The 46,217-nt window shown below is 71.3% G+C and carries 37 protein-coding genes and 2 pseudogenes; 20 read left to right on the top strand and 19 right to left on the bottom strand.

The features are described from left to right. Window positions 1–113: 113 nt before the first annotated feature. Both ACFXC1_RS49255 and ACFXC1_RS49250 read right to left on the bottom strand, forming a co-directional pair. A complete protein-coding gene (locus tag ACFXC1_RS49255) occupies window positions 114–890 on the bottom strand; it encodes a hypothetical protein (protein ID WP_381256482.1) in 777 nt (258 codons plus the stop codon). 271 nt (window positions 891–1,161) lie between these two features. Further along, complete coding sequence (locus ACFXC1_RS49250; RefSeq protein WP_381256479.1) at window positions 1,162–1,401, bottom strand: chaplin; 240 nt, start codon at window positions 1,399–1,401, stop codon at window positions 1,162–1,164. Between the two features lie 254 nt (window positions 1,402–1,655). On the opposite strand from ACFXC1_RS49250, the gene ACFXC1_RS49245 reads away from it, so the two are divergent. The 9 genes from ACFXC1_RS49245 to ACFXC1_RS49205 are packed head-to-tail and all read left to right on the top strand — an operon-like array spanning window position 1,656 to window position 12,061. Then, window positions 1,656–2,735 carry a DUF3344 domain-containing protein gene (locus ACFXC1_RS49245; RefSeq protein ID WP_381256476.1) on the top strand — a complete coding sequence of 360 codons (1,080 nt, stop codon included), beginning with the start codon at window positions 1,656–1,658 and terminating at the stop codon, window positions 2,733–2,735. Between the two features lie 54 nt (window positions 2,736–2,789). Beyond that, on the top strand, window positions 2,790–3,962 hold the full coding sequence (locus tag ACFXC1_RS49240; protein WP_381256474.1) for a glycosyltransferase: 1,173 nt from the start codon (window positions 2,790–2,792) through the stop codon (window positions 3,960–3,962). Then, a complete protein-coding gene (locus ACFXC1_RS49235) occupies window positions 3,959–5,380 on the top strand; it encodes an exopolysaccharide biosynthesis polyprenyl glycosylphosphotransferase (RefSeq protein ID WP_381256471.1) in 1,422 nt (473 codons plus the stop codon). Before ACFXC1_RS49240 ends, ACFXC1_RS49235 begins: the two co-directional genes overlap by 4 nt. A gap of 3 nt (window positions 5,381–5,383) precedes the next feature. Further along, complete coding sequence (locus tag ACFXC1_RS49230) at window positions 5,384–6,724, top strand: O-antigen ligase family protein (RefSeq protein WP_381256468.1); 1,341 nt, start codon at window positions 5,384–5,386, stop codon at window positions 6,722–6,724. Beyond that, entirely contained in the window at window positions 6,721–8,442 is a 1,722-nt protein-coding gene (murJ, locus tag ACFXC1_RS49225; protein WP_381256465.1) for a murein biosynthesis integral membrane protein MurJ, read from the top strand. Before ACFXC1_RS49230 ends, murJ begins: the two co-directional genes overlap by 4 nt. Next, the gene (locus tag ACFXC1_RS49220; RefSeq protein WP_381256462.1) at window positions 8,426–9,184 is read left to right on the top strand and encodes a polysaccharide deacetylase family protein; all 759 of its coding nucleotides are present in this window, start codon (window positions 8,426–8,428) and stop codon (window positions 9,182–9,184) included. Before murJ ends, ACFXC1_RS49220 begins: the two co-directional genes overlap by 17 nt. Then, on the top strand, window positions 9,181–10,332 hold the full coding sequence (locus ACFXC1_RS49215) for a glycosyltransferase (RefSeq protein ID WP_381256459.1): 1,152 nt from the start codon (window positions 9,181–9,183) through the stop codon (window positions 10,330–10,332). Before ACFXC1_RS49220 ends, ACFXC1_RS49215 begins: the two co-directional genes overlap by 4 nt. After that, complete coding sequence (locus tag ACFXC1_RS49210; protein WP_381256457.1) at window positions 10,329–10,961, top strand: YveK family protein; 633 nt, start codon at window positions 10,329–10,331, stop codon at window positions 10,959–10,961. Before ACFXC1_RS49215 ends, ACFXC1_RS49210 begins: the two co-directional genes overlap by 4 nt. 5 nt (window positions 10,962–10,966) lie before the next feature. Next, window positions 10,967–12,061: a GNAT family N-acetyltransferase gene (locus ACFXC1_RS49205; RefSeq protein ID WP_381256455.1), complete on the top strand. Its 1,095-nt coding sequence runs from the start codon at window positions 10,967–10,969 to the stop codon at window positions 12,059–12,061. 22 nt (window positions 12,062–12,083) lie between these two features. On the opposite strand, the gene ACFXC1_RS49200 is transcribed toward ACFXC1_RS49205, so the two are convergent. Beyond that, the gene (locus ACFXC1_RS49200) at window positions 12,084–13,469 is read right to left on the bottom strand and encodes a glycoside hydrolase family 26 protein (protein ID WP_381256452.1); all 1,386 of its coding nucleotides are present in this window, start codon (window positions 13,467–13,469) and stop codon (window positions 12,084–12,086) included. Window positions 13,470–13,609: 140 nt separating this feature from the next. On the opposite strand from ACFXC1_RS49200, the gene ACFXC1_RS49195 reads away from it, so the two are divergent. Beyond that, entirely contained in the window at window positions 13,610–14,920 is a 1,311-nt protein-coding gene (locus ACFXC1_RS49195; RefSeq protein WP_381256449.1) for a carboxylate--amine ligase, read from the top strand. After that, entirely contained in the window at window positions 14,920–16,176 is a 1,257-nt protein-coding gene (locus ACFXC1_RS49190; protein WP_381256446.1) for an NAD(P)-binding domain-containing protein, read from the top strand. Before ACFXC1_RS49195 ends, ACFXC1_RS49190 begins: the two co-directional genes overlap by 1 nt. 54 nt (window positions 16,177–16,230) lie before the next feature. Here ACFXC1_RS49190 and ACFXC1_RS49185 read toward each other — a convergent pair whose 3' ends face one another. From ACFXC1_RS49185 to ACFXC1_RS49175, 3 genes are all read right to left on the bottom strand, one after another. Next, entirely contained in the window at window positions 16,231–17,346 is a 1,116-nt protein-coding gene (locus tag ACFXC1_RS49185; RefSeq protein WP_381256443.1) for a chaplin family protein, read from the bottom strand. Between the two features lie 107 nt (window positions 17,347–17,453). Next, window positions 17,454–17,681 carry a chaplin ChpD gene (gene chpD, locus ACFXC1_RS49180; protein ID WP_026178071.1) on the bottom strand — a complete coding sequence of 76 codons (228 nt, stop codon included), beginning with the start codon at window positions 17,679–17,681 and terminating at the stop codon, window positions 17,454–17,456. A gap of 301 nt (window positions 17,682–17,982) precedes the next feature. After that, entirely contained in the window at window positions 17,983–18,399 is a 417-nt protein-coding gene (locus ACFXC1_RS49175; RefSeq protein WP_381256440.1) for a rodlin, read from the bottom strand. Between the two features lie 190 nt (window positions 18,400–18,589). On the opposite strand from ACFXC1_RS49175, the gene ACFXC1_RS49170 reads away from it, so the two are divergent. Continuing rightward, complete coding sequence (locus tag ACFXC1_RS49170) at window positions 18,590–19,003, top strand: rodlin (protein WP_093626962.1); 414 nt, start codon at window positions 18,590–18,592, stop codon at window positions 19,001–19,003. 227 nt (window positions 19,004–19,230) lie between these two features. Further along, on the top strand, window positions 19,231–19,641 hold the full coding sequence (locus ACFXC1_RS49165; protein ID WP_019065695.1) for a rodlin: 411 nt from the start codon (window positions 19,231–19,233) through the stop codon (window positions 19,639–19,641). A 68-nt stretch (window positions 19,642–19,709) separates the two neighbouring features. Here the strand turns inward: ACFXC1_RS49165 and ACFXC1_RS49160 are convergent, their stop codons facing one another. The 10 genes and pseudogenes from ACFXC1_RS49160 to iolC all read right to left on the bottom strand — a co-directional run bounded on the left by ACFXC1_RS49160 (window position 19,710) and on the right by iolC (window position 34,949). Further along, window positions 19,710–21,641: an AMP-dependent synthetase/ligase gene (locus ACFXC1_RS49160; RefSeq protein ID WP_381256436.1), complete on the bottom strand. Its 1,932-nt coding sequence runs from the start codon at window positions 21,639–21,641 to the stop codon at window positions 19,710–19,712. Window positions 21,642–21,738: 97 nt separating this feature from the next. Next, complete coding sequence (locus tag ACFXC1_RS49155) at window positions 21,739–23,364, bottom strand: vWA domain-containing protein (RefSeq protein ID WP_381256433.1); 1,626 nt, start codon at window positions 23,362–23,364, stop codon at window positions 21,739–21,741. 148 nt (window positions 23,365–23,512) lie between these two features. Further along, window positions 23,513–24,376, bottom strand: a complete 864-nt coding sequence (locus tag ACFXC1_RS49150; RefSeq protein WP_381256431.1) for an ABC transporter permease — start codon at window positions 24,374–24,376, stop codon at window positions 23,513–23,515. Beyond that, a complete protein-coding gene (locus ACFXC1_RS49145; protein ID WP_381256429.1) occupies window positions 24,373–27,318 on the bottom strand; it encodes an alpha/beta fold hydrolase in 2,946 nt (981 codons plus the stop codon). Before ACFXC1_RS49145 ends, ACFXC1_RS49150 begins: the two co-directional genes overlap by 4 nt. A gap of 208 nt (window positions 27,319–27,526) precedes the next feature. Further along, window positions 27,527–28,930, bottom strand: coding sequence for an APC family permease (locus ACFXC1_RS49140; protein WP_381256426.1), 1,404 nt, complete (start codon window positions 28,928–28,930; stop codon window positions 27,527–27,529). Between the two features lie 207 nt (window positions 28,931–29,137). Next, window positions 29,138–30,640 carry a CoA-acylating methylmalonate-semialdehyde dehydrogenase gene (mmsA, locus tag ACFXC1_RS49135; protein ID WP_381256423.1) on the bottom strand — a complete coding sequence of 501 codons (1,503 nt, stop codon included), beginning with the start codon at window positions 30,638–30,640 and terminating at the stop codon, window positions 29,138–29,140. A 14-nt stretch (window positions 30,641–30,654) separates the two neighbouring features. Then, window positions 30,655–32,571, bottom strand: coding sequence for a 3D-(3,5/4)-trihydroxycyclohexane-1,2-dione acylhydrolase (decyclizing) (iolD, locus tag ACFXC1_RS49130; RefSeq protein WP_381256420.1), 1,917 nt, complete (start codon window positions 32,569–32,571; stop codon window positions 30,655–30,657). Window positions 32,572–32,708: 137 nt separating this feature from the next. Beyond that, window positions 32,709–32,906, bottom strand: a pseudogene (locus ACFXC1_RS49125) (5-deoxy-glucuronate isomerase); the annotation flags it as partial. A gap of 22 nt (window positions 32,907–32,928) precedes the next feature. After that, window positions 32,929–33,798 carry a Cgl0159 family (beta/alpha)8-fold protein gene (locus ACFXC1_RS49120; protein WP_463294423.1) on the bottom strand — a complete coding sequence of 290 codons (870 nt, stop codon included), beginning with the start codon at window positions 33,796–33,798 and terminating at the stop codon, window positions 32,929–32,931. Between the two features lie 200 nt (window positions 33,799–33,998). Beyond that, a complete protein-coding gene (gene iolC, locus ACFXC1_RS49115; RefSeq protein WP_381256415.1) occupies window positions 33,999–34,949 on the bottom strand; it encodes a 5-dehydro-2-deoxygluconokinase in 951 nt (316 codons plus the stop codon). A 189-nt stretch (window positions 34,950–35,138) separates the two neighbouring features. Here iolC and ACFXC1_RS49110 point away from each other — a divergent pair, with 189 nt between their 5' ends. The 3 genes from ACFXC1_RS49110 (at window position 35,139) to ACFXC1_RS49100 (ending at window position 37,433) form a co-directional block, all read left to right on the top strand. After that, window positions 35,139–36,086 carry an AraC family transcriptional regulator gene (locus tag ACFXC1_RS49110; protein ID WP_381256413.1) on the top strand — a complete coding sequence of 316 codons (948 nt, stop codon included), beginning with the start codon at window positions 35,139–35,141 and terminating at the stop codon, window positions 36,084–36,086. A 463-nt stretch (window positions 36,087–36,549) separates the two neighbouring features. After that, window positions 36,550–36,750 (top strand): helix-turn-helix transcriptional regulator, encoded by a 201-nt coding sequence (locus ACFXC1_RS49105; RefSeq protein WP_019065707.1) that lies wholly within the window; start codon window positions 36,550–36,552, stop codon window positions 36,748–36,750. A 119-nt stretch (window positions 36,751–36,869) separates the two neighbouring features. After that, window positions 36,870–37,433 carry a GNAT family N-acetyltransferase gene (locus tag ACFXC1_RS49100; protein ID WP_381256410.1) on the top strand — a complete coding sequence of 188 codons (564 nt, stop codon included), beginning with the start codon at window positions 36,870–36,872 and terminating at the stop codon, window positions 37,431–37,433. 3 nt (window positions 37,434–37,436) lie between these two features. Here ACFXC1_RS49100 and ACFXC1_RS49095 read toward each other — a convergent pair whose 3' ends face one another. Together ACFXC1_RS49095 and ACFXC1_RS49090 are read right to left on the bottom strand one after the other, a co-directional pair. Next, the gene (locus ACFXC1_RS49095) at window positions 37,437–38,480 is read right to left on the bottom strand and encodes a zinc-dependent alcohol dehydrogenase family protein (RefSeq protein ID WP_381256408.1); all 1,044 of its coding nucleotides are present in this window, start codon (window positions 38,478–38,480) and stop codon (window positions 37,437–37,439) included. Next, complete coding sequence (locus tag ACFXC1_RS49090) at window positions 38,449–40,710, bottom strand: MMPL family transporter (protein ID WP_381256405.1); 2,262 nt, start codon at window positions 40,708–40,710, stop codon at window positions 38,449–38,451. The genes ACFXC1_RS49095 and ACFXC1_RS49090 overlap by 32 nt, the downstream gene beginning before the upstream one ends. A gap of 169 nt (window positions 40,711–40,879) precedes the next feature. Here ACFXC1_RS49090 and ACFXC1_RS49085 point away from each other — a divergent pair, with 169 nt between their 5' ends. Continuing rightward, window positions 40,880–41,539, top strand: coding sequence for a TetR/AcrR family transcriptional regulator (locus ACFXC1_RS49085; protein ID WP_381256402.1), 660 nt, complete (start codon window positions 40,880–40,882; stop codon window positions 41,537–41,539). A 108-nt stretch (window positions 41,540–41,647) separates the two neighbouring features. Here ACFXC1_RS49085 and ACFXC1_RS49080 read toward each other — a convergent pair. Beyond that, a pseudogene (locus ACFXC1_RS49080) lies at window positions 41,648–41,809 on the bottom strand (cation:proton antiporter); the annotation flags it as partial. Between the two features lie 61 nt (window positions 41,810–41,870). Between ACFXC1_RS49080 and ACFXC1_RS49075 the strand changes: the two are divergent. From ACFXC1_RS49075 to ACFXC1_RS49065, 3 genes are all read left to right on the top strand, one after another. Then, window positions 41,871–42,821, top strand: coding sequence for a PrsW family intramembrane metalloprotease (locus ACFXC1_RS49075; RefSeq protein ID WP_381256400.1), 951 nt, complete (start codon window positions 41,871–41,873; stop codon window positions 42,819–42,821). A gap of 83 nt (window positions 42,822–42,904) precedes the next feature. Then, window positions 42,905–43,144: a heavy-metal-associated domain-containing protein gene (locus ACFXC1_RS49070; RefSeq protein ID WP_381256398.1), complete on the top strand. Its 240-nt coding sequence runs from the start codon at window positions 42,905–42,907 to the stop codon at window positions 43,142–43,144. A 101-nt stretch (window positions 43,145–43,245) separates the two neighbouring features. Continuing rightward, window positions 43,246–45,507 (top strand): heavy metal translocating P-type ATPase, encoded by a 2,262-nt coding sequence (locus ACFXC1_RS49065; protein WP_381256395.1) that lies wholly within the window; start codon window positions 43,246–43,248, stop codon window positions 45,505–45,507. Window positions 45,508–46,217: the final 710 nt, after the last annotated feature.

Below are 46,217 nucleotides of genomic sequence, written 5' to 3'. Positions count from 1 at the left end.
CACCAGGGTGTTTGTGGTGTTGCTTTTTGGGAATGAAATCACTCCTTACATCTCGGTGGTGGTGCGCGACTCCAAACAGCCCCCCAACACGCGCTTTTCTACGACTGATCGCGTCACACTCCCGGAACCGCGGGCACCGCCGGCAGGGCCGGTGCGGCGGGCACCGCGGGGAGCGAGGACGTGGACGGCAGCGCGGGCAGCGCGGGCAGACCGGCCAGGCTCGGCGCGGGCAGCCCGCCGCCCAGCAGCGTGGCCGCGACCACGTTGACGAGGCCCGTCACCACACCGGTGACCGCCGGGACGACCGCGCCGACATCGCCTGAAGTGACGGCGGTGAGCAGGCTGCCGACCGCTTTCTGCAGGGAGGCGAGGGCGTCCCCGGCGAGGTCGGCGGGCGCCTTCCTGCCCTTGGAGTCGTCGCCGCTCTTCGGCAGCGCGGGCAGGGCGGGAGTCGCGGGCAGGGCAGGGGTGGCGGGCAGCGCGGGCGTCGCCGGAACGGCCGGGGCAGCCGGGACGGCGGGAGCCGCCGGGACAGCCGGAGCCGCAGGCACGGCCGGGGCCGCCGGAGCCGCCGCGGTGATCTTGGCGACGGCCTCGTTGACGGTGTCGACGAGCTTCTGCGCCTGGTCGGCGGAGAGCTGGCCGTTGTCGGCCTTGAGGACCTGGTTGAGCAGGTCGGTGACCGGGGTGAGCACGCTGCCGACATCGCCGAGGCCCTTGACCTGGGCGAGCAGCCCGTCGGCTCCAGGGACCGGCACGCTCGACGCGGCGTGGACGTGCTTCCGCGCCGAGTCGTTGTCGGCGGCGACGGCGGCGGGGCCGACGATCCCGATCAGGACGGAGGCACAGAGTACGGAGGACGCGATGCGCCGTGCGGGCAGACCACGCATGGGGTGTTCCTTTCGGTGGTGCTTCGGATCTTGAACCCACCGTGAAAGCGCTCACCACCATCTGCAACCGGTCGATCGCGCCGGGTGACCACCCGTCAGCCGTACGGACGACGTCGTGCCTGGTGAGGGCCATGTCAAGACCGGACCGCCGGGCCCGTGCCGCTACCGCCCATTCGGGGCAACGGCCTTCGCCACCGCCCCAACGCCAACCGGCCGCCTCACCGTGGAAGGACCACGGGGAGACGGCCGGCCGAAGGGATGCGCGCGGACGTCAGTCGTTGACGCAGGTGTTGCCGAACGCGGGGTTCAGCAGACCGATGACGTTGACGGTGTTGCCGCAGACGTTGACCGGGATGTGAACCGGAACCTGGACGACGTTGCCCGACAGGACGCCCGGAGACTGGGCGGCGACGCCGTGCGCGTCGCTGTCGGCGGCGGCGATGCCGGCGGTGCCCGCCATGGCGGCGGCGGCAACGGAGGTCAGGACCAGGCCCTTCGCGATACGCGACATGGAGAGGTGCTCCTTGGGGTTGAAACAAACACCCGGGCGGGGATGCCCGGCGCTGTGTCAACGCGCGGCGCTCACGGGGGTTGTGCCGCCAATGGGGTGATGTCCCACAGGGCCGAACTTCACCATTCCGACACACTTGTCACGTTTCGCCGGATTAATCCGGATAGCTACTAGAGTTGCGCACCTCCCGAAGTACCCCTATAGCCAGCAAATCGCATATAGGGGCCGTACTTCCCGAAAGGGCACCGCCGGTCATGCGCAATTCCCAGGGTCCGCTGCTGCGCCGGGCGTCGACGGCCGCCCTCGCCCTCGCCACGATCTGGGCCCCGGCCGCCTCCGGCGCCTCCGCCCCGCCCGCCGAGACGGAACGCATCCCCCCGGCCCAGCGCTACCAGGCGCTCCAGCACGGCGGCTTCGTCCGCGCGGCCAACACCTCCATCAGCTGCCGCACGGACTCGGCCGACTGCCTGGCCGTGCGCGAGGGGGAGGCCGCGGTCAACGGCGACTTCGACATGTTCTACGTGGACGTCGACCGCGATCCCAACACCTACAACTCCTCCCGCGCGGAGGTCCGGCTGCCCGAGGGCGCCCGGGCCACGTACGCCCGCCTGTACTGGGGCGGCAACCTCCGCGTGGGCGAGCAGAAGCCGGCCAGGGACAACGGCCGGGTGCTGATCGCAGAGCCCGGCGGCGACTACAAGGAGGTGCTCGCGGACACGGTCGTCGGACACCGGGTGGCGGACGGCGCGGACGCGTTCCAGGCCTCGGCGGATGTGACCAAGCTGGTCCGGGAGAGTGGTTCCGGCCTCTACACGGTGGCCCAGGTCAACACGGCCATGGGGAGGTCGGCGGCAGGCGCTTGGGGCGGCTGGACGCTCGTCGTGGCGTACGAGAAGCCGCAGGAGCCGCTGCGCCGGCTGGAGCTGTGGGACGGGTTCGACGCGCTGAACTCCCGTACCGGCGCGGAGATCCGGTTGCGCGGCCTGCGCACGCCCGCGCACGCCGGGGGACGCGCAGGCGTGGTGGCGTACAACGGGGATCGCGGCCGGACCGGGGATTCGCTCACTCTCTCGACCGGTCGTACGAACGCCACCGCGCTCGGTGACGGTGCCAATCCCCGTGACGACGTGCTGAATTCCACGATCAGCGACCCGGGGGCGGCGCCTTCGGAGCGTGCGCCCGCGTATGCGAACACCCTCGGCTACGACTCCGATGTGTTCGATCTCGACAAGGCGTTGCGCCCGGGCGGTGACCAGCTTGCCTTCCGGCTCGTTTCCCAGCGGGACGCGGCGTGGTTCGGGGCGCTCTTCGTCGCCGTCGACGCCCAGCAGTGAGGCGCGTTCCCGCCCGCAGTCCCGAGCGCCACCCGTGAGCGAGGAAACCGCGCAATGCACCAACCAGCAACCGACCCTCGGCCGCGGGTCCTGCACCTCGCCCAGCCCGTGGACGGCGGGGTCGCCCGTGTCGTCACGGATCTGACGCGGGCCCAGCTCGCGGCCGGCCTGCACGTCACGGTCGCCTGCCCCGAGAGCGCCCTCGCGGACGGCCTGCGGTCGCTCGGCGCCGACGTACGGCGGTGGGAGGCCACCCGCTCGCCGGGTCCGGCGCTCGTCTCCGAGGTACGGCGGCTCACCCGGGTGGTCGAGGACGTGCGGCCCGATCTGGTGCACGCGCACAGCGCGAAGGCCGGTCTCGCCGGGCGGCTCGCCGTGCGGGGGCGGATCCCGACCGTGTTCCAGCCGCACGCCTGGTCGTTCGAGGCGGTCGGCGGGGTCACCGCCGCGCTCGCCGTCGGCTGGGAGCGGTGGGGCGCGCGGTGGGCCACCCGGACGGTGTGCGTGAGCGAGGCGGAGCGCACGACCGGGCTGCGGGCCGGGGTCCGGGGCCGCTGGAGCGTGATCCCCAACGGGATCGACGCCGAGCGTTTCCACCCGGCCGCCGTGGACACCGTACGGGCAGACATCGAGCAGCTCGCCGGGGTCGATCCGGCGGCGCCGCTGGTGGTGTGCGTGGGGCGGCTGTGCCGGCAGAAGGGCCAGGACGTCCTGCTGCGGGCGTGGGACGAGGTGGTCCGGCGGGTGCCGAAGGCGCGGCTCGTGCTCGTCGGCGACGGGCCCGACCGGGACGCGCTGCGTCGACTCGCCCCGGAATCCGTCCTGTTCGCGGGTGCCGTAGCCGATCCCGTGCGCTGGTACCAGGCCGCCGACCTGGTGGTGCTGCCCTCGCGCTGGGAGGGCATGGCGCTGGCCCCGCTGGAGGCGATGGCCTGCGGCCGGCCGGTCGTCCTCACGGATGTCGCGGGCGCCCGCGAGAGCCTGCCCGCCGGGCTCGCCCCGCGCTGCCTGGTCCCGGCCGATATCCCGGCGGTGCTGTCCGGGGCCGTCGCCGAGCTGCTGCTCGACCCGTTGCTGCGCGAGTCCCTCGGCCACCAGGGACGCCGGTACGTCCAGTCCACGCACGACGTGCGGCACACCGCCGAAGCGGTCGCGGGGGTCTATCGCGACCTGCTCGGCGGCAAACCCGTCGTGCCCACCGAGTGCAGGGAGTCCATCCACTCGTGACTGCGGAAAGCACCGTCCCCTCCCCCGGCGGACAGCCACGGGACCACGGATCCTCGAACGTCTCGGTCATCCCCCGGCGCACCGGCGGCGGTTTCCGGTTCCCGGTCCGCCGCCCGCCCGCGCGCCCGGCCTCACCGCTGCCGCTGCTCGGCGCGGACCTCGCCGCCGCCCTGGTGGGCGCGCTCGCGCTGACCGGCGACCGGCGCCGGCCGCTTCTGGTGGCGCTGCTGATCGCCGGTTCGATACTGCTGCGCCCGCATCTCCCCCGGGCCGTACCGCGCGTCCTGGACGAACTGCCCGCCGTCTGCGGCCGGATCGCCGTCGCCTGGCTCGCCCTCGGCACCCTCACCGCGGCCTACGCCCCCGACCGCGCCCTGTCCGCACGCACCCTGCTGCTGGGCTTCGCCCTCCAGACTGCGGCGGCTTGCGTGGCCCGCGGCGCGGTTCACCGCCGCCGCCGCAAGGCCCTGCTGAACCACCCCCGCACCGCCCTGGTCATCGGCCCGGCGACCACCGCGCAGCGCGTCGCGGCGGCGGTGCTACGGCACCCGGGGTGCGGGATCGAGCCGATCGGCATCGTCGCCGACCACCCGGACGGCACCGAGGGCCTGCCCGTGCTGACCACCGGCGAGGAGGTCGAACGCGCCCTCATCCAGAACGGCGTACGGGCCGTCCTCACCGTGCATCCCTCCGTACGGTCCGAACGCGGGCCGCTGCTGCGGGCGTTGGCGGAGTCGGGCTGCACGGTCTGGGAGGTGGACGCCGACTCGCCGTCGTACGAGATGCGCGACCAGCTCGCCGGATTCGCCTGTCGGCGGCTGGAGTTGGGCTCGCGCAGGCGCGGCAGCCTCGGCAAGCGGGCACTGGACGTCCTGGTGTCCGGAGCCCTGCTCCTCCTGGTCAGCCCCCTCCTCCTGGTGTGTGCGACGGTCCTGCGGCTCACCGACGGACCCGGGGTCGTCTTCCGCCAGGAGCGCATCGGCAAGGACGGACGCCCCTTCGTCCTGCTGAAGTTCCGCACCCACCGACCGGTCGACGAGCACGAGGCGGCGACCCGCTGGAGTGTCGCGGGCGAACTCCAGATGAGCCGCTTCTGCCGCTTCCTGCGCCAGACCTCGCTGGACGAACTGCTCCAGCTGTGGAACGTCTTCCGGGGCGACATGAGCCTGGTCGGCCCACGGCCCGAACGCCCGTACTTCGTAGCGCAGTTCAGCCAGACCTACCCCGGTTACGCGGCCCGCCACCGGATGCAGACCGGCATCACCGGCCTCGCCCAGATCCACGGGCTGCGCGGCGACACCTCGATCGAGGACCGCTGCCGGTTCGACAACGCGTACATCGACAACTGGTCGCTCTGGCAGGACATCTGCATCCTCGCCCGCACCGCGACCGCGCTCGTACGTCCGACGGGGAGCTGAGCCGTGAACCACCGCCTGCGCACCTTCGCCCCGGTCCTGCCGGTCATCGCCGTGATCGCCCTGCTCGGCCTCCCGCTCGCCCCCGGCGCGGGTGGCGCGGGCCCGGCCGACGCGGTCTCCGGGCTGGTGGTCCTGTACTGCGGCATCCGGCTGCTACGGGAGCGCAGGCGCCCCCTGACCCCAACCGCCGTGGTGGTCATGGGACTTCCGGTCCTCGGCCTGTCCATCGCCGCGATGGGCGCGTCCTCGCCGGGCGCGGGCCTCAGCGGCCTGGGCCGCTACCTGCAGATCTTCGTCCTGGTCCCGGCGGCGGTCGTGCTGTTGATCCGCGACCGGCGCGACTTCCGTCTGCTGGCCTGGTCGTTCGTCTCGCTCGCCCTGTGGCAGGGGGCGATCGGCGTCAAGCAGTACGTCACCGCGACCGGCGCCTCCTACCAGGGCGAGGACATCCGCGCGGTGGGCACCTTCGGACCGACCGACGTGATGGGCATGGCGACGGTGGTGTCCTTCGGCCTGATCTGCGCGCTGGCACTGGCGCTGGGCCTGGGCCGAAGCGACGTGAGGCAGCGGGCAGTTGCCGCGGGTTGCGCGTTCGCCCTGTTGCTGCCGCTGGCCCTTTCCTTCAGCCGCGGCGCGTGGATCGCGACCGCCGCGACCTGCGCGCTGCAACTGGCGCTGGCCGGACTGCGGCGCGCGCTGAAGGTGGCCGCGGCCGTGACGGCGGCGGGCGTGGTGCTGGTCGGCGGCTTCGGGGTCGGTTCGGCGATGCTCCAGGAGCGGATCAGCAGCATCACCCAGGTCACCGACGCGCCCGACCAGTCGGTGACCGACCGCTACACCATGTGGGCGGCGGCGACCGCGATGTGGCGCGAACACCCGCTGACCGGCGTCGGGTTGAAGGGCTTCCCCGAACACCGTGACGGCAACGCCTCGTTGGCCCTGTCCTCGGGCAGCGACACCGACGGCGCGGGCGCCGGGTACCTCAAGCAGCCCCTGCTCTCCCCCCACAACATGTACCTCCTGGTCCTCAGCGAACAGGGCCTGCTCGGCCTCCTCACCCTGGCCGGCAGCTGGCTGGCCCTCCTGGTCCGCGCCCTCCGCGGCCTCTACCGCACCCACCGCGCCGGACTCCCCGGCCTGGACTGCGCGCTGGTCTCCTCCGGCCTCCTGATCTGGCAGCTGATCGACTTCATGTACGCGGACATCGGCGGCCCGTCGACGGTCCTGACGGCGGTGGTGTTCGGGGTGGCGGCGTGGTGGTCGCTGGTGGGGGCGAACGAGGAGGAACGGCCGGCGGCCAAGGCTCAGGCGCTCTCGAAGCAGGCAGAGGCCGCGATCCAATGACGGTCACTGGTAGGGCCCCAAAGGGGCGCGGGGCTGTATCGATCAGCGGCTCCGCCGCGGGGCGCGCCGAGCCCCAACGGCGCAGCACCCAACAGCAAACCGAACCTCCCCTGATCCCAGCCCCCTCACCACAAAGCACCGCCCCCGAATCCCGCCGCTTCCTCGCCAAAGCCGCCCTCATCACCGCCGCCCTCTCCATCACCGGCTCCCTCCTCGGCCTCGCCAGAGACCAGTCCCTCGCCCGCCTCTTCGGCGCCGGCAGCGAGACCGACGCCTTCCTCGTCGCCTGGACCATCCCGGAGTTCGCCGCCACCCTCCTCATCGAGGACGGCCTCGCGTTCGCCCTGATCCCGGCGTTCAGCATGGCGCTGGCCCGCAGAGCGCAAGGCGCCCCCGGCGACCCGGTCCGCACCCTGGTGAAGGCCACCCTCCCCCGCCTCACGCTGGCGTTCGTCGCGGTGTCGGCCCTCCTCGTCGCAACAGCCCCCTACCTGGTCGAGGCCCTCGCCCCCGGCCTCCCCCACCCCGCCCTCGCCATCAGCTGCACCCGCATCACAGCGACCTGCGTCCTGAGCTTCGGCCTGGCCGGCTACTGCAGCGCGGCGCTCCGCGCCCACCGCCGTTTCGTGGCCCCGGCGGCGATCTACGTGGCGTACAACATCGGCATCATCGCCGGGATGTACGCCTTCGGCGCGCACTGGGGCGTACGGTCGGCGGCCCTCGGCGTGGCCACGGGCGGCTTCCTGATGGTGCTGACCCAACTGCCCGCGCTGGTAAGCCAGTTGAGGAGCCACAAGCCAGCGACCCCGGACGCCGTCGCCGACGACACCACCGAGATCCCCCGCCCGATGAACTTCGCGTTGATGGCCACCGTGCTGCTCTTCGCGCTCTGCCGCCAGTCCCAGGTCCTCATCGAGCGTTTTCTCGCCTCCCACCTCCCGGCCGGCGCCATCTCGCATCTGAACTACGCGCAGAAGGTCGCCCAGATGCCGATGGTGCTGTCGCTGATGCTGTGCACGGTCACCTTCCCGGTGGTGGCGCGGGCGCTCGCCGAGGGCGACACGGAGAAGGCCCGCAACCGCGTGGAGCGCGACCTCGCGCTCGCCGCCTGCCTCGTCCTGCTCGGCGCCGCAACGGTCATCGCCTGCGCCCCGCAGATCATCCAACTCCTCTTCCAGCGGGGCGCGTTCACCGCCCACGACACCGCGGCCACGGCCGGCGTGATGCGGGTGTACGCCCTCGGGCTGCTCGGCCAGACCCTGGTCGGTGTCCTGGTCCGCTCGTACTTCTCGGCGGGCCGCCCCACCTGGTTCCCGGTCGGCGCGATGGCCGCCGGCATCGTCGTGACCTCCTGGATCGGCGCCTGGACGGTCGGCCCCTGGGGCGTCATCGGCATCGCGATCGCCAACGCCACCGGCATCACCGTCACCGCCGTACTCCTGCTGTGCGGCAGCGGCCCGCGCAGTGTCCCGATCCGCACCCGGCAGGTCCTGGTCGAGCTGAGCCGGCCGGTGCGTGCGGCTGCGGTCGCGACGGTCGCCGGGGCGTTCGTGGCCCGCGCGATGCCCGCACCGCTGCCCGGTCTCGCGGTCGGCTGCACGACCGTCGCCGTCGTCTTCGTCCTGCTCGGCTGGGCCCTGGGCGCCCAGGGTTTCGCACCCGCACTGGAATCCGTCCGCTCCGTCACACGAAAGCTCATCCATGGCCGCTCCCGCTGATTCCCCGACCACCGGCAGTCGCGTCACGGGCCCGGTCCCGTGGGTGGCGATGTACCATTCCGTGGGCGACTGCTCCGACGACCCCTACCGCGTCACGGTCACCCCCGACCGCCTGGACCGGCAGCTGCGCTGGCTGAGCCGGCGCGGGCTGCGGGGCGTGTCCATGGCCGAGCTGCTCGCGGCCCGGGCCCGGGGCGAGGGCCACGGTCTGGTCGGGCTCACCTTCGACGACGGCTACGCCGACTTCGTCGACAACGCCCTTCCTGTGCTGACCCGTTGGGACTGCGGCGCCACCCTCTTCGCACTGCCCGGCAGGCTCGGAGGCGACAACGCCTGGGACCCGCTGGGCCCGCGCAAACCGCTCCTCACCGCGGACGGCATCCGGCGGGCCGCCGCCCAGGGAGTGGAGATCGGCTCGCACGGCCTGACCCACGTCGACCTCACCAACGCGGACGACGCCACGCTGAAGGCCGAGGTCGCCGAAAGCCGTTCCGTACTCGCCGAGTTGACCGGCACGGACGTCGACGGTTTCTGCTACCCGTACGGCACGCTCGACGCCCGCGCCATGGACGCCGTCCGCGAAGCGGGTTACGCCTACGCCTGCGCGATCGACCCCGGCGACCTCAACGGCGTCCACGCACTGCCCCGCGTGCACATCGGCCAGAACGACACCGCCGTCCGCCTCTTCCTCAAGTACCGGCTGCACGGACTGCGCCGCCGCCCGGTGGAGGGGCTCGCATGAAGGCCCTGCACATCATCACCGGGCTCGGCATCGGCGGCGCCGAGCAGCAACTCAGGCTCCTCCTGCGCCACTTGCCCGTCGACTGCGAGGTCGTGACGCTCACCAACCCGGGCGCGGTCGCCGACGGTCTCACCGCCGACGGGGTGCGCGTCCACCACCTCGGCATGACCGGCAACCGCGACCTGGCCGCCCTCCCCCGCCTGGTCAAACTCATCCGCACCGGCGGCTACGACCTCGTCCACACCCACCTCTACCGCGCCTGCGTCTACGGCCGTCTCGCCGCCCGGCTCGCGGGCGTGAAGGCGGTCGTCGCCACCGAACACTCCCTGGGCGACTCGCAGATGGAGGGCCGAAGCCTCAACTCCGGGGTCCGCGCCCTGTATCTCGCCAGCGAACGCCTGGGCCGCTCCACGGTCGCCGTCTCCCCCACGGTCGCCGAACGCCTCAAGCAGTGGGGTGTGCCGGCCCCGCGCATCGAGGTCGTCCCGAACGGCATCGACCTGCCCCGCTTCCGCTTCGACCCGGCCCAGCGACTGCGCACCCGCCAGCGCCTCGGACTACCGGAGGACGCGTACGTAGTCGGCGGCATCGGGCGCCTCGCGGCCGGCAAACGCTTCGACGTCCTGATCCGCACCCTGACCCAACTCCCCTCCGACTACTGGCTGTTGCTGGTCGGCGGCGGCCCCGAGGAGAACCTCCTGCGCCGCACCGCCCACGACTGCGGAGTGGCCGACCGGGTGCTGTTCACCGGCGAGCGCCCCTACGTCCCGGACGGCACCCCGGGCCCCGATCTGCCCTCCCTCACCTCGGCGATGGACCTGCTGGCCTCGCCGTCCTCCGAGGAGGCCTTCGGCCTGGCCGTCGTAGAAGGTCTGGCGGCCGGGCTGCCCGTGCTCTACGCCTCCTGCCCCGCCGTCGAGGACCTCCCGCCGCAGGCCGCGGCCGACGCACTCCGCGTCCAGGGCGGCCCGGAGGTCTTCGCCCGCGCGCTGGCGGCGGCCCGCGCGCGGGGCCCGCGTCCGCGCACCGCGCCGGACGCCGCCCACCACTACTGCATCACCCGCAGCGCCGCCCAACTCATGGACGTGTACGCGGCGGTCTCCACCTCGTCGCCGTCCCCCGCACCCCAGGGAGCCAGTTCCTCATGACCGAGATCCGACAGCACCGCCCGCTCGCCCGCGCGAAGACCCTCCCGGCCTGGTCCCTCCTCGCGGCCGGCGCCGTGACCGGCGGACTCCTCGGCGCCGGCTACGGCCTCGCCAAGCCGCCGACGTACACGGCCACCAGCTACGTCATCGCCGTACCGACCGACAAGGCCGACTCCTCGACCGCGCTCGGCTTCGCGCAGGCCTACGGCCGGGTCGCCACCCAGCTCGCGGTGCTCGGCGACGCGCAGGTGTGGGCGGGTGTCCCGGTGAAGACGCTCCAGTCGAGCGTGCAGACGGCGACCTCTCCGGACGCGCCGATGGTCGCCGTCACAGCCACCTCCTCGCGCGCGGACCTCGCCGCCGACATGGCCAACGCGGTGTCCCGCTCGCTGACCGTGCACGCGAACGACTCCAAGGACTCCACCCACGTCGAACTCCAGACCTTCGCCCGCGCCATCAAGCCGGCCGGGCCCTCCTCGGCCTCGGCCGCGGTGACCGGCCTGGTCGGCGCGAGCGCGGGCGGCCTCCTCGGCGGGCTGCTGCTGCTCGTCCGGCCGCGCCGGACCGCCGACGAGACCGGCCGCCCGGCCTCGGTGCCCAGCCCGGCCACCGCGGCCGACGTCCTGTGACACCGGTGTACTCGACCGAACTCGTCACCGACGCCCGCGCCTTCGCCGAACTGGCCCCGGCCTGGGGCCGGTTGTACCGGAAGTGCGGCGCGGCGACGCCGTTCCAGTCGCATGCCTGGCTGCACTCCTGGTGGCTGTCGTACGGCAGAACGGGCCGACTGCGTCTGCTCGTTGTGCGCGAAGGCCGCGAACTCGTCGCCGCCGCGCCCCTGATGCTCGTCCGCCGTCCGGTCCCCTCGCTGGTCCCCCTCGGCGGGGCGATCTCCGACTACGGCGACGTCCTGCTCGACGACGACCACGGCGACCCGGCGGTCGCCGCGTTGACCGAGGGCCTCGCGTCCGCCGCCCGCACCGCGCTGATCGACTTCCGCGAGGTACGGCCCGGCGGCGCGGTCGAGCGCGTCTACGACCGCTGGCGCGGCCCGAGTCGCCGCGTCCACGACTCGCTCTGCCTGGAGCTGCCCGCCGTACCGATGGACGAACTGGTCGCCCGCCTCCCCTCCTCCAAGGCCCAGCGCGTCCGCGCCAAACTCCGCAAGCTGACGGCACTGGGCGTCGAGCGCACCGTCGTACAGCCGGACGGGGTGGACTCGGCACTGCGGCGGCTGCTGGAGCTGCATCAACTCCAGTGGCAGGGACGGAAGGTGACGTCCGAGCATCTCCAGACCCGGTTCTGCGAACACCTGGTCCGCTCGGTCGGGCCGATGGTCCGCTCCGGGGACGCCGTCGTCACCGAGTTCCGGCTCGACGAGGACGTGGTCGCCGTAGATCTGACGCTGTTGTCGCGGCGGCTCGCGGGCGGGTACCTGTACGGCGCGCATCCACGGCTGCGGGAGCGGAAGGCGGACGTGGCGGTGATGCTGCTCGACGCGTGCGCCGAGCACACCGGCACCGACGGGCCCGGCACGCTCAGTCTGCTGCGGGGCAACGAGCCGTACAAGCACCACTGGCGGCCCGAACCGGTCGTCAACCAGCGGCTGTTGCTGGCCCGGAAGCGCACGGCCCCGCTGATGGCGGCGGTCGTCTGCGACGTCGCCGCGCGCCGGCGGGGCAAGGCGTTGCTGCGGAAGTGGAGGGAGCGCGGTGGCGACGGACCGTGAGCGGCCCGCCGCCACCTCTGGTTCAGCGGTCGCGCTGCCACCAGTCGAACTTCACGCACAGCTTCCCGCCGAGCCAGTACTCGACCCAGTCGCCGAGTTCCACGGGCGAGCAGTTGGCCGGGTGCGCCGGGGTGACAGGCGTGGTCGGCTTGGGCGGCTCCGGGGTGACCGGGGTCGTGGGTGTGGTGGGTGTCGTAGGAGTCGTGGGTGTGGTCGGGGTCGGGTCCTCGGTGCGGCCGAACAGGACCGAGCGGTAGACCTTGGACGACTTCGGGTTCTGGGAGCACTGCCACACACCGTGCGGGCAGTAGTCGGTCACCGTGTTGTACAGCGGCTTGTGCTCGTCCATCCAGGCGAGCATGCGCTTCATGTACTCCGCGTTGTCGCCATTGCGGAAGAGTCCCCATTCAGGATAGGAAATGGGCTTGCCGTGGGATTTGGCGAAGTCCACGTGTTCCTGGAGTCCGTAGGGCTCTTTCACCTGCTCGTCGAACGTCAGCCCGGAAGGCTGGTCGTACGAATCCATTCCGACGATGTCGACCGTGTCGTCCCCCGGATAGCACTGCGTCCAGGGAACGGCGTCCCGGCCGCGGCTCGGAGTGAAGTCGAACCGGAATTTCTGGCCCGGCACCGAGCGCATCGTGGTGACGATCCTGTTCCAGTACTTCTTCCAGGCCTCCGGGTCCGGCCCGCAGCGAGAGGTGTACGTGGTGCCGTTCATCTCCCACCCGAGCACGATCACCGTGTCCGGCACCTTCAGGTCGACCAGCCGTTCGGCCAGGGCCTTGAAGTGCTGATCGAACTGGCCGGCCGCGCCCAGCTGGAGCAGCCGGCGGACCTGCCAGTCGGAGACACCGTCCTCGTTGTGCTCCTGCATGGGCACGTTGAGGACGAGCATCCGGTCGGTCTTCTCGGTGCGCCAGTCCGCCCATACGTCGAGGAGGCCGGGGGCGCCCTCGATGTCGCTCCAGTGGTTGCCGGGCAGGTAGGTGTGGCCGACGCGCAGTTCGGCACCGCCCAGCCAGCTGCTCAGCGCGGCCATCCGGGCCACACCGCGGGCACCGGAGTCGAGGAAGGCACCGAAGGCCGGAGTCGCTTTCGGCTCGGGGGTCTTCACCGGTTCGACGACGGCCGGGGTCGTGGGTGCGGTGGTCGCAGGCGTGGCGGGCACGGTGCTCGTAGGCGTGGCGGGCACGGTGGTCGTGGGCGTGGCGGGCACGGTGGTCGTGGGTGCGGTGGGCACGGTGGTCGTGGGTGCGGTGGTAGCGGGAGCAGGCGGGTCGGTGGCCCGGGCCACCTCCGCCCCCGCCGCGAACCCGGGACCCGACGCCAGTGCCGCCGACGCGGCGACCGTAGCCGCGATGAAGGCCAGTCGTGCGGTCCGGGACCGTCGCTGCTGTGGGGCCATGCCTGCTCCTCTCTCTGCTCTCGTTTTCTCTTTCTCCTTTTTGACACTCAGTCATATGAATATGAATTACGCCACCGCCGTTACGGCTTTTGAGTGTCCCTGTCGCCCGCACGGGTGAACCGAACCGAAGGAAACAGTCCGTGTCGCTGCTCGACATCCGTGTCCCCGCAGTTCTGTTGCGGATCGACCGGAATCCCTTTCACCACGGAACGCTGGGGGCCGTGCGTTCGCTCGGCAGGGCGGGAGTGGAGGTGCATGTGGTCGCCGATTCCTCGGCAAGTCCCGTACGCAGCTCCCGCTTTGTCTGCCAGATGCATCCCCCGCCGGCGCCCGGCGCCTCCCCGGCCGAGATCGCCGTCACGCTGCGCCGGGTGGCCGCGCGGATCGCGCGTCCCGCCGTGCTGATCGCGATGGACGACGCGAGCGCCGTCGCCGTCGGCCGGCTGCGCGAGGAACTCGCGCCCGCCTATCTGCTGCCACAGCAGCCCGGCGCGCTGGCCGAACGGGTCGCCGACAAGGCGGAACTGGCCGCCGTGTGCGCGAGCGCGGACATCCCGCACCCGGTGACGCTGATCCCGGAAAGTCCAGCGCAGGCCGCGAGCGCCGCCTGGCAACTGGGGCTGCCGGTGGTCGCGAAGTGGAGCCGGCCGTGGCTGGTGCCGTGCGGAACCGGGCTGCGCAGCACGGTGGTGGTACACAGCGCGCAGGAGGCGCGCGAGTTGTTCCTGCGCGCCGAGGAGGCGGGCAGCCGGCTGCTGTTGCAGGCGTTCCTGCCGTCCGGGCCCGACCGCGACTGGTTCTTCCACGGCTACGTCGACCGCACCGGCGCCGTGCGCGGCGGCGGGCCGGGCCGCAAGCAGCGGGCCTGGCCGCGCGGTGCGGGTCTTACGGCGGTGGGCCGCTGGACGCCCAACCCGCAGGTGCAGGCGCTCGCCGAACGCCTCACCGCCGAACTCGGCTACCGCGGCATCTTCGACCTGGACTTCCGCCGCTGCGGCACGACCGGCCGCTACCACCTGCTCGACTTCAACCCGCGGCCCGGCGCCCAGTTCCGGCTCTTCACCGACAGCGCGGGCCTCGACGTCGTCCGCGCGCAGCACCTGGACCTCACCCACCGTCCGCTGCCGGCCGGGGCGCCCCGGCCGGGCCGCTCCTTCGTCGTGGAGAACTACGCGCCGCTCAGCGCGCTGCGCCCGGCCCCCGCCGGACGCGAGCTGGCCTGGTACGCACCGGACGACCGGGCGCCGGGCCGGGCGATGTGGGGCCTGTGGGCCGGGCATGTGCTGCGCAAGCTGCGGGGGCGGCTGGGCGGCGGCCCGGTGCCGGCCCGCACGGCGGCGGCGCGGGTGGTCCGGCAGGCGGGCGCGAGCCCGCTCGACGAGCCCGCCGAACAAGCCGAGTTCACCAAGTTGACCGAGTTGTCCGACGACGAGAAAGCGAGCAGTTGCTGATGTACGACCTGCTGGTGGTGGGCGCGGGCCCGTACGGCCTGTCCATCGCGTCCCACGCCGCGGCCGCCGGGCTGAACCTGCGCGTCTTCGGCCGCCCGATGGCGTCCTGGCGCGACCACATGCCCCGGGGCATGTTCCTCAAGTCGGAGCCCTGGGCCTCCAACCTGTCGGACCCCGAGGGCCGTTGGCCGCTCGAGAAGTACTGTGCGGGCCAGGGCGTGGAGGCCCGGCACGGCGAGCCGATCCCGGTCGAGATGTTCGCCTCGTACGGCCTGTGGTTCGCGCGCAACGCCGTGCCCGAGGTGGACGAGCGGACCGTGGAGCGGATCGCCGCGGTCCCCGGCGGCTTCGAGGCGGTGACGGACGACGGCACGGTGCTGCACGCCCGTACCGTCGCGCTCGCGGTCGGTGTCATGCCGTTCGTCGAAATCCCGTCCGCGCTACGGGGGTTGAGCCGGTCCCTCGTCTCGCACAGCAGCCACCACAGCGCGCTGGACGACTTCCGCGGCAAGGACGTCACGGTGATCGGCGGCGGCCAGGCGGCACTGGAGACGGCCGCCCTGCTCGCCGAACAGGGCACCCGGGTAAGGGTGTTGGCGCGGGCCGACGAACTGCACTGGAACGACGTACCGCCCGCCTGGGAGCGCCCGTGGTGGCAGGAGGCCCGCTCCCCGCACAGCGGCCTGGGCCCCGGCTGGCGCAACTGGTTCTACGCCGAGCGCCCCGACCTCTTCCGCCGCCTCCCGGAGTCGACCCGGGCCAGGATCGCGGCCAACGCCCTTGGCCCGGCGGGCGCTTGGTGGGTACGGGACCGGGTCGAACCGGCGGTGGAGGTGCTCCTCGGCCACGAGGTCGCGGCGGCCGACCTGGTACCGGGCGGGGTACGCCTGGAGACGGTGGGCGGAGCGGGCGGGACACGCTCCCTGGAGACCGAACACGTCATCGCGGCAACGGGGTTCAAGGCCACGACCGGCCGACTCGGGCTGCTCTCGGGCGAGTTGAGGGGCTCCCTGGCCACGGTGGGCGACGGTTCCCCCGAGGTCGGCCGGGACTTCGAGTCCTCGCACCCCGGCCTCTTCATGGCGGGCCTGCTGACGGCCTCGGGCTTCGGCCCGGCGATGCGCTTCGTGCACGGCGCGACGTTCACGGCGGGCGCGCTGGTGCGGGGAGTCCGACGCCGGCTGCGCTCGGAGCCGCGCGCCGGGATGATCCCGGCGCCGGGGCGGCGGGGCGCACTGGACTTCGTACGACGGTGACCGCGTAGTGCGGCGCGGGTGTGCCGGGCGGTGACGTCCGGCACCCCGTGCGCCTTACCTACGGGACGCGGCCCGGCCTCGTCGGTAGAGGATCGTGCCACCCGCGATCAACGCGGCACTGACAGCGGAGGTGGCCAGCATGGCCTCACTGCCGGTGTGCGCCAGAACGGGCGGCGGGGTGTGACTCCCGCCGTGCGGAGGCGGGGTGTGGTTGCCGCCCGTGGGAGGCGGCGTGTGGTTGCCACCGGTGGGCGGAGGGGTGTGGTTCCCGCCGCTCGGAGGCGGGGTGTGGTTCCCGCCGGTCGGGGGCGGGGTGTGGTTGCCACCGCTCGGGGGCGGGGTGTGGTTGCCACCGCTCGGAGGCGGGGTGTGATTTCCGCCCGTGGGCGGAGGGGTGTGGTTCCCGCCGCTCGGAGGCGGAGTGTGGTTCCCACCCGTGGGGGGAGGGGTGTGGTTCCCGCCGGTGGGCGGCGGGGTGTGGTGGTCGCCACCAGTGGGCGGAGGCGTGTGGTGGTCACCGCCAGTGGGCGGAGGCGTGTGGTGGTCGCCCCCAGTAGGCGGAGGCGTGTGGTGATCCCCACCCGTGGGCGGAGGCGTGTGATGATCCCCGCCGTGCGGAGGCGGCGGTGTCTCCTCACAGTCCTCCGGCTTGCCGTGGCCCGAGTCCCCGGAGCCATAGCCTCCGTGGTCACCGGAGCCGTAACCCCCGTGGTCACCGGAGCCGTAACCCCCGTGATCGCCCGAGCCATAACCCGAGTGATCGCCCGAGCCGTAGCCCGAGTGATCGCCGTAGTCATGACCGAAGTGGCCCCCGTAGCCGTACCCGGAGTCGTCGTCACCGGAGCCGTAGCCCGAGCCGTCGGAGTTGTCGTAGGCCTGCTCGGCCCACCGGTGGTGTCCGGTGTGCTCGCCGTGCCGGTGCGCGTCCTTGCCGCCGGCGCAGGAGTTGCCGAAGGTCGGGTTGAGCCCGGAGACGCCGTCGACGGAGTTGCCGCAGGCGTTGACCGGCGCGTCGACCGGGACCGAGAGGCTGTTGCCGGACAGGACGCCCGGCGAATCCTTGGCAGCGCCGGCCGTGTACGTCTCGGCCACGGCGGGGCTGCCGCACAGGGACAGAATGCTTGTCGCGGCGGCGGCCGCGACCATTCCCTTACCCAGGGTCTGTCGCAATCTCGTTGTCTTCCTGCTTGAAGAAGTGGGAAAAAAAGCCGGCCTTGGAACAGGAAAGTGTCCAAGGCCGGCCGTGACACAGCCGGAGCGGCTGGTGCGTTGCGTCGTCAGTCGTTGACGCAGGTGTTGCCGAACGCCGGGTTCAGCAGGCCGATCACGTCGATCGAGTTGCCGCACACGTTGACGGGGATGTGCACGGGAACCTGGACCACGTTGCCCGAGAGGACACCCGGCGAACCGATGGCGGCACCCTCGGCACCGGCGTCGGCGAAGGCCGGGGCGGCCATACCGAGAGCCATGATCGCACCAGCGACAACAGCAGCGCTCTTCTTCATGAACGTTCCCTTCTCTGCGGTCATGCCCTATGACGGCCGAAACCGAGCGAGCACAGCTTGGGCGGCTCGCACCATGACCTGCAGCCTGTGAAACGAGGGATAGACACAGGAAGAAACTGAAGAACGCGTGTCACCTGACAATTCACTCGATCGTCGGCACTTAATTGACGCGATGGCCGCACCAACGCAGAAACGCTTCTCTTCAAGGGAAGGCAGAGGGCGGACAGTTTTGAAAAACGGCGAGGGCGGCCCGTACGGAAAAATTCCGACGGGCCGCCCTCGCCGCTGCATTGACGGACGATCAGCTGCCGATGGCGCCGTTGCCCGACAGGACCGGGATGTTGTCCGCGATGTGCGACAGGGGCTCGTCGCCCTTGGCCTGGGTGGAGTTCTCGGTGCACTGCTGGTTCTGCGGGGCCGAGAGGATCGGCACGTCCTGCAGAACGGTGACCGGGACGAGGATGCCCACGATCGAAGCCGCGTTGACCTTGGCCGGCAGGCCGACACAGAGCTTGTTCAGGTCGCCCTGGGCGAGCCCGAGCTGGGGGCTCATGTCGCCGGCGGTCTTGGCGTTGCCGTAGATCTGCTGGGCACCGTTCCCGTCGACACTGGTGACGCCGTTGTCGTTGCCGATGGCCAGCGCCTGCGGGGCGGCCGTCGCCGAGACGCCGACGACGGAAGCCGCGACAGCCGTCGCAGCCATTGCCTTCTTGAGCATTTCTGCGGTCCTTTCCTGGCAGAGACACAATTCCTGCTCCCCCATCAACCGGGGCGGCCCGGATTGGTTGCGTGACTTCACCCGGTTGGATTCATCTGGGCCATTGGAGTGAATCGGAGCAACCATGCGGCCGGGTGCCAGTTGTTCAGGTCGCTCCGGTGGACGGGGTTACTCCAGAAGGGATCATGAAGTGATCAAGAAGGTTATGGCTGCTGCGGCTGTCGCCGCTTCCGTCGTCGGAGCCTCGGCTGCCGTCGCCGCCCCGGCGATGGCGATCGGTAACGACAACGGCGTCACCACGACGAACGGCAACGGCGCCGAGCAGGTCTACGGCAACCAGGCCACGTACGGCAACATGAGCCCGCAGATGGCGCTCATCCAGGGCTCGCTGAACAAGCCCTGCATCGGCCTGCCGGCCAAGGCGAACCTCGCCTCGCTGGTCGGCGTCGTGCCGGTCACCGTCGCCCAGGACGTGCCGATCCTCTCCGCGCCGCAGAACCAGCAGTGCACCGAGAACTCCACCCAGGCCAAGGGCGACGAGCCCCTGTCGCACATCCTGGACAACATCCCGGTCCTCTCGGGCAACGGCGCCGCGGGCAGCTGACCCCCGGACGCGCACCACGGGCCGTCGAATTCTCGGCGGCCCGTTGGCTTGCCCCTCCGCGCGCGGACCGTCCACGGGGACCCGCTCTCGCCGGCTCGTGAGCCGACTTGTCACCCCAGCCGACTTATTGCTCCATTCAGGGCAAAGGCCGCAACCAAACCGGCCATCACCCAGTTGATCATCGCGCGGCTCCGCAACGGGAGTCCGTCCTCCGAAAGGGATAGAACATGAAGAAGCTGTGGGCGACCGCGGCTGTTGCCGCCTCCATCGCCGGTGCCACCGCCGCCGTCGCCACCCCGGCGATGGCCATCGGCAACGACGACGGTGTCACCACCACCAACGGCAACGGCGCCGTGCAGAAGTACGGCAACCAGGAGACCAAGGGCGACATGAGCCCCCAGCTCTCCCTCGTCCAGGGCACCCTGAACAAGCCCTGTGTCGGCCTGCCGGTCAAGGCGAACCTCGCCTCGATCGTCGGCGTCGTCCCGGTCACCGTTCTGCAGGACGTGCCGATCCTGTCGGCCCCGCAGAACCAGCAGTGCACCGAGAACTCCACCCAGGCGAAGGGCGACGAGCCCCTGTCGCACATCCTGGACAACATCCCGGTCCTGTCGGGCAACGGCGCCGTGGGCAGCTGACCCCACCAGCACCACGAGAGCGGGCCGCCGAGCACCTCGGCGGCCCGCTTCTCTTGTTTCTACGGCCTCTACGGCTGTTTCGGCTTCGCGTAGAGCGCCTCGATGTCGTCCGCGTAGGCCGCCGTCACCACATGCCGTTTGAGTTTCAGGGACGGGGTGAGCAGGCCGTTGTCCTCGGTGAACTCGCCCTCGACCAGGGCGAAGGCGCGGATCGACTCGGCGCGGGAGACGGCCTGGTTGGCGTAGTCCACGGCCTTCTGGACGTCGGCGCGCAGGTCCGCGTTCCGCACGAGCTCGGCGAGCGGGGTGTCGGCGGGGAGCTTACGGACCGCGAGCCAGTGGGCGAGGGCCTCGGGGTCGAGGGTGATCAGGGCGGCGACGAAGGGGCGGTTGTCGCCGACGACCAGGCACTGGCCGACCGGGGCGCGGCTGCGCAGCCGGTCCTCCAGGACGGCCGGGGAGACGTTCTTGCCGCCGTTGGTGACGAGGATGTCCTTCTTGCGGCCGGTGATGGTGAGATAGCCGTCCTCGTCGAGCGCGCCGAGGTCCCCGGTCGCGAACCACTCGTCCCGCAGTACGGCGTCGGTGGCCGCCGGGTTGTTCCAGTACGCGCCGAAGACCACCCCGCCCTTGATCAGCACCTCGCCGTCGTCGGCGATGCGGATCGTGGTGCCGGGCACCGGGAGGCCGACGGTACCGGGGCGGGGCCGCAGGGGCGGGACGATGGTGGCGGCGGCGGTCGTCTCGGTGAGGCCGTAGCCCTCGTAGACGATGATTCCGGCCGCGGCGAAGAAGAGGTTGAGGTCGCGGTCGAGCGGGGAGCCGCCACTGATGGCGTACCGCATCCGGCCGCCGAGTTCGCTGCGGATACGGCGGTAGACCAGCAGGTCGTAGAGGGCCCACGCGGCATAGAGGGCGGGGCTCGGGCCCTTGCCGGTGCCGAGGAACCTGTCGAGGTACGCCCTGCCGAAGCGGACCGCGACACGGTCGGCGCGGTCGAAGGAGGCGGCGCGGCCCATCCGTTCGGCGGTCGCGCGGCCGGTGTCGTGGATCTTCTCGAAGAGGTACGGCACCCCGACCAGGAACGTGGGCCTGAACTCCCTTAGCGCCGGGCGGAGTTCGTCGGGCTTGATGCTCGGGCAGTGGCCGGTCTCGATGCGGGCCATCAGACAGGCGATCTGGAGGGTGCGGCCCATGATGTGCGCGAGCGGGAGGAACAGCAGGGTCGAGGCGACCTGGCCGGTGACCTCGGTGAAGAGGGGGTGCAGCAGCTCGACGGTGTTGGCGGCCTCGGCGTGCAGGTTGGCGTGGGTGAGGACACAGCCCTTGGGGCGGCCGGTGGTGCCGGAGGTGTAGCAGATCGTCGCGACCGTGTCGGGGGTGAGCGCGGTGCGGCGCTTGGTGACCTCCTCGTCGGTGATGTCCCGTCCCAGGGTGGCGAGTTCGGCCAGGGCGCCCGCGTCCAGCTGCCAGATGCGCGGGTGTTGGGGGTGGCGGGCGGTGCCCGTCATGACCGTGTCGGTGTTCTCGGCGTTCTCCGTGACGACGAAGCGGGTGCCCGAGTCCCTGACGATCCACTCCACTTGCTCGGCGGACGAGGTCGCGTAGATCGGCACGGTCCGGCCGCCGGCCGCCCAGATCGCGAAGTCGAGGACCGTCCACTCGTAGCGGGTGCGTGACATCACCGCGACCCGGCCGCCCGGTTCCAGGCCGGCCGCTATCAACCCCTTTGCGGTGGCGGTGACTTCACGGGCGAAGGCGGCGGCTGTAACGGGGTGCCAGCTGCCGTTCTGTTCGCGGCGGAGGACCACGGTGTCGGGTGCCTCCGCCGCGTTGGTGAACGGGAGGTCGGCGGTGCTGCCGGTCGTCGGGCGCGGGGCGAGCGGCAGGGTGCTCGCCTCCCGTACGACGCCCCGCTCGTCCCTGCTGAGTTCGACCCGGGTGCGGGCCGCCAGGTCGGTGCGTTGCCGCGCCCTCTTCAGGTCCTTGCGTACGCCCATGTCGGCTGCTCCCGGTCGGCGGTGAGACGGTGACTGGGCCGTCAACTTACTCGCAAGTAGGGGAAGGTCAATGGGGCCGGTGGGGTTGAGTCCGGGTTCAGTTCATCCGGCTTGCCTCGTCGATCGCTTCCGCGAGTTGCTGTACGTCCTTGTCCTCCGTCTCCTTCGCCAACGCGTGGGCGCGGTCGGCGAGTTCGTCGAGGCCGGGGTCGCCTGGCAGGTCGCCGGAGCGGAGGGAGTCGGCGAAGTAGGCGGCCACGGCGGTGACTTGGAAGCGGGGCGAGGCGCTGGACAGGGAGTCGTGCAGGGCGTCGGTCTCCAGCTGGCCCGACTCCTCGTGCGGGGCGCGGGTGTTCGGGTCGAGCCAGCGGACACTGGCCGTGGCGAGGTGGCCGTCGGCGCCCGGCCTGGTGCGGACGGCGTAGAGGGCGGTCACGGTGTGGCCGGGGCCGACCTCGCCGCCGTCGACGTTGTCGTTGCGGAAGTCGTCGTCGGCGACCTTGCGGTCCTCGTAGCCGATGAGGTTGAACTGGGCGACCGTCTCGGGGTCGAAGGCGACCTGGGCCTTGGCGTCGCGGGCTGTGAGGTCGATGTTCTGCGGGAGTTGGTCGACGAAGACCTTACGGGCGTCGGCGTCGTCCGAGACGTACGCGGTGTGGCCGTCGCCCTTGTCGGCGAGTTTCTCCATCAGGGCGTCGCCGTAGTCGCTGCCGACTCCGACGCCGAAGAGGGTGATGCCGTGGTCGCGGCGTTCGTTCGTGATGCGTTCCAGGATCGAATCGGCGTTGGTGTCACCGGTGTTGGCGAGGCCGTCGGAGATGAGGACGACGCGGTTGGTCGCGCCCTCGCGCAGGCCTTCGGTGGCGGTGGCGTAGCCGGTCTCGACGCCCGCGCCGAGGTTGGTCGAGGACTGGGTCTCCAACTCGTCGATGGCGTGGTGGACTTTGCCGCGGTGGCCGTCGAGGCGGGTCATCGGGAGGACGGTCTCGGCCTCGTCGCTGAAGGTGACCAGCGCGACCGAGTCGTCGTCGCGCAGCCGGTCCGTCATCTCGTCGAGGGACTTCTTGGCGAGGTCCAGGCGGCCCGTCTCGGCCATGGAGCCGGAGACGTCGATGACGAACGTGAGGGCTGCGGGCGGGCGTTCGGCGCTGTCGTCGGCGATGGGGGTCTCCCCGGTCGAGCGAAGTCGAGACTGGGGGCGGGTGGCGAGGCCGACGCGGACCAGGGACCAGTTGGCGCTGTCGGTGCGGGCTCCGTCGACGGTGACCGTGAAGCCGTTGCCGTCGGGGCGGTCGTAGTCCTGCCGGAAGCTGTTGACGAACTCCTCGGGGCGGATCGTCGACGGGTCGGGCAGCTGTCCGTCGGCGAGGACGCGGCGGGCGTAGCCGTAGGAGGCGGTGTCGACGTCGAGGGCGAAGGTGGAGAGGTAGTCGGGGGACGGGGCGATCCTGTCGGCGGGGGTGCTTGTCTGTTCGCCGTCCTGTTGGCTGCTGTTGTCACCGCCGGAGGTGGTGGCGGGCGCCGGGGCCGGGAAGCCGGTCCGGTTGGACGCGTCCGAGGTGTTGGAGTGGCTGCCCTCGCCCGCGCCGCAGCCGGTGAGCAGCAGGCCGCCTGCGGCGGTGAGGGCGAGCAGGGTGGCGCGCAGGTGCCGGGTGCCGTGGCGGGTGCGATGGCGGGCGTACTCCTGCGCCGGTCGTGTGCGGTCGGTGTGGCTGGTCTCCATCTCCCGTGCCCCCTCGGTCCGTTGACGTCGGCTTCTTGCGACTGTGACGGCGGAGGGGACGGGAACGTGCGCTACGGGGAGTTGCGGAAGCGTCTCGAAGGGGTCGCGATCAAGGCCCGTCGAGACCGGTGGGAGATCCTCCGGTGACCTAGGACACGATGTCCTTGCGGGCGAAACCCCGGAAGGCCAGGGCGAACAGCACGATGGCGTACGTAACGGAGACCGCCGTGCCCTGGATCATGCCGGACCACTCGGGATGGGGCTGCACGGCGTCCGCCCAGGCGAACTGCCAGTGCGCCGGCAGGAAGTCACGCCAGTGGCCGAGCGCGGTGACGGCGTCCAGGACGTTGCCGACGATGGTCAGGCCGACCGCGCCGCCGACCGCGCCCAGGGGTGCGTCGGTCTTGGTCGAGAGCCAGAACGCGAGGCCGGCCGTGACCAGTTGGGACACGAAGATGTACGCCACCACCACAAGCAGGCGTTGGGCGGCCGTGCCCGAGCCGATCGCGCCGCCGGTGGGCAGTTCCAGTGGGCCCCAGCCGTAGGCGGCGGTGCCGACCGCCAGTGCGACGAGCGGGAGCAGGACCATCGCGCCGAGGCTGAGGCTCAGGCCGACGACCAGCTTGGACCACAGCAGGCGGGCCCGGGGCACGGGTGCCGCCAGCAGATAGCGCAGGGACGACCAGCTGGCCTCCGAGGCGACCGTGTCCCCGCAGAACAGGGCGACCGGGACGACCAGAAGGAAGCCTGCCGACACGAAGAGGTTCACCGCGGCGAAGTTGGCGCCGGACGCGGTGGCCGTGTCCATCAGGGTCACCTGGCCGTTGCGCTCGCCCGGGGTGCCGCCGATCGCGAAGGCGGCCACCAGGACGAAGGGCAGCGCGGCGAGGATGCCGCCCATGACCAGGGTGCGGCGCCGCTTCAACTGCCGGACCAGCTCGACCCGGAGGGGCAAGGTGCGGCCCGCGCGGTAGCCGGAGGCCACCTCTACGGGCTCGGCGAGCGTGCTCATGCGGAACCTCCGATCAGGGTGAGGAAGGCGTCCTCGAGTCGGCGGTGGGGGCCGACGGAGGAGACGGGGACTTCGAGTCGTACGAGTTCGACGAGGAGCCGGGCCGCGGTGGGCGAGCCGTGGGTGGGGTGCGCCGAGGAGGGGCTCGGTGCGGTGGACGGGGTCGCCGGGTCCTCCGCGAGGGGCGGGGGCACCGGCGCGTCGAGTGCGGTGCCGGGGGCACCGGCCGTGGCGGAGGTGGCCGGCTCGGCGAGTGCGACGCCGGACGCCTCGGCGGTGGTCGCGCCCTGCGCCTCGCCCGCCGGGCCGGCACCCTCCGCCACGGTGCCGCCCGCCAGGGAGGCGGCGGACACCAGGCGGTCGCCGGGGGCCAGTTGGTCGGCGGATACCGGGTGGTCACCGGAGGACCGGCCGTCGTCGGAGGCCAGCCGCAGCAGCAGGCCGCCCTCCGCGCGAGTTACCGACTCCACGTCCGGAAGGGCCGCGATCTTGTCGACCAGCGGGTCGGGGATGTCGGCGGCCAGGCCGACGAGCAGGGTGTCGCCGGAGCCGATGATCTCCGCGACCGGGCCCGCCTGGACGAGTCGGCCGCGGTCCATGACCACGAGGTGGGTGCAGGACTGCTCGACCTCCGCGAGGAGGTGGCTGGAGACGATGACCGTACGGCCGGCCTCCGCGTAGCGGATCATCACCTCGCGCATCTCGCGGATCTGCGGCGGGTCGAGGCCGTTGGTCGGTTCGTCGAGGATGAGGAGGTCGGGGAGGCCCAGCATGGCCTGGGCGATGGCGAGGCGCTGGCGCATGCCCTGGGAGTAGGTGCGCACCGCGCGGGCGAGCGCGTCACCGAGGCCCGCGATCTCCAGGGCCTCCTCCAGGTGGGCGTCCTCCGGGGGCCGTCCCGTCGCCTGCCAGTACAGCTCCAGGTTCTCGCGGCCGGAGAGGTGCGGGAGGAAGCCCGCGCCCTCGACGAAGGCGCCGACCCGGGACAGCACCGGGGCGCCGGGGCGGATCGCGTGGCCGAAGACCCTGATCTCGCCGTCGTCCGGTTTGATCAGGCCCATCAGCATGCGCAGGGTGGTCGTCTTGCCCGCGCCGTTCGGGCCCAGCAGGCCGAGCACCTGACCCTTCTCCACGCGGAAGGACAGGTCCCGTACCGCGTACCGGTCCGCCGACTTCGCGTACCGCTTGCTCAAGTCGGTGATCTGGAGCGGGACTTCGGCCAGCTCGGGGTCGGGGGGTGTGGACGCCGTACGCCTGCGTCCGGTCAGCAGCAGTGCCAGTGCGAGCGCCGCGCCGGCGAGCGGGAGCCACCACACCCAGGACGGCAGTGTCGCCGCAGCGGTCGTCACACCAGGGGCCGTGGGCACCTTGAGGTCGCTCTTCAGGGTGACGGTGTACGTCGCGGGGGTCGTCGGGGAGGAGTACGCGAGGTCCGTCGAGGCGAGGACCAGGCGCAGGTGGTGGCCGCTCTGGACGTCGTAGTCGATGGCCGGGAGGGTGATCGTGACGTCCTTGCCCGCCTTGGCTCCCTCGACCCTGAGGGGGGTCACCAGCTGGGAGGGGAGCACCTGTTGGGCGCCGCCCGGGCCGACGTCGTAGATCTTGCCGAAGAGGACGGCGTCGTCGCTCGTCGACTTGACGTGGACGGTGACCGTGGGCGATCCGGTGATGCGGAGACCCTTGGTGAGGGGCTTGGAGTCGAACGCCGCGTACTGGCCGGGGAAGTCGAGGGAGATGCCGACGCCCAGGGAGGACAGCTGGGACAGGCCGCCCGCGCTGCCGAGGCCGGGCAGGGCGGAGATCGCGGGCGGGCTCGCGCCGGCCGGGTTGGTGAAGGACTGCTCGCGGCGGCCGGACAGGGCGAACGCGCGCGGGTCGTTCTCCAGGCCGGGGTAGGCGGTGCCGCTCGCGCCGCGCAGCAGGGCCGCGCCGTCCGTCGAGTCGACGCCTCCGGTGCGGGTGACGCGGAAGGCCGGGCCGGTGTCGGTGTTCTTGTCGTCCTTCAGGTACCGGTCGAACCACGAGGTCACGCGGGCCTGGACGCGACTCGTCTCCATGTCACCGCCGTCATGGCCGCCCGCGATCCAGTCGACGTCCACGGGGGCGCCGTTGGCGCGGATCGCCTTCGCGGCGGCGTCGGCCTGGCCGAGCGGGAAGAGGGAGTCGGTCTGGCCCTGGAGCAGGAGGGTCGGCACGTTGATGTGCGTGGCGACAGCGGACGGGGAGCGCTCCTGGAGGAGTGCGCGTGCTGCCGCGTCCGGCTTGCCCGACTCGGCGACCCGGTCGTACATCGCGCACAACTGCGGCTCGAAATTGGCGCAGCCGCCACCGGAGTTGATGAAGATGCTCGCCCAGAGCTTCTTGAACACGCCGTTCGGGAAGAGGGAGTCGGCGAGGTTCCAGTAGGTGATCGCCGGGGCGATGGCGTCGACGCGGTCGTCGTAACCGGCGGCCAGCAGGGAGATCGCTCCGCCGTAGGAAGCGCCCGCCACGCCCACCCGCGGGTCGCCGGGCTTGTCGAGCTGGACGTCCGGCTGCTTCGCCAGCCAGTCGATCAGCTTGGAGACGTCCTTGACCTCGCCGTCCGGGTCGTTGAGCCCGATCTTGCCGGTCGACTTGCCGAAGCCGCGCGCGGACCAGGTCAGCACCGCGTAGCCGTCTCCGGCCAGGCTCTCGGCCTGCTTCCGTACGTCGTCCTTGCTGCCGCCGAAGCCGTGCGCCAGGAGGACGGCGGGGCGACGGGTGGCTCCGCCGGTCGTGAAGTACGAGGTGTCCAGGCTGACGCCGTCGACCGCCATCACCCGGTCCGCACGGTGTACCTCCGGTGGTTTGTCGGAGGCTACGGCCGTCCAGGTGCCGGCGGCGGCGAGCACGGCTACGGCGGCCGTGGCGGCGAGCCACTGCCGTGGGCGCCGTAGTCGTTGCGGCAGGCGAAGATCCATGTCGTCAACGGTACGGGGCGTCTCTGACAGTTGGGGGCGACCCTGGGGTGAACCGGGGGTGAGGGGTGTACCGCGCTTGGTGTACGGCCAGTAGCACGGGAGGCTTATGCGGGGGCGGGTGCGGGTCCGTTGTGGCTGGTCGCGCCCACGGGGCGGAGCCGCAAATTGATACAGCCCCGCGCCCCTGGAGGACTCGCCCCTTCGGGGCTTAGTCCTCCTCCGGGATCGACACCAGCCAGCGGGTTTCGCGGCGCGGGCGCAAATAGAACGCCCAGTAGAGGGTGGCCGCGGCGACTATGCCCCCTGTCCACAGCAGGTAACTCGTCTCCTGCTGCGTGAGGATGTACGCCAGGACCGCGATCAGGAGGATCGGCATCGCGGGCCACAGGGGCATGCGCCACGCGTGTGTGTGCCTGTGCTGGCCTCGGCGGGACAGGAGCGCGGCTACCGCGACCAGCAGGTACATGCCCGTCACCGACACACCCGTCACGCCGTAGAGGGTGTCCAGGTTGACGAAGCAGAGGACTGCTCCGGGGATGCCTACGGCGAGGGTGGCCACCCAGGGGGAGCCGAAGCGGCCGAGCTTGGAGAAGACCGTGTTGACCGGGGCGGGCCAGGCCTTGTCGCGGGCGGAGGCGAAGAGGACGCGGGAGTTCTGGATGACCATGACGATGCCCGCGTTGATGATCGCCAGGGCCACGCAGAGGCTGACGAAGGTGCCGACCGCCGAGTTGGACCAGGCGGTGACCATCGCGCTGATGTCGCCGCCGGTCAGGGTCGAGAGGTCCGACGCGCCCATCGTGATCGCCGCCACCGGGACCAGGATGATCACCGTGGAGATCGCGAGGGTGGCGAGGACCGTGCGGGCCACGTTGCGGCGCGGGTTCTCCAGTTCCTCGGAGAGGTAGACCGCCGTCGAGAAGCCCTGGGTGACGAAGAGGGCGATCGCCAGGCCGGAGACCACCAGCATCGCCGTCACCGTGTCCGTGTGGCCGCCGCTGCCCGCGACCTGCATCGAGGTCAGGCTGCCCAGGCCCCGGTGGCTGTGCGTGAAGCCGAGGAGGGCCACGACTCCGGCCGCTATGACCTCCAGGACCAGGAAGACGCCGGTGATCCACGCGTTGGCCCTCAGGTCCAGCAGGCCGGCCAGCGTGGCCAGGAGCATCACGCCCGCGCCGGTCATCGACGGGTTCAGGTGGACGATCGGGGTCAGGTAGTCCGCCGTGCCCATCGCTATCACCGGCGGGACGATCATCACGACCAGGAGCGAGAGGACGAAGACCAGCCAGCCCGCCAGGCGGCCCGCCAGCGTCGACACCATCGCGTACTCGCCGCCCGCGCTGGGGATGAGGGTGCCCAGCTCCGAGTAGCAGAACGCGACGGCGATGCAGAGGACCGAGCCGATCGCGATCGTGAGGGCGGTCGCGGTGCCGAGCGAGCCGAACAGGTCGGGGACGACCACGAAGAGCGTGGAGGCCGGTGTCACGCAGGAGAGTGTCAGGAGCGTGCCGCCGACGATGCCGATGGAGCGCTTGAGCTGCCGTGGGCGCTGGGAGCTGTCGGGTGTCGCCTCGGGGACAGCGGCTTCGGCGGTGGGGAGGGTGTCGGTCACGCGCTGATGGAACATTGACGGAAACCATCACGTCAATGGGTGTTCACCTACGGAATTCGTTGATCCAGACTGCCGGAAGTGATGTATTCGGCGCCCGAGGGCAGCGTCGGCCCCGGTTCGGGTTCCTACGGTTACCGCAGTCGTCGTAGCGAAAAAATGGGGCCGTCCGCGATACGGACGGCCCCACTCGGTGCTGCTGAAGACTGCTCAGTGGTTGCGCGGGAAGCCCAGGTCGACGCCGGTCGGGGCGTCGGCCGGGTCGGGCCAGCGGGTGGTGACGACCTTGCCACGGGTGTAGAAGTGCGTGCCGTCGTTGCCGTAGATGTGGTGGTCCCCGAAGAGGGAGTCCTTCCAGCCACCGAACGAGTGGTAGCCCACCGGGACCGGGATCGGGACGTTGACGCCGACCATGCCGGCCTCGATCTCCAGCTGGAAGCGGCGGGCGGCGCCGCCGTCGCGGGTGAAGATCGCGGTGCCGTTGCCGAAGGGGGAGCTGTTGATGAGGGACACGCCCTCGTCGTAGGTGTCGACGCGCAGGACGCAGAGGACCGGGCCGAAGATCTCGTCCGTGTAGGCCTTCGCGGTGGTCGGCACCTTGTCGAGGAGGGAGATGCCGATCCAGTGGCCGTCCTCGAAGCCCTCGACCGTGTAGCCGGTGCCGTCGAGGACGACCTCCGCGCCTTCGGCCGCCGCGCCAGTGACGTAGGACGCCACCTTGTCGCGGTGGACGGCGGTGATGAGCGGGCCCATCTCGGACGTGGGGTCGTTGCCGGGGCCGATCTTGATCTTCTCGGCGCGCTCGCGGATCTTCTCCACCAGCTCGTCGCCGATGGAGCCGACCGCGACCACGGCGGAGATGGCCATGCAGCGCTCGCCTGCCGAGCCGTAGGCGGCGGACACGGCCGCGTCGGCCGCCGCGTCCAGGTCGGCGTCGGGGAGGACCAGCATGTGGTTCTTGGCGCCGCCGAGGGCCTGGACGCGCTTGCCGTTCGCGGAGGCCGTGGTGTGGATGTAGCGGGCGATGGGGGTCGAGCCGACGAAGGAGACCGCCTTGACGTCCGGGTGCTCCAGGAGGCGGTCGACGGCCACCTTGTCACCGTGTACGACGTTGAAGACGCCGTCGGGCAGGCCCGCTTCCGCCAGCAGTTCGGCGATCTTCAGGGACGCCGACGGGTCCTTCTCGGAGGGCTTGAGGACGAAGGTGTTGCCGGTCGCGATGGCGATCGGGAACATCCACATCGGCACCATGGCGGGGAAGTTGAACGGCGTGATGCCGGCCACGACACCCAGCGGCTGGCGGATCGACGCCACGTCGACGCGACTGGCGACCTCGGTGGAGAGTTCGCCCTTGAGCTGCACGGTGATCCCGCACGCCAGGTCGACGATCTCCAGGCCGCGCGCGACCTCGCCCAGCGCGTCGCTGTGCACCTTGCCGTGCTCGGCGGTGATCAGCTCGGCGATGGCGTCCCGGTTGGCCTCAAGGAGCGCCCGGAACTTGAAGAGGATCGTGGTCCGCCTGGCGAGCGAGGAGGTGCCCCAGGTCGCGTAGGCGTCCTTGGCGGCGGCGACGGCCGCGTCGACCTCGTCGACCGACGCGAACGCGACCTTCGTGGTGACCGCGCCGGTCGCCGGGTCGGTGACCGGCCCGTAGTTCCCCGACGCGCCTTCGACGGTCTTGCCGCCGATCCAGTGGTTGACGATCTTCGTCATGCCCAGTTGCTCCTTCACAGATGGCGGCGTCGGGTGGTGACGTGCCGTTCGTACAGCTCTCGTGCCTTGACCGCGGACGATCGGGCCGCGGTCTCGGCCACAGGAACATCCCACCAGGCCTGCGCCGGAGGCGCGCCCGACACAGTGTCTGCGGTTTCGGTCTCCACGTAGACACAAGTGGGAGTGTCCGCGGCCCGCGCCTCGGCGAGCGCCGTACGCAGATCACGGACGGTCTTCGCGCGCAGCACGCGCATGCCGAGGCTGGCCGCGTTGGCGGCGAGGTCGACGGGCAGCGGGGCGCCGGTGTAGGTGCCGTCCTCGGCCCGGTGGCGGTACGCGGTGCCGAACCGCTCGGCGCCCACCGACTCCGACAGGCCGCCTATGGACGCGTACCCGTGGTTCTGTATCAGCAGCACCTTGATCGCGATGCCCTCCTGCACGGCGGTCACGATCTCCGTCGGCATCATCAGGTACGTTCCGTCGCCGACCAGCGCCCACACCGGCCGGTCCGGCGCGGCCAGCTTCACACCGATCGCGGCCGGGATCTCGTAGCCCATGCAGGAGTAGCCGTACTCCAGGTGGTACTGGTCGTACGACCGCGTGCGCCACAGCTTGTGCAGATCGCCGGGGAGCGAGCCGGCCGCGTTGACGATGATGTCCGACGCGTCGACGATCTCGTCGAGTGCGCCCAGGACTTGGGGCTGTGTGGGGCGTACGTCGGGCTCGTCGGCCTCGTAGCAGGCGTCGACGCGCTGCTCCCAACGCTCCTTGTCCTCGCGGTACTCGGCGGTGTACGACGCGTCGACCCGGTGGCCGTGGCGGCCCAACTCCTTTGCCAGCGCCGCCAGTCCGCTGCGGGCGTCGGCGATCAGCGGCTGTCCGGCGAGCTTGTGGCCGTCGTACGGGGCGATGTTGAGGTTGAGGAAGCGGACGCCGGGGCGTTCGAAGAGGGTGTGGGAGGCGGTGGTGAAGTCGGTGTAGCGGGTGCCGATTCCGATCACCAGGTCGGCCAGGCGGGCGAGTTCGTCGGCGGTCGCGGTGCCGGTGTGGCCGATGCCGCCGACGTCCTGCGGGTGGTCGTGGTTCAGGGAGCCCTTGCCGGCCTGGGTGGAGGCGACCGGGATGCCGGTGGCCGCCGCGAACTCGGCGAGACCGGCCTCGGCCCGGCTGTGGTGGACTCCGCCGCCCGCGATGATCAGGGGTCGCTTCGCGGCCCGAACTGCCCTTACGGCTTCGGCGAGTTCGGCCGGGTCGGCGGCCGGTCGCCTTACGTACCAGACACGTTCGGCGAAGAACTCGTCCGGCCAGTCGTGCGCCTCGGCCTGAACGTCCTGCGGGAGAGCGAGAGTTACGGCCCCGGTCTCGACGGGGTCGGCGAGGACGCGCATCGCGTTCAGGGCGGCGGGGATCAGCGCTTCCGGGCGGGTGATCCGGTCGAAGTACCTCGACACCGGGCGCAGGCAGTCGTTGACCGACACATCGCCCGCGTACGGGACTTCGAGCTGCTGGAGCACCGGGTCGGCGACCCGGGTGGCGAAGGTGTCGCCGGGGAGGAGCAGGACCGGGAGGTGGTTGATCGTGGCGAGCGCGGCACCGGTGACGAGATTGGTGGCGCCGGGTCCGATGGAGGTCGTGACGGCGTGCGCGGACAGCCGGTTCGACTGCCGTGCGTAGCCGACTGCCGCGTGCACCATGGACTGTTCGTTACGGCCCTGGTGGTACGGCATGACCGGTGACGCGGGGGGTGTCTCCCCGCAGGGCACGGTGGCGTACTCGATGAGCGCCTGGCCGAGCCCGGCCACGTTGCCGTGGCCGAAGATGCCCCAGGTCGCACTGATCAACCGCCGTCGTACGCCGTCGCGTTCGGTGTACTGGGCGGACAGGAAGCGTACGAGCGCCTGTGCGACCGTGAGCCTCGTCGTTGAGGTCATCGGTGTTCCTCCGTGTGGTCCGGGTGCAAGCTGATCCGCAACTCCGGTACGGCTCCGCGGCCCCGTCCGACTCGATGCCCGGGGCCGGGAACCTCAGTGCGCATGCTCCAACACGCAGGGTGATCAGCCGTGTTGGAGACCTCCGGCGCGGGGCCGTAGCGAGCGGGGAGTCGTCGCTCGCACTTCGCTCCTGCCAGGGCGAAGCGGCCTCCCGCGCCGGAGGCGTTCTGGGCCCGGGCGAACACACTTTCCCCGCCCGGGAGTTGGACCCTTTGGTCCGTAATTCGCACGGTACATCCACCGCCGATCGGAAGCACGATCCGCTGCCCGCCACCGGCGGCCGTCATAAGCCGGCCCTCACAGCAGGCCTACGGCGGTGTCGACGGCGGCGGCCACGTCTCCGTCCGGCGGATAGAGCAGCGAACGGCCGACCACCAGGCCCCGCACGGTGGGGAGTTGGAGGGCGCCGCGCCACTTCTCGTAGGCGCCGTCCTGGTCGTCGCCGACCTCGCCGCCGAGAAGGACGGCGGGGAGCGTCGAGGTCTCCATGACCTGGGCCATGTCGTCCGGGTTCTCGGTGACCGGGAGCTTGAGCCAGGTGTAGGCCGAAGTGCCGCCCAGGCCCGAGGAGATGGCGATGGACTTGATGACGGCCTCGGCGCTCAGGTCGTTCTTCAGCTTGCCCTCGTCGGTGCGGCGGCTGATGAACGGCTCCACGAACAACGGGAGTCGACGCGCGGCCATGTCGTCGATGGCGCGGGCGGTGGACTCCAGGGTGGTGAGGGAACCCGGGTCGTCGTAGTCGATGCGCAGCAGCAGCTTGCCCGCGTCGAAACGGAGCCGCTCGATGTCCTCGGCGCGGTGGCCGGTGAAGCGGTCGTCGAGCTCGAAGCTGGCGCCCTGGAGGCCGCCGCGGTTCATCGAACCCATGACGACCTTGCCGTCGAGGGCGCCGAGGAGGAGCAGGTCGTCCAGGATGTCGGCGGTCGCGAGCACACCGTCGACGCCGGGGCGGGACAGCGCCAGGCAGAGGCGTTCGAGCAGTTCGGCGCGGTTGGCCATGGCGAACTTGCGGTCGCCGACGCCGAGCGCGCCACGGGCCGGGTGGTCGGCGGCGACGATCATCAGCCGGCCGGCGTCGTTGAGGAGAGGGCGCCGGACGCGGCGCGCGGCGGCCTCGGCGATCGCCTCGGGGTGACGGGCGCGGACCCGGACGAGTTCGGAGATGTCGACGCGCGGGCCGGGGCCGCTGTCGTGACTGGAGGGTCCGGAGTTGCCGGCGGGACCGGAGTTGCCGGAGCCGCCTTCGTGACCGGTGAGGCCGTCGCCGCCCTCATGGTCCACATGCGCGTGCGTCACGTCGTCCCCGTCCCTGTTTCCGTCCCCGCCCTCGCGTTCGTGCTCCGCGCCCGCCACGCGGCCGGCCCTCACAGCACCGCTCCGGCCGCGATCGCGCCCTCGACCTCGGCGACCGTGGGCATCGCGGACGAGCACTCCAGGCGCGAGGCGACGATCGCCCCGGCCGCGTTGGCGTGCCGCATGATCTTCTCCAGGTCCCAGCCGGCCAGCAGACCGTGACAGAGCGAGCCGCCGAAGGCGTCACCCGCGCCGAGTCCGTTGAGCACGTTCACGGGCAGCGGCGGCACCTCGGCCGACTCGCCGTCCCGGTTGACCGCGAGGACACCCTTGGGGCCCTGCTTGACCACGGCGAGTTCGACACCGGCGTCCAGCAGCGCGCGGGCGGCGGCGTGCGGCTCGCGCACACCGGTGGCGACCTCCACCTCGTCCAGGTTGCCGACGGCGACGGTGGTGTGGCGCAGGGCCTCCTCGTAGAAGGGGCGGGCCGCGCCCGGGTCCTTCCAGAACATCGGCCGCCAGTCGAGGTCGAAGACCGTCGTACCGGACTTGGCGCGGTGCGCGAGCGCCGCGAGCGTCGCCGTGCGGCTGGGCTCCTCGCTCAGGCCCGTGCCGGTGATCCAGAAGATCCGGGCCTCGTGGATCGCGTCCAGGTCGAGCTCGTGGGCGTCGATCTCCAGGTCCGGGGCCTTGGGCTGCCGGTAGAAGTACAGCGGGAAGTCGTCCGGCGGGAAGATCTCGCAGAACGTGACCGGCGTCGGGTAGTCCGCGACCGGCGTGACCCAGCGGTCGTCGACGCCGAAGTCGCGCAGCGCCTCGTGCAGGTAGGTGCCGAAGGGGTCGTCGCCGGTGCGTGAGACCAGGGCCGTCTCGCGGCCCAGCCGGGCGGCGGCGACCGCGACGTTCGCCGCCGAGCCTCCGAGGAACTTCCCGAAGGTCGTCACCTGAGGCAGCGGCACGCCCGTCTGCAGCGGATAGAGGTCCACCCCTAGCCGCCCCATGGTGATCAGGTCGTACGCCATCGACTTCCCCTTTATTTCGGCTCTCCCCGGTTTCTAGTCCCGGGGGCCGAGCCCTGTCAATGTTTTGTCCAGACATTCGGACGAGACGGGTGGAAGCGGTTGCCCGTCGGGTGCGGGTCCTGTGGGGGCTGGTCGCGCAGTTCCCCGCGCCCCTATCGGGGCGCTGTCGTCCCGTAGGACTATCTGTGGATGTCTGCAATCCGTGTCGGGCATGGGCCCGGTGGGTCATGGGAGACCGTGGTCGCGTCGCCGCATCCCCGACTCCGCCCCGGCGTCATCAGTTATCGCGGGATTCGGCTCGCCCTGTCACGGCCCCGGGCCCGGCTGGAGGCGCCGATCGGGGCCGCGACCCTGCTGTTCGGGTTCGAGGGGACTGTCCGCATCTCGCGGGCGGGGCGGGAATCGGCCACGCTCGGGTCCGTGTTCTGCGGGCCTACGACCACTGCCGCGCTCGGTGAGCACAGTGGGCGGCTCGCGGGGGTCGAGGTGCTGTTGATGCCGTGGGCCGCGTTCACGCTGTTCGGTACGGCTCAGCACGAGCTCGCCGACCGGGTGGTGGATCCCGACGAACTCCCGCACGCGCTCGGCTCCCGCTGGACCGGCATCGGTGAACTGGCCGCCGCGCTCGCCGCGCTGCCGACCTGGAGCGCCCGGTTCGGGCTGCTGGACGAGGTGTTCACCCGCTGGTCGGCGGCCGGTACGCCGAGTTCGGCGCGGGTGGAGCGGGCCTGGTCGGAACTGGTGCGGAACTGGGGCGCCGTGCCGGTGCCCCGGCTCGCCGACGAAGTGGGCTGGAGCGTACGGCAGTTGGAGAACCGTTTCCGGGAGCAGATCGGACTCGGCCCCAAGGCGGCGGCCCGGGTGCTGCGACTGCAGCGCGCCCGGCGGCTTCTCGCGGCCGGCCGCAGCCAGGCGGAGACGGCGGCGGTGTGCGGTTTCTACGACCAGGCGCATCTGAGCGGCGAGTTCAGGGCGATGACGGGGTGCACGCCGGGCCAGTTCATGGTGGGCCGGACGAGTCCGCCGGTGGCGCAGCCCGGGATGCCGGCCGGGGACCGGATGACGGGCGAGGCGACGAGTCTGCTGGTCGCTCCCGGTCGGGGTGCGGATTTCTCCAAGACCGGCCGGTCACGTTGATGCAGGCTGACCACCTGGCCGGTTGATCTCCGGGGACGCGCAGGCCTCCGGGGACCGGCCGGTCCGAGGGGGATACGGGGGATGCGGGGAAGCCGGTGGGCCGGGCCCGGCGCAGCGGGTCCGGCCCACCTTGCTGCGCGCCCGTCTTCGCCGCGGATGTCACCCGCCTTCGCCGCGGATGCCGTCCGCCCGTCGCGCCAGGTTTCAGCCTTTCAGCCAGGTGTCAACGCGCCGCGCCTCCGCGCCCGCGTGCGCCTTTGCGTCACTTGCGTCACAAACGCCCCCTTCATGTCACACATGTCGCGTGTACGCGGGTCTTGGGTCACACCCGGTTCACGGGCGCTTCCTGTTCCTCACTCTGTGTCGTTGACCGGGCACAGGCTTTGTGATCGCCAGCGCAGCGCACGGCTCCCCCGACGGCCGCCCCCGGCCGCCGCCGCGGCGCGCGCAGGGAGGTGCACTGATGACCGACCGACGGCTCTGGTCGTACAAGGAAATCGCGGCCCACATCCGGGTCCAGCCCGACACCGTCCGCTCCTACCGCAAGCACGGCCTGCTGCCCCCGCCCGACCACGTGGAGAGCGGCAAGCCCTACTGGTACGCCGACACGGTCCGGGCCTGGGTGGCCTCCCGCCCCGGCAACCGGGGGCGCAGGGACGACTGACCCGAGCCGGGGTGGTGACGCGGTGCCGGGTGTCCGGTACCGCGTCGGTCGCTTCGGCTACGCCGACGGGCGGGGCAATTCGGTTGCCCGCACGGCCGACCGCCGCCGAGGATCCCCGGATGAACCTCTCCGTCAAACCCGTCCTCACCGGCGAGAAGACCGTCCTCCGCCCGTTCACCGAGTCCGACGCCGACGGCATCCGGCAGTTGATCCAGGATCCGGAGATCGTCCGCTTCACCTTCGAGCCGTCGACCGAACTGACACCGGAGCGGCTGCGCTCCTGGTACGCGACCCGGAACGACCAACCCGACCGCCTCGACCTCGCCGTCACCGATCCCGCCACCGGTGAACTCCTCGGCGAGGTCGTCCTCCACGAGTGGGATCCCACCGCCCGCAGCTGCGCCTTCCGCACCCTCATCGGCCCCCGGGGCCGCGGCCGGGGCATCGGCACGGAGGCGACCCGCCTGATCGTCGGCCACGCCTTCGAGCAACTGGGCCTGCACCGGATCCAGTTGGAGGTCTACGGCCACAACCACCGGGCCCTGCGGGTGTACGAGAAGGCCGGGTTCGTGGTCGAAGGCGTGCGGCGCGAGGTCCGGTTGCGGGACGGGGAGTGGGTCGACGAGGTGCTCATGGCGATCCTCGACCACGAGTGGGCCGCCCTCACCGCCACGGCTGGATGACCGTCACCGCCACGGCTCGATGACCGTCACCCCCGCTCCCGGTGCCGTGCCCATCGCCGCGAGGGCTGCCGGGGTTTCGGCCAGGGTGATCGTGGACGTGGTCAGGAGGTCGGGGCGGAGTACTCCCGAGCGGACCAGTTCCAGCATGGGCGGGTAGGTGTGGGCCGCCATGCCGTGGCTGCCGAGGAGTTCCAGTTCCAGGCCGATCGCGCGGGCCATCGGGACCGGGGTCGTACCGGAGGGAGAGGGGAGCAGGCCCACCTGGATGTGTCGGCCCCGGCGGCGCAGGCCGTTCACCGACGCGGCGCAGGTCGCCGGTGAGCCCAGGGCGTCCAGGGAGAGGTGGGCGCCGCCGCCCGTCAACTCGCGGACCGCAGCCGCCGTGTCCGGGGTGTTCGCCCCGTCCACGCACTCCGCCGCCCCGAACTTCCTTGCCAGGTCCAGTGCTTGGGGCGAGATGTCGACGGCGACGACTCTCGCGCCCGAGGCCGCCGCGATCATCACCGCCGACAGGCCGACCCCGCCGCAGCCGTGCACCGCGACCCACTCCCCCGCGGCGACCCGGCCCTGCTGCACCACCGCGCGGAACGCCGTCGCGAACCGGCAGCCGAGCGAGGCCGCCGTCGCGAAGGACATTCCGTCGGGGATCGCGACCAGATTCACGTCGGCGTGGTCCAGTGCCACGTACTGGGCGAAGGAGCCCCAGTGCGTGAAGCCCGGCTGGGTCTGGCGCTCGCACACCTGCTGGGCGCCGGCCGCGCATGCCTCGCAGGTTCCGCAGGCGCACACGAACGGGACGGTGACTCGGTCGCCGGGGTGCCAGTTCGCCACCCGGGTGCCTACCGACTCGATGACACCGGCAAGTTCATGGCCCGGTACGTGAGGGAGTGTGATGTCGGGGTCGTGGCCCTGCCAGCCGTGCCAGTCGCTTCGGCAGAGGCCGGTGGCCTGGACCCCGACGATCACTCCGTGGGGTGCGGGGGTGGGGTCGGGTACGTCTCGTACCTCGGCGGGGTCACCGTATTGCTCGAACACCACCGCTTTCATTCAGGCTCCCATCGCCGTTTTCGTCTGCGGGTACATCGTGGCTGGTCGCGCCGTTCCCTGCGCCCCTAGGTGGGTTCTCTCCCCCTTCGCTGAGACCGAACCGGTCATGCACCTTCCGCAACCAACCCGGCGCCCACCAAGTCGCCCTCCCCGTCAGTCTCATCACCGCCGGGACCAGCAGGCTCCGGACGATCATCGCGTCCATCAGGACCGCGAGCGCGATGCCAAGCCCGAGCATCTTCGTGTTCGTCACTCGGGACGTGCCGATCGCGACCATCACCACCGCCAGGATCACCGCTGCCGCCGTGATGAGACCGCCGGTGCGCTGGAGGCCGTGGCGGACCGCCTCGTTGTGGTCGCCTGTGCGGTCGTACTCCTCCTTGATGCGGGAGAGCAGGAACACGCCGTAGTCCATGGAGAGTCCGAAGGCGACGCAGAACATGAGGACGGGCAGGGTCGTCTCTATGGAGCCGGTGCTGGTGAAGCCGAGGAGGCCGGAGAGGTGGCCGTCCTGGAAGACCCAGACGACCGCGCCGAACATCGCGGTGAGGCTGAGGGCGTTGAGCAGTACGGCCTGGAGGGGGATCACCACGCTGCCGGTCAGGAGGAAGACCAGGAGCAGGGTGACCACGGCGATGAGGCCGGCCGCCCAGGGCAGGCGGCTCGCTATCGCGTGCTTGGAGTCGACCAGGACGGCCGCCGTGCCGGTCACCTTGGTGGCGAAGGGGGCGTCAGTGGCGCGCAGGGCGCCGACCAGGCGCTGGGCCGTGGTGTCGACCGCCTCGCCCTTGGGGAGCACGGTGAAGTACGCCGAGTCGCCCTGGACCACGGGTCCGTCCACCCGCACCACCTCGGGCAGTTGGGCGATCCTGCTCTTGTACGCGGTGTACTGCGCCGGTGTCGCCCGTCCCTCGGCGAGTACTTCGAGGGTGCCGCCGGGGTTGCCCGGGAAGCCGTCACGGATGTGCTGCTGCACGACGTGGGACTCGGCGCCCGAGGGCAGTTGGCGGTCGTCGGCGGTGCCGAACTTGACGCCCAGGAAGGGCAGTCCGAGGAGGACGAGGACGGCTGTGGTGGCAAGGGCGAAGAAGGGGGCCCTGCGCATCACCAGGCCGGCTGTGCGAGCCCAGGCCGTTCCTTCTTCTCCTGAGGCCTTCGCCGGGCGGCCTCGGCGGAACAGGCGCCGTAGGTCCAGGGAGTTGACGCGGTGGCCGAGCAGGAGCAGGGCCGCGGGGAGGAGGATCAGGGCGGCTGCGGCGGCCAGAAGCACCACGGCGATGCCCGCGTAGGCGAAGGAGCGCAGGAAGTACATCGGGAAGACGAGCATCGCGGCCAGAGAGACCGCGACCGTGAGGGCGGAGAAGAGCACCGTGCGGCCGGCCGTGCGCAGGGTGGTGGCGATGGCGGGCAGCGGCTCGGCGCCGGTGGACAGTTCCTCGCGGAAGCGGCGGACGATGAACAGGGCGTAGTCGATGGCAAGGCCCAGGCCCAGGGCCGTGGTGAGGTTCAGCGCGAAGACCGAGACGTCGGTGAACTCCGTGAGGCCGCGCAGCACCGCGTTCGTCCCGAGGATCGCGACGATGCCGATGCCGAGCGGGAGCAGGGCGGCGATCGCGGAGCCGAAGACCATCACCAGAAGGAGGAGGGTCACCGGCAGGGCGATCATCTCGGCGCGGGCGAGGTCCTCCTTGATGGTCGTCTGCATCTCGTGGCGGACGGCGACGATGCCGCCGACCTTGACCTTCACCGGGCCGTGGGTGCCGCGGAGGGCGGGCGCGATGCGGTCCAGGGTGTCGGTCGTCGTCTTCTCGTCGCCCGTGAGGTGGGCGGCGATCAGCGCCTCGTGTCCGTCCTTCGCGCGCAGGGACGGGGACTTGGTCTGCCAGTAGGAGCCGACGCCTATGACGCCCCGCTCGCCGGTCAGCCGCGCGGTGAGGCGGGCGGCCTCGGCGGTGACCGCCGGGTCGTCCACCGAGGCGCTGCCCGAGTCGACGAGGAGCAGGAGGTTGGGCTGCGAGGCCGGGAACTCGCGCTCCAGCGCCTTGGTCGCGTACGTCGACTGGGCCGTCGGGTCCTCCCAGCCGCCGCTGCCCAGCCGGTCGGCGACCCCGCTGCCGGCCACCACGGCCAGAGCGGTGAGCACCAGGGCCACGAGCAGCGACAGCCGGGGGCGGGCGGTCACGAAACGTGTCCACCCTCCGAGGCGCGGTGGGCTGTTGACTTCGGTCATCTCGCGGTGCTCCCCTTCACCATGACCCGTGCCTCCGCGCAGGCAGGTGGCAGGGGTCGGCATTGCCATAGAATTGGCAAACACGAGAGATCGCTCGCGTTTCGCCAGGATCAGAATGCGAGTGACCGCTCGTGTTTGTCAACGCCGTTCGGAGAGCTGGGGATAACTCGTGTCCGTGGACCAGGAGAAGGCCGCCCCCCGCCGCCAGGCCCGCGGCGAGCGCCGCATCGCCCAGCTGCTGGAGGCCGCCGCCAATGTCTTCTGCACGACGGGCTACACGGCCTCCAGCACCAACGCCATCGCCCGTGAGGCCGGCGTCTCACCGGGCACGCTCTACCAGTTCTTCCCGAACAAGGAAGCGATCGCGATCGAGCTGGGCGACCGGCTCATCCACGAGATGCGGGAGACCACCGGCGAGGCGCTCGCCGCGGTCGACCCGTCGACCCCGCTGGAGGAGGCCATCGGCACCGTCGTCGACCGTTTCACCGCCTTCAGCTGCCAGCACCCGGTGTTCTTCGCCCTGACGCACGGCCCGGACATCCCCGGCCGGCTCACCGAGGAGCACGACGCGCTGCACACGCACCTGCTCGGCCAGGTCGAGGCACTCATCGCGGCGTTCCTGCCCGGCGCCCCCGCCGCCGACGTCACCCGTACCGCGCGCATGTGCCTGGGCCTCTACAAGGCCGGCCTGGAGCTGGTCCTCTCCCACGAGGGCGGCGAACGCGACGCGTACGTCCAGGAGTTGAAGAACGTCCTGATCCGCTATCTGGAACCGCTGCTCGCCGAGTACCGGGCCACCGCGGACCTCACCACGACCCGGACCCCCTGACGGCCCCTTCAGCCCTGACCAGCGCCGCAGCGTCCGCCGCCCCGAGGAGGAGGACCACGAGCCGTACGGCGAACCGGCCGCTGCCGTGCAGGGTCCTGGCGATCACCTGTCCGTCGCCCGCCCAGCCGAGTCCGTCCGGCCCTACGAGGATGCCCAGCGGGATCTCGAAGATGACCGGCGGGACCGGGAGCCACCGGCCGATCCCGTAGGCCGCAGGGGCGCCAGTAGGGCGATGGCCATGATCAGGACGAGCGTCCCGGACTGCGACATGAGGCGTATCTACCATAAAGTGCCGGTAAATCTGCCCTGTAGGAGTACGAGGGGATTTGCCGTGACCTACTCTCCGCCGCCCGGCGCGCCCCGGGCCCGTATCCCCGGGCCGCAGCAGCCGCCGCCGACGTACCCCCAGATCCGCACCGGCCTGTGGAAGCACTGCCTGGGCGGCGGGCTGGCTCTGTGGGCGCTGACCGCGCTGGTCACGTACGCGACGAGGAACACCACCCTGCTGCCGACGCTGATCCTGCTCGGCAGCTTCCTGGTGCCGGTCACCTTCGTCCTGTGGGCGTACGAGCGGCACGGGCGCGACCTGGGCGTCAGCGTGATCCTGGGCTGCTTCCTGACCGGCGGCACGCTCGGGGTGCTGGGCGCCTCGGTGATGGAGTACTACCTGTTGCATCCCTCCCTGGGGATGTTCGTCGGTGTCGGGCTGATCGAGGAGGCCGCGAAGCTCGGGGCGCTGATGTTCGTGCTGCGCCGGCAGCCCCGGCTGCACGGGATCCGCGCGGGGCTGGTGCTCGGTGCGACGGTCGGCTTCGGTTTCGCGGCCCTGGAGAGCGCCGGTTACGCGTTCAACGCGGCCGTCTCCACCAAGGGCATCGATCTGCGCGCGCTCCTGGAGACGGAGATCCTGCGCGGGGTCCTGGCCCCCTTCGGGCACGGCCTGTGGACGGCGGTCGCGGGCGCGGTCCTGCTCTCCTACCGGCAGTTGAACGGCCGCTTCCGCTTCACCGGGGCGGTCGTCGGAACGTATCTCGGCGTCTCGGTGCTGCACGCCCTGTGGGACTCGACGCACGGCATCGCGATCTGGCTGGTGGCCAGGTTGTCGGGCGCGGGCCTGGACAGGCACCTGTTCGCCCAGGGGTACATCCCCCGGCCGACCGCCCAGCAGGAGCACCTCTTCACGATGTTCTCGGTGGGCGGGATGGCGCTCGTGGCGCTGCTCGGCATCGGCTGGGTGCGGTCGCTGGCCCGCCGCGACCCCTCTTGGAGAAATACCCCCTAGGGGTATACTCTGGGTTCCAGGGTGAGCCACCGTGGGCCACTCCGACCCCAACCGCCTCCACACGCCTCCACGAGGAGAACGACATGAGCGCCCAGACCGACACCCAGGGTTCCGTGACCACCGTCTACAAGGTGAGCGGGATGAGCTGCGGACACTGCGAGGGCTCCGTCTCCGGCGAGATCTCCGGGCTGCCCGGCGTCAGCTCGGTGAAGGCCGTCGCGTCGACCGGCGAGGTCACCGTCGTGTCCGCCGCCCCGCTCGACACCGAGGCCGTCCGCGCGGCCGTCGACGAGGCGGGCTTCGAGCTCGTCGGCCAGGCCTGAAACAGCAGCACCGGCACCACACTTCTGTTCTCTCCGACCGGGCCGTGCCGACCAGCTGATACTGGCTCCGCGCGGTCCGGTCCGATGTCTGGAGTCCGGACATGACAAGCACCACCACGATCGGCACCACCACAGACACGCGTATAGCCCCGGCCCCCGAAGCGGCCGAGGTCGAGCTGCTCATCGGCGGGATGACCTGCGCCTCCTGCGCGGCCCGCGTCGAGAAGAAGCTCAACCGCATGGACGGCGTCAGCGCCACCGTCAACTACGCGACGGAGAAGGCGAAAGTCAGCTACCCGGCGGGCATCCAGGTCGCCGACCTCATCGCGACCGTGGTGAAGACCGGGTACACCGCCGAGGAACCCGCGCCGCCGGAGCCTGAGACACCGTCCGCTCCTGAGGCCGATCCCGAACTCGCCTCGCTGCGCGAGCGGTTGACCGTCTCCGCCCTCCTCGCCCTGCCCGTCGTGCTGCTCTCGATGGTCCCGGCCCTCCAGTTCGACAACTGGCAGTGGCTCGCGCTCACTCTCGCCGCGCCGGTCGTCGTCTGGGGCGGACTCCCGTTCCACCGGGCCGCGTTCACCAACGCCCGGCACGCCGCGGCCACCATGGACACCCTCGTCTCGGTCGGCACGCTGGCCGCGTTCGGCTGGTCGCTGTGGGCGCTGTTCTGGGGCGACGCGGGCATGGCCGGCATGCACGACGAGTTCCGTCTCACCGTGTCACGCACGGACGGCGCCTCGACGATCTACCTCGAAGTCGCCGCCGGAGTCGTCGCGTTGATCCTGCTGGGCCGCTATCTGGAGGCCCGCTCCAAGCGCCGCGCGGGAGCGGCCCTGCGCGCGCTGTTCGAACTGGGCGCCAAGGACGTGGCAGTTCTGCGGGACGGACGTGAAGTACGGGTCCCGGTGGCCGAGTTGGCGGTCGGCGACCGTTTCGTCGTACGGCCCGGGGAGAAGATCGCGACCGACGGCACCGTCGTCGAGGGCGTCTCGGCGGTCGACGCGTCGATGCTGACCGGCGAGTCGGTACCGGTGGACGTGGCACCGGGTGACACCGTCACCGGCGCGACCGTCAACGCCGGCGGACGGCTCGTCGTAGCGGCGGGCCGGGTCGGTTCGGACACCCAACTCGCGCGCATGGCGCGGCTGGTGGAGGACGCGCAGAACGGCAAGGCCGAGGTGCAGCGGCTCGCCGACCGGATCTCCGGGATCTTCGTGCCGGTGGTGCTGCTGATCGCGCTCGGCACCTTCGGGGTGTGGCTCGGCGTCACGGGCGACGTGGCCGCCGCGTTCACCGCGGCCGTCGCCGTGCTGATCATCGCCTGCCCGTGCGCGCTGGGCCTGGCCACCCCGACCGCCCTCATGGTCGGCACCGGTCGCGGCGCCCAACTGGGCATCCTGATCAAGGGCCCCGAGGTCCTGGAGTCGACCCGCCGGGTCGACACGGTCGTCCTCGACAAGACGGGAACCATCACCACCGGCCGTATGACCCTCCAGGAGGTCTACGTCGCCGAGGGCACCGACGAAAGCCAGCTCCTGCGGCTCGCGGGCGCCCTGGAGCACGCCTCCGAGCACCCCGTCGCGCGGGCCGTGGCGGCGGGCGCGGAGGAGCGGGTGGGAGCGCTGCCGTCGGCCGAGCACTTCGAGAACGTGCCGGGGCGCGGCGTACGCGGGCGCGTGGAGGGCCGTGAGGTGGCCGTGGGGCGCCTCTACGACACGCTCCCCGAGGAGTTGACCCGAGCCACCTCCGAGGCCGAGAGCCGCGGCCGTACGGCCGTGGTGGTCGGCTGGGACGGAGTCGCGCGCGGGGTCGTCGCGGTCGCCGACGCGGTCAAGGAGACCAGCGCGGAGGCCGTGCGCGAGCTGCGGGCGCTCGGGCTCACCCCGGTGCTGCTGACCGGCGACAACCGCGCGGTGGCGGACGCCGTGGCCGCCGCCGTCGGGATCTCCCCCGGGGACGTCATCGCCGAGGTGCTGCCCGAGGACAAGGTCGACGTCGTACGACGGCTGCAGGGCGAGGGGCGGACCGTCGCGATGGTGGGCGACGGGGTCAACGACGCCGCCGCGCTCGCCACCGCCGACCTGGGGCTCGCGATGGGCACCGGGACGGACGCGGCGATCCAGGCGAGCGATCTGACCCTGGTGCGCGGTGACCTTCGGGTGGCCGCGGACGCGATCCGGCTGTCCCGGAGGACGCTCGGCACCATCAAGGGCAATCTCGTATGGGCTTTTGGATACAATGTGGCGGCACTTCCGCTGGCCGCCGCGGGCATGCTGAACCCCATGATCGCGGGGGCCGCGATGGCCTTCTCCTCGGTGTTCGTGGTCACCAACAGCCTGCGACTTAGGACATTTCGCTGAAGTTCCGCAAAGTTACCGGGAGTTACGGGTAGCTGAAGTAAGAGTCCCTCTAGAGACCGACGACGGCCTCACATAAGCTCTTCACAAGCCTCGCGCATCATCCTTACGCTGGGGTCCCGACCGCGACATCGGGGCTCTTGCGCATCTAACGGACATATGCAAGAGACGCAGATCACAGTGATGTGAACGTAACCATCGAAGGGGTTCGAAGGTCTAAGTTGACGATGTCAGTAAGCGTCTTGGGGGGCGCGAACTGGCATCTGAGGATGTCTTGGGGGACTTCCTCAGAGATGCGTTGCCGGGACACGTACACCGGGGAGCTTTGAGCGGCCCTCCCGTCGTGCGGTGTCCCGGCAGATCGCACACATCACTGGTTCCACCGAGTAGTACGAGGAGTTTTGCTCGTTCTGCTCAGTTCAACGAAGCTCAGTTTCACCGAGCTTCGGCACGACAGCGATTCAGGCGCTGGTTCTCACAGGCGCCCGGCCGGATCCCGTGGGGGGAATCCGCACCGGGACATGGGAAGGCGCCCTGTACGCCGGCCCGTGGGGGGACCGTCGGCAGGGCGCCTTCTTCCATCTTTTTTTGAGGCTCGGTTCGCCTCCGGGGCGCAGAAGTCGGTGTCGAGAGGCCGACCGTGCTCGACCCTGCGGGCCTCCGCGCGTTCGCGCTCTCGACACCGACGCGGGCCCAGAGGCGCCACGGCCCCC

Origin of the sequence: Streptomyces hokutonensis, assembly GCF_042751305.1 — a bacterium.
GTDB classification, from domain to species: Bacteria; Actinomycetota; Actinomycetes; order Streptomycetales; family Streptomycetaceae; genus Streptomyces; species Streptomyces hokutonensis_A.
This window is presented reverse-complemented; position numbering and strand designations above follow the sequence as displayed.

Bases quoted from the DNA above. Each gene is read 5' to 3' on its own strand.
- ACFXC1_RS49255 (WP_381256482.1), bottom strand. From the start codon at position 890: ATGCGTGGTCTGCCCGCACGGCGCATCGCGTCCTCCGTACTCTGTGCC.
- ACFXC1_RS49250 (WP_381256479.1), bottom strand. From the start codon at position 1,401: ATGTCGCGTATCGCGAAGGGCCTGGTCCTGACCTCCGTTGCCGCCGCC.
- ACFXC1_RS49245 (WP_381256476.1), top strand. From the start codon at position 1,656: ATGCGCAATTCCCAGGGTCCGCTGCTGCGCCGGGCGTCGACGGCCGCC.
- ACFXC1_RS49240 (WP_381256474.1), top strand. From the start codon at position 2,790: ATGCACCAACCAGCAACCGACCCTCGGCCGCGGGTCCTGCACCTCGCC.
- murJ (WP_381256465.1), top strand. From the start codon at position 6,721: ATGACGGTCACTGGTAGGGCCCCAAAGGGGCGCGGGGCTGTATCGATC.
- ACFXC1_RS49220 (WP_381256462.1), top strand. From the start codon at position 8,426: ATGGCCGCTCCCGCTGATTCCCCGACCACCGGCAGTCGCGTCACGGGC.
- ACFXC1_RS49215 (WP_381256459.1), top strand. From the start codon at position 9,181: ATGAAGGCCCTGCACATCATCACCGGGCTCGGCATCGGCGGCGCCGAG.
- ACFXC1_RS49210 (WP_381256457.1), top strand. From the start codon at position 10,329: ATGACCGAGATCCGACAGCACCGCCCGCTCGCCCGCGCGAAGACCCTC.
- ACFXC1_RS49200 (WP_381256452.1), bottom strand. From the start codon at position 13,469: ATGGCCCCACAGCAGCGACGGTCCCGGACCGCACGACTGGCCTTCATC.
- ACFXC1_RS49190 (WP_381256446.1), top strand. From the start codon at position 14,920: ATGTACGACCTGCTGGTGGTGGGCGCGGGCCCGTACGGCCTGTCCATC.
- chpD (WP_026178071.1), bottom strand. From the start codon at position 17,681: ATGAAGAAGAGCGCTGCTGTTGTCGCTGGTGCGATCATGGCTCTCGGT.
- ACFXC1_RS49175 (WP_381256440.1), bottom strand. From the start codon at position 18,399: ATGCTCAAGAAGGCAATGGCTGCGACGGCTGTCGCGGCTTCCGTCGTC.
- ACFXC1_RS49165 (WP_019065695.1), top strand. From the start codon at position 19,231: ATGAAGAAGCTGTGGGCGACCGCGGCTGTTGCCGCCTCCATCGCCGGT.
- ACFXC1_RS49160 (WP_381256436.1), bottom strand. From the start codon at position 21,641: ATGGGCGTACGCAAGGACCTGAAGAGGGCGCGGCAACGCACCGACCTG.
- ACFXC1_RS49155 (WP_381256433.1), bottom strand. From the start codon at position 23,364: ATGGAGACCAGCCACACCGACCGCACACGACCGGCGCAGGAGTACGCC.
- ACFXC1_RS49150 (WP_381256431.1), bottom strand. From the start codon at position 24,376: ATGAGCACGCTCGCCGAGCCCGTAGAGGTGGCCTCCGGCTACCGCGCG.
- ACFXC1_RS49145 (WP_381256429.1), bottom strand. From the start codon at position 27,318: ATGGATCTTCGCCTGCCGCAACGACTACGGCGCCCACGGCAGTGGCTC.
- mmsA (WP_381256423.1), bottom strand. From the start codon at position 30,640: ATGACGAAGATCGTCAACCACTGGATCGGCGGCAAGACCGTCGAAGGC.
- iolD (WP_381256420.1), bottom strand. From the start codon at position 32,571: ATGACCTCAACGACGAGGCTCACGGTCGCACAGGCGCTCGTACGCTTC.
- iolC (WP_381256415.1), bottom strand. From the start codon at position 34,949: ATGGCGTACGACCTGATCACCATGGGGCGGCTAGGGGTGGACCTCTAT.
- ACFXC1_RS49110 (WP_381256413.1), top strand. From the start codon at position 35,139: ATGTCTGCAATCCGTGTCGGGCATGGGCCCGGTGGGTCATGGGAGACC.
- ACFXC1_RS49105 (WP_019065707.1), top strand. From the start codon at position 36,550: ATGACCGACCGACGGCTCTGGTCGTACAAGGAAATCGCGGCCCACATC.
- ACFXC1_RS49100 (WP_381256410.1), top strand. From the start codon at position 36,870: ATGAACCTCTCCGTCAAACCCGTCCTCACCGGCGAGAAGACCGTCCTC.
- ACFXC1_RS49095 (WP_381256408.1), bottom strand. From the start codon at position 38,480: ATGAAAGCGGTGGTGTTCGAGCAATACGGTGACCCCGCCGAGGTACGA.
- ACFXC1_RS49090 (WP_381256405.1), bottom strand. From the start codon at position 40,710: ATGACCGAAGTCAACAGCCCACCGCGCCTCGGAGGGTGGACACGTTTC.
- ACFXC1_RS49070 (WP_381256398.1), top strand. From the start codon at position 42,905: ATGAGCGCCCAGACCGACACCCAGGGTTCCGTGACCACCGTCTACAAG.
- ACFXC1_RS49065 (WP_381256395.1), top strand. From the start codon at position 43,246: ATGACAAGCACCACCACGATCGGCACCACCACAGACACGCGTATAGCC.